This is a genomic window from Mesorhizobium sp. M0016 (genome assembly GCF_040324035.1).
In the GTDB taxonomy this organism is placed as follows: domain Bacteria; phylum Pseudomonadota; class Alphaproteobacteria; order Rhizobiales; family Rhizobiaceae; genus Mesorhizobium.
This window is the reverse complement of sequence record NZ_JAMYVM010000032.1, coordinates 1-56,530: the sequence shown is the minus strand read 5'-3', so window position 1 is coordinate 56,530 and position 56,530 is coordinate 1. Positions and strand designations below refer to the sequence as shown.

General features: G+C 62.2%; 55 protein-coding genes and 2 pseudogenes (1 of these 57 cut by a window edge). 14 read left to right on the top strand and 43 right to left on the bottom strand.

Translation table 11 applies throughout. From position 1 onward, the window contains the following. The 9 genes from NKJ88_RS29955 to NKJ88_RS29915 form a co-directional block, all read right to left on the bottom strand. Positions 1-33, bottom strand: partial view of a hypothetical protein gene (locus NKJ88_RS29955; RefSeq protein ID WP_352446586.1) — the start only. Its footprint begins 156 nt before the window's first position; only the first 33 of its 189 coding nucleotides appear in the window; it begins with the start codon at positions 31-33; its stop codon lies off the left edge, out of view. Between the two features lie 32 nt (positions 34-65). Next, positions 66-1,832, bottom strand: a complete 1,767-nt coding sequence (locus NKJ88_RS29950; protein ID WP_352446584.1) for a thiamine pyrophosphate-dependent enzyme — start codon at positions 1,830-1,832, stop codon at positions 66-68. Between the two features lie 9 nt (positions 1,833-1,841). Continuing rightward, entirely contained in the window at positions 1,842-2,003 is a 162-nt protein-coding gene (locus tag NKJ88_RS29945) for a hypothetical protein (RefSeq protein WP_023751093.1), read from the bottom strand. 114 nt (positions 2,004-2,117) lie between these two features. Further along, positions 2,118-2,306 (bottom strand): hypothetical protein, encoded by a 189-nt coding sequence (locus tag NKJ88_RS29940; RefSeq protein WP_023707234.1) that lies wholly within the window; start codon positions 2,304-2,306, stop codon positions 2,118-2,120. A 174-nt stretch (positions 2,307-2,480) separates the two neighbouring features. Further along, positions 2,481-2,726 (bottom strand): hypothetical protein, encoded by a 246-nt coding sequence (locus tag NKJ88_RS29935; protein WP_352446583.1) that lies wholly within the window; start codon positions 2,724-2,726, stop codon positions 2,481-2,483. 13 nt (positions 2,727-2,739) lie between these two features. After that, a complete protein-coding gene (locus NKJ88_RS29930) occupies positions 2,740-2,955 on the bottom strand; it encodes a hypothetical protein (protein WP_023667757.1) in 216 nt (71 codons plus the stop codon). Between the two features lie 187 nt (positions 2,956-3,142). Beyond that, positions 3,143-4,270, bottom strand: coding sequence for an NAD(P)/FAD-dependent oxidoreductase (locus NKJ88_RS29925; protein WP_023740523.1), 1,128 nt, complete (start codon positions 4,268-4,270; stop codon positions 3,143-3,145). A 60-nt stretch (positions 4,271-4,330) separates the two neighbouring features. Then, a complete protein-coding gene (locus NKJ88_RS29920; RefSeq protein WP_023695154.1) occupies positions 4,331-5,872 on the bottom strand; it encodes an amino acid ABC transporter permease/ATP-binding protein in 1,542 nt (513 codons plus the stop codon). A gap of 93 nt (positions 5,873-5,965) precedes the next feature. Continuing rightward, positions 5,966-6,754, bottom strand: coding sequence for an ABC transporter substrate-binding protein (locus tag NKJ88_RS29915; protein ID WP_502903346.1), 789 nt, complete (start codon positions 6,752-6,754; stop codon positions 5,966-5,968). A gap of 267 nt (positions 6,755-7,021) precedes the next feature. On the opposite strand from NKJ88_RS29915, the gene NKJ88_RS29910 reads away from it, so the two are divergent. Beyond that, a complete protein-coding gene (locus NKJ88_RS29910) occupies positions 7,022-8,116 on the top strand; it encodes a LacI family DNA-binding transcriptional regulator (protein ID WP_023751096.1) in 1,095 nt (364 codons plus the stop codon). Positions 8,117-8,293: 177 nt separating this feature from the next. Here the strand turns inward: NKJ88_RS29910 and NKJ88_RS29905 are convergent, their stop codons facing one another. The 8 genes from NKJ88_RS29905 to NKJ88_RS29870 form a co-directional block, all read right to left on the bottom strand. Further along, positions 8,294-9,712: an NAD(P)/FAD-dependent oxidoreductase gene (locus NKJ88_RS29905; RefSeq protein WP_352446582.1), complete on the bottom strand. Its 1,419-nt coding sequence runs from the start codon at positions 9,710-9,712 to the stop codon at positions 8,294-8,296. Then, positions 9,709-10,572 (bottom strand): PfkB family carbohydrate kinase, encoded by an 864-nt coding sequence (locus tag NKJ88_RS29900; protein ID WP_023749047.1) that lies wholly within the window; start codon positions 10,570-10,572, stop codon positions 9,709-9,711. Before NKJ88_RS29900 ends, NKJ88_RS29905 begins: the two co-directional genes overlap by 4 nt. Further along, on the bottom strand, positions 10,569-11,423 hold the full coding sequence (locus NKJ88_RS29895) for a sugar phosphate isomerase/epimerase family protein (RefSeq protein WP_352446581.1): 855 nt from the start codon (positions 11,421-11,423) through the stop codon (positions 10,569-10,571). Before NKJ88_RS29895 ends, NKJ88_RS29900 begins: the two co-directional genes overlap by 4 nt. Before the next feature lie 21 nt (positions 11,424-11,444). Next, positions 11,445-12,305, bottom strand: coding sequence for a carbohydrate ABC transporter permease (locus tag NKJ88_RS29890; RefSeq protein ID WP_023686871.1), 861 nt, complete (start codon positions 12,303-12,305; stop codon positions 11,445-11,447). Beyond that, complete coding sequence (locus tag NKJ88_RS29885) at positions 12,302-13,261, bottom strand: carbohydrate ABC transporter permease (protein WP_023682778.1); 960 nt, start codon at positions 13,259-13,261, stop codon at positions 12,302-12,304. Before NKJ88_RS29885 ends, NKJ88_RS29890 begins: the two co-directional genes overlap by 4 nt. An 11-nt stretch (positions 13,262-13,272) precedes the next feature. Further along, complete coding sequence (locus NKJ88_RS29880; protein ID WP_352446579.1) at positions 13,273-14,595, bottom strand: ABC transporter substrate-binding protein; 1,323 nt, start codon at positions 14,593-14,595, stop codon at positions 13,273-13,275. Positions 14,596-14,623: 28 nt separating this feature from the next. Further along, complete coding sequence (locus NKJ88_RS29875) at positions 14,624-15,637, bottom strand: SIS domain-containing protein (protein WP_352446577.1); 1,014 nt, start codon at positions 15,635-15,637, stop codon at positions 14,624-14,626. A 173-nt stretch (positions 15,638-15,810) separates the two neighbouring features. Beyond that, a complete protein-coding gene (locus NKJ88_RS29870; RefSeq protein WP_023823609.1) occupies positions 15,811-16,833 on the bottom strand; it encodes a LacI family DNA-binding transcriptional regulator in 1,023 nt (340 codons plus the stop codon). A 1,013-nt stretch (positions 16,834-17,846) separates the two neighbouring features. Between NKJ88_RS29870 and NKJ88_RS29865 the strand changes: the two genes are divergently transcribed. The 6 genes from NKJ88_RS29865 to NKJ88_RS29840 all read left to right on the top strand — a co-directional run bounded on the left by NKJ88_RS29865 (position 17,847) and on the right by NKJ88_RS29840 (position 24,749). Then, a complete protein-coding gene (locus tag NKJ88_RS29865) occupies positions 17,847-18,926 on the top strand; it encodes a LacI family DNA-binding transcriptional regulator (protein ID WP_023667744.1) in 1,080 nt (359 codons plus the stop codon). Positions 18,927-19,291: 365 nt separating this feature from the next. Then, positions 19,292-20,284: a substrate-binding domain-containing protein gene (locus NKJ88_RS29860; RefSeq protein ID WP_023704355.1), complete on the top strand. Its 993-nt coding sequence runs from the start codon at positions 19,292-19,294 to the stop codon at positions 20,282-20,284. A gap of 80 nt (positions 20,285-20,364) precedes the next feature. Continuing rightward, positions 20,365-21,879 (top strand): sugar ABC transporter ATP-binding protein, encoded by a 1,515-nt coding sequence (locus NKJ88_RS29855; RefSeq protein ID WP_023823610.1) that lies wholly within the window; start codon positions 20,365-20,367, stop codon positions 21,877-21,879. After that, positions 21,872-22,879, top strand: coding sequence for an ABC transporter permease (locus tag NKJ88_RS29850; RefSeq protein ID WP_023823611.1), 1,008 nt, complete (start codon positions 21,872-21,874; stop codon positions 22,877-22,879). The genes NKJ88_RS29855 and NKJ88_RS29850 overlap by 8 nt, the downstream gene beginning before the upstream one ends. Further along, a complete protein-coding gene (locus tag NKJ88_RS29845) occupies positions 22,876-23,901 on the top strand; it encodes an ABC transporter permease (protein WP_155923227.1) in 1,026 nt (341 codons plus the stop codon). The genes NKJ88_RS29850 and NKJ88_RS29845 overlap by 4 nt, the downstream gene beginning before the upstream one ends. Further along, positions 23,898-24,749 (top strand): sugar phosphate isomerase/epimerase family protein, encoded by an 852-nt coding sequence (locus tag NKJ88_RS29840; RefSeq protein ID WP_023823613.1) that lies wholly within the window; start codon positions 23,898-23,900, stop codon positions 24,747-24,749. Before NKJ88_RS29845 ends, NKJ88_RS29840 begins: the two co-directional genes overlap by 4 nt. 188 nt (positions 24,750-24,937) lie before the next feature. On the opposite strand, the gene NKJ88_RS33055 is transcribed toward NKJ88_RS29840, so the two are convergent. Beyond that, a complete protein-coding gene (locus NKJ88_RS33055) occupies positions 24,938-25,060 on the bottom strand; it encodes a hypothetical protein (RefSeq protein ID WP_460221811.1) in 123 nt (40 codons plus the stop codon). A gap of 236 nt (positions 25,061-25,296) precedes the next feature. Here NKJ88_RS33055 and NKJ88_RS29830 point away from each other — a divergent pair, with 236 nt between their 5' ends. After that, complete coding sequence (locus NKJ88_RS29830) at positions 25,297-26,247, top strand: helix-turn-helix domain-containing protein (protein WP_196813577.1); 951 nt, start codon at positions 25,297-25,299, stop codon at positions 26,245-26,247. A 139-nt stretch (positions 26,248-26,386) separates the two neighbouring features. Here NKJ88_RS29830 and NKJ88_RS29825 read toward each other — a convergent pair whose 3' ends face one another. From NKJ88_RS29825 to NKJ88_RS29780, 10 genes are all read right to left on the bottom strand, one after another. Then, on the bottom strand, positions 26,387-27,373 hold the full coding sequence (locus NKJ88_RS29825) for a branched-chain amino acid ABC transporter permease (RefSeq protein ID WP_023823615.1): 987 nt from the start codon (positions 27,371-27,373) through the stop codon (positions 26,387-26,389). A 5-nt stretch (positions 27,374-27,378) separates the two neighbouring features. Continuing rightward, the gene (locus NKJ88_RS29820) at positions 27,379-28,275 is read right to left on the bottom strand and encodes a branched-chain amino acid ABC transporter permease (protein WP_023686860.1); all 897 of its coding nucleotides are present in this window, start codon (positions 28,273-28,275) and stop codon (positions 27,379-27,381) included. Continuing rightward, positions 28,272-29,000: an ABC transporter ATP-binding protein gene (locus NKJ88_RS29815; RefSeq protein ID WP_081726827.1), complete on the bottom strand. Its 729-nt coding sequence runs from the start codon at positions 28,998-29,000 to the stop codon at positions 28,272-28,274. The genes NKJ88_RS29820 and NKJ88_RS29815 overlap by 4 nt, the downstream gene beginning before the upstream one ends. Then, the gene (locus NKJ88_RS29810) at positions 28,981-29,718 is read right to left on the bottom strand and encodes an ABC transporter ATP-binding protein (RefSeq protein WP_023723345.1); all 738 of its coding nucleotides are present in this window, start codon (positions 29,716-29,718) and stop codon (positions 28,981-28,983) included. The genes NKJ88_RS29815 and NKJ88_RS29810 overlap by 20 nt, the downstream gene beginning before the upstream one ends. Positions 29,719-29,860: 142 nt before the next feature. Then, positions 29,861-31,069, bottom strand: coding sequence for an amino acid ABC transporter substrate-binding protein (locus NKJ88_RS29805; RefSeq protein WP_023735714.1), 1,209 nt, complete (start codon positions 31,067-31,069; stop codon positions 29,861-29,863). 55 nt (positions 31,070-31,124) lie between these two features. Next, the gene (locus NKJ88_RS29800; RefSeq protein WP_023710100.1) at positions 31,125-31,514 is read right to left on the bottom strand and encodes a nuclear transport factor 2 family protein; all 390 of its coding nucleotides are present in this window, start codon (positions 31,512-31,514) and stop codon (positions 31,125-31,127) included. A gap of 17 nt (positions 31,515-31,531) precedes the next feature. After that, on the bottom strand, positions 31,532-32,326 hold the full coding sequence (locus NKJ88_RS29795; RefSeq protein WP_352446572.1) for a MoaF C-terminal domain-containing protein: 795 nt from the start codon (positions 32,324-32,326) through the stop codon (positions 31,532-31,534). A gap of 13 nt (positions 32,327-32,339) precedes the next feature. After that, on the bottom strand, positions 32,340-33,128 hold the full coding sequence (locus tag NKJ88_RS29790; RefSeq protein WP_023823617.1) for an SDR family NAD(P)-dependent oxidoreductase: 789 nt from the start codon (positions 33,126-33,128) through the stop codon (positions 32,340-32,342). A 264-nt stretch (positions 33,129-33,392) separates the two neighbouring features. Continuing rightward, a complete protein-coding gene (locus NKJ88_RS29785) occupies positions 33,393-33,980 on the bottom strand; it encodes a YceI family protein (protein WP_352446571.1) in 588 nt (195 codons plus the stop codon). 35 nt (positions 33,981-34,015) lie between these two features. Beyond that, positions 34,016-34,909, bottom strand: coding sequence for a hypothetical protein (locus tag NKJ88_RS29780; protein WP_027050215.1), 894 nt, complete (start codon positions 34,907-34,909; stop codon positions 34,016-34,018). Between the two features lie 208 nt (positions 34,910-35,117). On the opposite strand from NKJ88_RS29780, the gene NKJ88_RS29775 reads away from it, so the two are divergent. Beyond that, positions 35,118-36,620 (top strand): aldehyde dehydrogenase family protein, encoded by a 1,503-nt coding sequence (locus tag NKJ88_RS29775; RefSeq protein ID WP_155923229.1) that lies wholly within the window; start codon positions 35,118-35,120, stop codon positions 36,618-36,620. Between the two features lie 4 nt (positions 36,621-36,624). Next, positions 36,625-38,214: a GMC family oxidoreductase gene (locus NKJ88_RS29770; protein WP_023695130.1), complete on the top strand. Its 1,590-nt coding sequence runs from the start codon at positions 36,625-36,627 to the stop codon at positions 38,212-38,214. On the opposite strand, the gene NKJ88_RS29765 is transcribed toward NKJ88_RS29770, so the two are convergent. Further along, complete coding sequence (locus NKJ88_RS29765; protein WP_023807576.1) at positions 38,195-38,530, bottom strand: hypothetical protein; 336 nt, start codon at positions 38,528-38,530, stop codon at positions 38,195-38,197. The genes NKJ88_RS29770 and NKJ88_RS29765 overlap by 20 nt on opposite strands. Between NKJ88_RS29765 and NKJ88_RS29760 the strand changes: the two are divergent. Next, positions 38,490-38,743 (top strand): annotated as a pseudogene (locus NKJ88_RS29760) (MBL fold metallo-hydrolase); the annotation flags it as partial. The gene NKJ88_RS29765 and the pseudogene NKJ88_RS29760 overlap by 41 nt on opposite strands. 23 nt (positions 38,744-38,766) lie before the next feature. Here NKJ88_RS29760 and NKJ88_RS29755 read toward each other — a convergent pair. The 7 genes from NKJ88_RS29755 to NKJ88_RS29725 all read right to left on the bottom strand — a co-directional run bounded on the left by NKJ88_RS29755 (position 38,767) and on the right by NKJ88_RS29725 (position 46,423). After that, positions 38,767-39,510 (bottom strand): ATP-binding cassette domain-containing protein, encoded by a 744-nt coding sequence (locus tag NKJ88_RS29755; protein ID WP_023823621.1) that lies wholly within the window; start codon positions 39,508-39,510, stop codon positions 38,767-38,769. 9 nt (positions 39,511-39,519) lie between these two features. Continuing rightward, positions 39,520-40,719 carry an alanine racemase gene (locus NKJ88_RS29750; RefSeq protein WP_023823622.1) on the bottom strand — a complete coding sequence of 400 codons (1,200 nt, stop codon included), beginning with the start codon at positions 40,717-40,719 and terminating at the stop codon, positions 39,520-39,522. A gap of 12 nt (positions 40,720-40,731) precedes the next feature. Continuing rightward, a complete protein-coding gene (locus NKJ88_RS29745; RefSeq protein WP_023686847.1) occupies positions 40,732-41,700 on the bottom strand; it encodes an ABC transporter permease in 969 nt (322 codons plus the stop codon). 35 nt (positions 41,701-41,735) lie between these two features. Beyond that, positions 41,736-42,797, bottom strand: coding sequence for a substrate-binding domain-containing protein (locus tag NKJ88_RS29740; RefSeq protein ID WP_352446569.1), 1,062 nt, complete (start codon positions 42,795-42,797; stop codon positions 41,736-41,738). Between the two features lie 68 nt (positions 42,798-42,865). Continuing rightward, positions 42,866-43,927, bottom strand: coding sequence for a substrate-binding domain-containing protein (locus NKJ88_RS29735; protein WP_023667731.1), 1,062 nt, complete (start codon positions 43,925-43,927; stop codon positions 42,866-42,868). 31 nt (positions 43,928-43,958) lie between these two features. Next, positions 43,959-45,212 carry a M20 family metallopeptidase gene (locus NKJ88_RS29730; protein WP_352446568.1) on the bottom strand — a complete coding sequence of 418 codons (1,254 nt, stop codon included), beginning with the start codon at positions 45,210-45,212 and terminating at the stop codon, positions 43,959-43,961. Then, on the bottom strand, positions 45,209-46,423 hold the full coding sequence (locus tag NKJ88_RS29725; RefSeq protein ID WP_352446567.1) for an ROK family transcriptional regulator: 1,215 nt from the start codon (positions 46,421-46,423) through the stop codon (positions 45,209-45,211). Before NKJ88_RS29725 ends, NKJ88_RS29730 begins: the two co-directional genes overlap by 4 nt. 919 nt (positions 46,424-47,342) lie before the next feature. Between NKJ88_RS29725 and NKJ88_RS29720 the strand changes: the two genes are divergently transcribed. Both NKJ88_RS29720 and NKJ88_RS33050 read left to right on the top strand, forming a co-directional pair. Further along, positions 47,343-48,689: a family 1 glycosylhydrolase gene (locus tag NKJ88_RS29720; RefSeq protein WP_023667728.1), complete on the top strand. Its 1,347-nt coding sequence runs from the start codon at positions 47,343-47,345 to the stop codon at positions 48,687-48,689. Between the two features lie 334 nt (positions 48,690-49,023). Next, positions 49,024-49,269, top strand: a complete 246-nt coding sequence (locus NKJ88_RS33050; protein WP_373420121.1) for a MucR family transcriptional regulator — start codon at positions 49,024-49,026, stop codon at positions 49,267-49,269. Positions 49,270-49,441: 172 nt separating this feature from the next. On the opposite strand, the gene NKJ88_RS29710 is transcribed toward NKJ88_RS33050, so the two are convergent. The 7 genes and pseudogenes from NKJ88_RS29710 to NKJ88_RS29680 form a co-directional block, all read right to left on the bottom strand. Then, a complete protein-coding gene (locus tag NKJ88_RS29710; RefSeq protein WP_245260041.1) occupies positions 49,442-49,984 on the bottom strand; it encodes a protein TonB in 543 nt (180 codons plus the stop codon). Positions 49,985-50,224: 240 nt separating this feature from the next. Beyond that, positions 50,225-50,449 (bottom strand): annotated as a pseudogene (locus NKJ88_RS29705) (Arm DNA-binding domain-containing protein); the annotation flags it as partial. A gap of 282 nt (positions 50,450-50,731) precedes the next feature. Beyond that, positions 50,732-52,294: a glutamine-hydrolyzing GMP synthase gene (gene guaA, locus NKJ88_RS29700; protein WP_023707954.1), complete on the bottom strand. Its 1,563-nt coding sequence runs from the start codon at positions 52,292-52,294 to the stop codon at positions 50,732-50,734. Positions 52,295-52,349: 55 nt separating this feature from the next. Next, complete coding sequence (locus NKJ88_RS29695; protein ID WP_023745697.1) at positions 52,350-53,015, bottom strand: 5'-methylthioadenosine/S-adenosylhomocysteine nucleosidase; 666 nt, start codon at positions 53,013-53,015, stop codon at positions 52,350-52,352. Next, the gene (locus NKJ88_RS29690; protein WP_023686843.1) at positions 53,015-53,473 is read right to left on the bottom strand and encodes a PaaI family thioesterase; all 459 of its coding nucleotides are present in this window, start codon (positions 53,471-53,473) and stop codon (positions 53,015-53,017) included. Before NKJ88_RS29690 ends, NKJ88_RS29695 begins: the two co-directional genes overlap by 1 nt. Positions 53,474-53,557: 84 nt before the next feature. Further along, entirely contained in the window at positions 53,558-53,998 is a 441-nt protein-coding gene (locus NKJ88_RS29685) for a TspO/MBR family protein (RefSeq protein WP_245261809.1), read from the bottom strand. 84 nt (positions 53,999-54,082) lie between these two features. Continuing rightward, a complete protein-coding gene (locus tag NKJ88_RS29680) occupies positions 54,083-55,372 on the bottom strand; it encodes an RsmB/NOP family class I SAM-dependent RNA methyltransferase (RefSeq protein ID WP_023701301.1) in 1,290 nt (429 codons plus the stop codon). Between the two features lie 319 nt (positions 55,373-55,691). Here NKJ88_RS29680 and NKJ88_RS29675 point away from each other — a divergent pair, with 319 nt between their 5' ends. Further along, complete coding sequence (locus NKJ88_RS29675; RefSeq protein ID WP_023686840.1) at positions 55,692-56,369, top strand: MIP family channel protein; 678 nt, start codon at positions 55,692-55,694, stop codon at positions 56,367-56,369. The last annotated feature ends 161 nt before the right edge of the window (positions 56,370-56,530 follow it).

Genomic DNA, 56,530 nt, shown 5'->3' with positions numbered 1-56,530 from the left:
CTTGTTCAACTCGTGCTCCTTCTTCGTCGTCATGGATGCTGGTCCGCTGCTTCTTGTGTGGCTGGTCAATCTTTCTCGCCGGCGGTAATCATCGACCTCAGCGGCTCTTGCGCCACATTCGCCTCGATTTCCGCGCGTCCGGGGGTATCCGGTAGCGCCTTGCGGAAATTTTTCGCATAATCCGGCGGCATCTTCGGTGGCATCATCGGTTCGTACGAGTCGACCACGGCCTCGATGACCACCGGACCCTCAGCAGCCAGGGCAGCGTCGAGAACACCTTCCACCTCCTCGGCGCGAGAGACGCTGTAGCCGATGCCGCCCATGGCTTCGGCGGCCATGGCGAAGTCGATGGGCTGGAGTTCGCAGGCGAATTGCGGGTTACCGAGGAACATCATCTGCTCCCAGGCGATCTGATTGAGCATGCCGTTCTTGAGCACGAGCACCTTGAGTGGGACCCGGTACCGAACTGCCGTCGAGAACTCGCCGAGCTGCATCGCGAGACCGCCGTCGCCGACGACCGCGAAGACCGGCCGGCCGGGAAAGGCCAGGCCCGCGGCGATCGCATAGGGCAGTCCGCATGCCATCGAGGCCAGCGCGCCCGAGACGCCGAAGGCCTGCCCGTCACGCAGCTCGATATGGCGGGCCGCCATCTCGGTGTTCTGGCCGGAATCGGCAACCAGGATCGCATCATCGGGCAATCGTTTCCCAAATGCGCGTGTAACCACCTGGGGCTTGAGCGAAGTGGCGGCCTTTTGCTCCGACTGCGCCATCATCTCGCGCCAGCGTCGCATGCCCGCCTGCGCCTTCTCGAGGAAGCTGCGATCATCCTTGCGCTTCAGGCGCCTGTTCAGCAATCGCAGCGTCACGGCGGCATCGCCGGCAAGGCCGGCCTCAACGGGATAGCGCAGGCCGATGCGCTGCGGGTCGCGCTCGATCTGCACCCCGCGCGCCTGTCCCGGCTTCGGGTAGTATTCGATGTAGGGAAAGGTCGAGCCGACGACGAGCAGCGCGTCACATTCCTCCATGATTTCCTGCGACGGCAGCGTGCCGAGAATTCCGATGCCGCCAGTCGTCAGCGGGTGATCGTCGGGCAAGGCAGCCTTACCGAGCAAGGCCTTTGCGACGGGGGCACCAACCAGCTCCGCCGTCTCTTCCAACTCGTGCCTGGCACCAAGCGCGCCCCGACCGGCGAGGATCGCGACCTTCGTCGCGCCGTTCAGGATCTCGGCGGCTTTCGCAAGTTGTTCTTCGTCGGGAAGCCTACTTCCTTCGAACCAACGATCCGGCGTATGCGACGGTTTGTTGCGCTTCGAGCGCTTGGCCTGGTCGAGCGTGTGCTCCTGCACATCGCTGGCGATCGACAGATGCGCAACACCGCGACTTGCCAGCGCCGACCTGCAGGCGAGACCGGCCAGGCTTTCCATATGCGCCGCGTCGGAGACCTGCGCGTTGAAGACGGCGACATCGCTGAAGACGCGCGTCAAGTCGACATCCTGCTGGGTGAAGGTCTCGATGAGGTCGTGGAACTGCATGCCGGTAATGGCGAGCACCGGCGCTTGGTCGAGCTTGGCATCGTAGAGTCCCGTCAGGAGGTGTGTGCCGCCAGGGCCGGAAGTTGCGAGGCAGACACCGAGCTTGCCTGTCCATTTTGAGTAGGCGCACGCCATGAACGCTGCGGATTCCTCGTGTCGCACCTGAATGAAGCGGATACGGTCCTGCCGTCTGCGCAGCGCCTCCATGATGCCATTGATGCCGTCGCCCGGCAGGCCAAAGATGATATCGACGTTCCAGTCGATCAGCGTCTCGATGAGGATGTCCGCGGCGGTCGGCATGTCTCAGTCCTACCGCGATGCGGATCCCGCCGCCTGGCTGCTCTTGTTCGCGGTCTTGTCAGTCTTACGCTGGTCTTTGTCGCCGCCGCGATTGCCGCCATGCAAGTCGTCGGAAGATTGAGCGGTCTTGCCGTCTTCCAAATTAGTGGCCATGCGCAAAGCTCCCTTCATCCGGCCTGCCTAACCAGAAAGTCGGTGAGATGTTCCGTGCCCGAAGGCAAGGCCGCCTATTCAGGTGCCGAAGGCAAAGGTGTCAGTACCACCCGATGAGGCGCTGTTCGGCAGTCAGCGGCTGAACAGGCGAGGTGCGATCGAACAGACGAAGGCATCGAACTGCTGCGAGGCCGAGGATTGCATGTAGTGGCCGAGGCTGTCTGATCGCCAAAAGCTCTCGCGGCAGAGCTGGCCGATGTTCAGGTCGCGTCTTCGCAGGTCCCTATAGCCAGAGCGCAACGCCGCCCGGACCGTCCCCATAGGCGAACTCCTCGCACCCCTCGTCGACGATTTCTCGCGCGGAATTCCGCCTCAGTGGCGAAAGGACTCGTTCGTCGCGCACACCGCGGCGGGCGATGTGCGCCTCGACCATGCGGTGCCTGGCGTGCCGGTAGTCTGGGATGGCTCCTCGATAGCCTTAAAAAGACGGCAGGCTTAGTCGTCCTGCCTGCGCTTGTGGTGCTCGCTCTCCTGGTTTTCGCCGCGGATCATCTGGCGATCGTCCTTGTCGGTCAATTCCACGCCCTCGTCGCGTAGATTGGCGCCGTCTTGCCGCGCCTCGCGCTCCTGCTTGGTTCTCTTCAGCTCATCCTCGGCAATGAAATCGTCGCCGGCATTGCTGGTGTTCTCGCGCTTTTCGATGATGCGCAGCTGCTGCTCGTGGGTCTTCCGGCCGGCCATGGCAAGGCGCCTCCTACTTGTTCGTGCGTCCGGTCTGGTCAGGATTGATGCCGCCCTGAGGCGTGACGTCGTTCTCGACATCGCCTTCGAACGTATTGTCCCCATCGAGAGCATCGTTCTCGTCGAGCATATCGCCGCCCTTGACCGCGCCCTTCGAGGTGCCGATTCCCGGGTTGTCTCGCAGATCCTTGTCCGTGGGCTGTTTAGTCTTGGGGTGTTGGTTGGTCATGGAATTTCTCAGCGCTGGTTGAGCTTGGACGAACGACGGTCCTGGCGCTGTCCAACTTCAACGTGGAGAAAATGTTCCGGAACATATTCGCTTGTCAGGTGCGCGTAAGCGGCCAGGCGGCCGCCGTCTCGGCTAGCGAAACTCCAAGCATGCCACATTACATCCCATTCCGAGGCGAATTGGCAGGCTAAAGTGAAAATCGAGACGGTCGAAAGCTTGCAAGGAGTGGGTGCTCTGTTCCGGTGGCGATCTCGGTTGCAAGCAGTTCGCCGGCAATCAAGCCAAGTGTTGCGCCGCTGTGGCTGAAGGCGACGTAATACCCCTCGATCTCCCGCAACTGGCCGAAGACCGGCTCGCCGTCTCCGGGGATCGGCTTGGGCCCGACACCGTAGCTCTCCAATTCCAATTTCGGATGACCGTCGAGAACATTCGACGCTTCGTCGAGAAGCCCCTGGATGGTCGATGCTTTTACGCGATAAGTCCCGTCCGGATTGACTACCACCTCTTTTTCCGACCAGGCAGAATCGAGCGCGAGGGCGCCATCAGGCGTCGGCCGGATGGCGACGCGCGGCGTGTTGAGCACGGCGCGTAGAGGCAAGTCGACTGGCTTGGTCCTGACCAGCAGCGCGATTGGTGTCCCATCGGCAATACGCTGACCGGCCACGGCAACCATTCGCGGCACATCCGCACCGGTCGCCAGAAGCACCGCGTTGGCGGCGAAGCTGATCCCGCTGGTGGTGGTGACGCCGGTGGCGCGGCCGTTGGCGACGGTGACGGTAGCGCTTCCGGCCTCGGTGACCACCTGGCCGCCCCGCTCCACGAATTCCGCGATCAATATTTCGATCAGCGACGGCAGGTCGACCCAGCCCTCGCCCGCGTTGAAGATCGCGCCTTGAGGCGTGACAGCGCTTGCGCAGACACCCGGCGTGACCAACCTTATGGCGTCCGCGGACAGATGCTGCGCATCATAGCCGAGACGTTTTTCGTGAGCGAAGACATCGGCGATCTCGTTTGAGGCATCGTCCGCATCCCACGTCAGGCCACCGTCGAAACGCAGCCAGGCGGCATCCGGGCATCGCGCCGACAAACTGCGGTAGCGGTCGATACCGATCATGCGCAGGCGATGATACTCAGCCGAGCGCCTGCGCGCCGAATTGATCCAGGCGAGCGAGCGGCCGGAAGCTCCCTTGGCGAGCGGTCCATCATTGACCAGCACGGTCTCGATGCCGAGCCTTGCAAGATGAACGGCCGAGGAGACGCCAAAAATGCCGCCGCCGACAACAACGACCTTGGAAACCTGATGTGATGCAGCCATGAGATATCTTTCACTGGTGGAGGTTGGTTTGGGCGGCCGTCTTGAAGGGCTCATGCGTGATCAAAGCACTTCGGCAAGGAAGTGCTTCAGACGCGGGCTTTTCGGCGTGTCGAAAATCGCGGCAGGCGTGCCGGCCTCGATGATGCGGCCTTCATCCATGAAGACGACCTGATCGGCGACCTTGCGGGCGAAGCCCATTTCATGCGTCACCACGACCATTGTCATGCCGCGCCGACCGAGATCCGCCATGAGGTTGAGCACACCCTTCACCAGTTCTGGATCGAGTGCGCTCGTTACCTCATCGAACAAGATGACCTCCGGGTCCATCGCCAATGCACGAGCGATTGCCACACGCTGCTGCTGGCCACCGGAAAGGCTCCCTGGACGATGGTGTTTGCGGGTCGCAAGCCCGACGTCGGCAAGGCGCGCCTCGGCGATGCGCTCAGCTTCCTGTACAGGGAGCCCCTTTACCTTGGTCAGCGACAGCATGACGTTTTCGAGCGCGGTGTGGTCGGGAAACAGATTGAACTGCTGGAAAACCATGCCGACACGCCGGCGCAGTTTTTCAGGCTTCATCGCCAGGATGCTCGCACCATCGAGCAACACCTCACCGCCCTTGGGCTCGACCAGGCGGTTGAGGCAGCGCAGCAGGGTCGACTTGCCCGAACCTGATGGGCCGATCACGCATGTGACCGTGCCAGGCTTGACTGCCAGGCTGACGCCTTTGAGAACATCGAGGTCGCCATAGGCCATGTCGAGATCGGTAATGGCGAGACTGCCGCCCTTGAAGCGGGGCAGCGCTGAGCGGGCATCAGAGCCGGCCTCCGAAAGTGCACTGCCGGTGGCGCCCTCCAGTTCGCTCACTTCGGCCAGGCCGCTGATGACGAGGCCTGCCTTTTGCTTTCCGACCCGCAGCGAGTTGTCGATGTAGTTGACCACATGGGTCAACGGCACGGTGATGACGAGATAGAACACGCCGGCCAGAAGCAATGGCGAGAGATTTCCGGTGACCACTGCCTGGTCCTGACCGACACGGAAGATCTCGCGCTCCGAGGCGAGCAGACCGAGGAAGTAGACAAGGCTTGAATCCTTGACGTTGCCGATGAACTGGTTGACGAGGGCCGGCAAGACGCGGCGGATGCCTTGCGGGATCACGATCAGGCGCATGCCTTGGCCGTAGCTCATGCTGAGCGCCCTGCAGGCCTCCATCTGCCCGCGCTCGACGCTCTGGATGCCCGAGCGGAATATTTCGCCGATATAGGCGCCGGCGATCAGGCTCAGCGCAAGAATGCCGAGCGGAAAGGGCGAAGGGCCGAAGATTTCACGGCCGATGCGGGCAAAGCCCTGGCCTATCAGCAGGATGGTGACGATCGCCGGCAGCCCACGGAATATATCCGTGTAGACCCGCGCCGGAATGCGCAGCCAGCGCGATTGCGAGATGCCCATGACCGCCAGGATCATGCCGAGGATGACACCCAGTACCGTCGACGCGGCCGCGAGGATCAAGGTGTTCTTCAATCCGATGGTGATCATGCTGGGCAGCACGTCCGCCATGGCCTGCCAGTCGAGGAAACTGCGCCGCAGGTTTTCGAGCCAGTTCATTCGCCCCCCTTTTGGTTGCGCTATTCACATCGTCCGCATCAAGGACGGAGGCGTAATCCGGCCGCCAGCATGAAAGCCAGCGGCCGGTACGGTCTACTTCTTGGGAAGATACTGGTCGGGCATCGGCGAGCCGGGGAACCACTTTTCATAAAGCGTCTTCCAGGTGCCGTCCTGCATGGCCGCGTGAAGGGCGGTGTTCAGCGCATTGCGGAGCTTGTCGTTGCCCTTGCGCAGGACAAAGCCGGCCGGCGCGTCAAAGGAAGGAATATTGACCGCGATCTTCAGGTTCGGGTAGCGAAGGCCATAGTCCTTGGCGGCCTCGTAATCGAGGAAGTGGGCATCCACGGTTCCGTTGTTAAGCGCCGAAACGGCGGAGTTGTTGTCGGGGAATTTGACGAGATCGGTTCCGACAAAATTCTTCGCCGCGTAGATTTCCTGGAGCGTGCCTTGTACGACGCCGAGACGTTTGCCCTTGAGCCCGTCCGCCGCCGTGATCGCCTTGTCGGCGGTAAGCACGGAGAGATAGCCTGCGATATACCCGTCGGAAAAGTCGACGGTCTTTTTGCGTGCTTCCGTCGTGCCGATTGCCGCGACCGCGACATCGAAGCGCTCGTTTGCAACGGAAGGCATCAGCGCCGAGAATTCCTGGCCGGTGAAGGTCACCTGGTCGGGCTTGAATCCAAGGCGGCTCGCGACGTTGCGGAACAATTCGATGTCGAAGCCGGTGAACGACCCATCGGCCTGGGTGAAAGCGTAGGGTTTGGCGTCGCCCATGGTCCCGACGCTGATGACCTTCGCATCAATGAGGCCATAGGGATTGTCATCCGCGGCGGCCGCTCCTGAAACCAGCCCGGCGCCGACGCACATCGCCATAAGAGCCATTGCGCCGGTTCTGACCGGGCACATCAACGACTTGAGAATTTCTTTGCTGCTCATGTCTTTCTCCACTCTGAAGGTCTGTTCTTCTTGGTATTTCCGTCGAGCCGCCATCTGGCTCCCCGACATGCCCTTGCCGAAATCACGGTCCGTCACGCCTCTCGGCTCCACTCCTTCTAAAGAGACCGGTCTCATCTTGTGTGAGACCGGTCTCTTTGCTAATCGTTATCGCCACGTTGACCTCCCGTCAACAACTCTTGTAGTCGTCATCCGATGAAAAGAACCGCCCGCAAGACCCCGTCGATAACGGTCAGCGACGTCGCCCGTGCGGCCAATGTTTCGAAAGCGACAGCCGCGCGCGTGCTCGGCGGATACGGCGTCGTCAGCGACATGATCCGCGCGGAAGTCATGGCCGCGGCCAAGGCCTTGGACTATCGTGCGAACGAGCTCGCCCGCAGCATGACGACCGGCCGCTCCGGCATCATCGGCGTGGTTGTCGGCGACATCGAGAACCCGTTCTTCAGCCTCGCGGTACGCGGCATCAGCGACGCGGCAAAGGCAGCCGGGTTCAACGTCATCCTGGCCAATTCCGGCGAGAAGATCGAGGCGGAAAAGGCGGCCGTGAAACTGCTCATCGGCAAGCGCGTCGACGGGCTGATCGTCACGCCGTCGGAATCGCGCGACATCGCGCACCTGCGCGATATCCACCGCTCGGGCCGACCGCTTGCCCTGCTGGATAGGGCGCTGGCAGATCTGGATGTCGATACGGTCACGACCGACGATCGCGGCATCGCCATGCTGGCGACCCGCTTTCTAGCCGATGCCGGCCACCGCAACATCGCCTATGTGACCGCGGTCGACGCCGAAGGGCACGAGTACCGCGATCTCGGGCAGATCTACACCTCGTCGGTCCGTGAGCGCATCGACGGTTTCCTCACCGTGTGCCGAGAGGCCGGACTTGATCGGCCAGAACGCTTTGTTCGCCTTGGCGCGACAAGCCCCACCGAAACGCGCAGGGTTGCCGGCGAGATGCTGTCGGCGCCGGATCGGCCGACGGCGATCCTCGCCTCCGACAGCGTCATTGCGCTGGAGATCTTCAAGGTGACCCGCGAGCGCGGCCTGCGGGTTCCCGACGACATTTCGCTCATCACTTTCCATGATGCGGACTGGACGAGCGTCACCACGCCGCCCATCACCGTTATCGACCAGCCCGTCTACGCGCTTGGCAAGAGCGTCGCGGAATTGCTCATCCGGCGATTGAAGGGAGATTCCCGCCCGGCGGAAAGGCTCGTTTTGCCGACCGCCATCATTGCACGCGGATCCGTTGGCCCGCCCTCGGATGGAAAGCCGCAAGTGCGCCAAGCATAGGCCTGGCGGCGGTACGGCCCACATGAATACGTTAGAACAAGGTCGACGCACTCCGCTTTAAGAATGTACGTCGATCAACCCAGCAAACACCCTGATCGCAATGCCGCGTCCACCGTCATCGGGACGGCACGTGCCGGCTCATGGTTTGAAGAGCGTGACGATGAGCCAGATGCCCGGCTACTTCTTGCGCCTGCCTGGCTTCAGGGCCGCCAAAAGACTGCTGATCCTGCCGGCCTTGCGGTTGCGGATCTCGGCCTCGTTCTTGCGGCGCACCGCGGCGCGGACAAGTCTGGCGCCGAGATAACGCAAAGGCTCGGGCGGCAGCGACATGCGCCGCTCGATGCCGACCAGACCGCTTTCGCTCCAGCGATCCTTTCGCTCGAGCACCAGGCTCGCCAGAATGCGTCCGGCTATCGGCGTCTGCGCGATGCCGGTGCCGTTAAATCCCATGCCGTAGAAGATATTGGGATGATCGCGCAGGTGGTCGAAGACAGGAACGTGTTCAGGCACGCAGTCGATCGGCCCCGACCAGTCATATTCGATCGCCACACCGCGCAGCGACGGGTAGACCCGATGCAGCTCTCGCATATTGTCGCGGCCGTGCTCCGGGCTGCGGTTGAAGCTGGCGCCGAAATTTCCACTGAAGGCGACGTTGCCGCTGCCACGACCGAAGACCACCCTGCCCCCGATGGTGCGCTGGCAGTAGAGCACCTGGGCCTGAGAATCGCAGATCGAGGCACCGTCGCGCCAACCGATGCTGTCGAGCAGTTCGGGAACGGCGGCAGTGGCAATCACCTCGCTGCCGACCACATAAAGATGCCGCCGCAGTTCCGGCAGCGCGGAAAGCCAGGCGTTGGCGGCAAGCACGATTTTGTCAGCCCGTACCGCGCCATGCGCCGTGCGCACCGTGCATGTCATGCCGGGTTCGATGGCGAGGACCGGGCTGCGCTCATGGATGATGACGCTGCGTGCCAGTGCCAACTTGCGCAATCCGATGGCAAGTTTGGCGGGATGGACCGTGCCGGCAGTGGTCTCGACCACGCCGACATAGGAGGCCGATGAACCGGTGCGGCGTTGAATGTCCTCGGCTGTCAGCGGGCTGAAACGGTTTTCTCCAACAGCCGCCGTCAAGGCCACGGCGGTCTCCCAAGCGCCTTCCTGCGCAATGGAGCTTGCTGTCCACAACCATCCGTCCAGCCTCAGGTCCATGTCTATGGTGCCGTTTTGCTGCAGCGTCTTCAGCTCCGCGATCGATGCCACCGTGTCGGCGCACAGCAGGCGCGCTTCCTCGAGACCGACGACCGCACTGATCTGGTCGATTTCGGCGAACCATGAATGGACCTGACCGCCGTTGCGCCCCGAGGCCCCCGATCCGCACAGATCGGCTTCAAGGATGACCACCCGCGTTTGCGGCGCCAGCTCAAGGATCCGCAGCGCCGTCCACAGACCGGTATAGCCGCCACCGACGATCACCACGTCGGCGCGCTCGTCGCCTCGCAATGGCTCGGTTGCGGGGGCGGCGGCAATGTCCTGCAGCCAAAACGACCGGTCAGATGCAAGCGCGACCGCAGGCTGCCGCAAACGAATTGTACTCACGCTTGGGCTCCCTGCGCATCGACAATGAAGCTGGCATATTTGGCTGGCAGCCAATCGGGTATCGGACGCGGTCTCTGGGGAAACCCGCCAAGATGGGTGCAGGTCTGCGCCGCCGCGATCGACGCCCTGTGCAATGCCTCCAGGGCGCCGAGGCCGCCGAAATGGAAGCCGGCGAGGAAAGTGGCAATGAAACTGTCGCCGGCGCCACACGTATCCACGACATCGACAAGCGTCGCCGGCGCATGCACGACATTCGTGCCATCGTCGAAGTAGGAGCCGCGTCGACCACAGGTCAAAACTACCTGCCTTGCGCCGGCCGCCCTGAGCGCGCCCAGCGATGGCTCGATGGGAACATCGACATCGTCCGGTCCGGACGCAAACAAAAGCGGGACACCATCGAGCGGCAGCGCCATATGGGCGGTCGATAGATCGATGCTGAACGGCACATGGTCCGCCACCAATCGTTGGACAAGGTGCTTGTTGGCGTTGGTGCCGAGATGCACCCAGTCGGCCGCGGCGATGACCGCATAATGCGCGGGCAGCGGCATGAAGTTTTCGCCCACACCGAAGGATTCGTGCAGGAACTTCCGGTCGCCGGATTCATCGCGCAGCAAGGTGACGGCCGTATCGCCGGGACGCCGTTCGACGTCGTCGGGGGATAGGCCGGCACCTGCCAGCTCGGCAAGCACCACGTCGCCTTCGGGATCGTTCCCGACGGCGCCGAAATAGCGCGCGGACCAGCCGTTGCGCCGCCATTGCGCCGCGACATTCAAGGCATTGCCGCCCACCGTCATCAAGTTGTTGGTCAAATAGGCATCAAGGCAATTGTCCCCGACCGCGATAAGCTTTTTCGACCTCATGCCGGCACCGTTGCGCGATCGATATACGGCGCGATGGCGCCAAGGCAGCGTGTCCAGGCTTTTACCGGATCGAGCGCGTAGGAGCCGTTGCCGAACGGCTCGAAGGTGAACTTACCGGCATAGCCGAGGCGCGCGAGTTCGCTGACATAGTGGTCGAGCGGCAGCGTGCCCTCCCCCCACACCAGATGCCCGCCTGGCGTGCCGTCGACCAGATGAACATGCGCCAGCCGCGAGCCGAACAGGTCGACATAGCCGGCCACGGTGTCGCCGGCCGTGGCCATGGCGACAGTGTCGAGCACGATATCGATATTGCCGGCGCCCACCTCATCCAGCATTTGGCGCAGGCCTGCCGCATTATTGACGAGGTTGCTCTCGAACCGCTGCAACGGCTCGAGCAGGCAGCGCACCCCGTTTGCGGCGGCGCGCCGGGCGATCTCGCCGATCGAACCGACCGCGCGGTCCCATGCCGGTTGCCGGGGTTCGCTCTCGTAGCCCCGGCCGGGCGTCAGGAAGAGATAGCGGGCGCCAAGCGCCGCGCAGATGTCGGCTGCACGCCAAAACCGCTCGATGCTGTCCTGGCGCAGTGCGGCGTCGCCGGAGGCAATGTTGATTGGATACAACACCTGCTCAGGCGTAAAGCACCAGGCCGACAGCTCGTTGTCGGCGAGTACCCGGCGAACGGATTCGACACGTGCGTCCGTGGCGTGGAACAGGTCCAGATGCTGGGCAATCCCCCACAGCTCGATCTCGCGCAGGCCAAAGCCTCGGATCGTCCTGGCGACCGCATCGAAGGGGAAGTGCTGGAAGCTGAAATTGGCTCCGATCAGCTGATGAGCAGCGAGCTGCGGCATGAAGGCTCCTTTCGGGAATTGTTATTTGCCGATGCCTTCGGCCAAGCCACGGATGAAGTAGCGTTGCGCGCCAAAGAACACGATCACGATAGGCAGCGCCGAGATCGTCATGGCCGCGAACACCACGGCATAGTTGGTCCCGTGGGTTGCCATGATCGACGTCAGTCCGACCGGCAGCGTCTGCACATCCGAGCCGCTCGTGAAGATCATGGCGAAGAGATATTCGTTCCAGGCGAACAGGACGTGCAGGATGACGCAGGAAATGATGATCGGCCGGCACAGCGGCAAGGTGATGCGCCAGAAGATCTGACCCTCGCTGGCGCCATCCATCGTCGCCGCCTCGTCGATGTCTTCAGGCAGATCCAGCATGTAGGCGCGGATGAGGAAGGTGGTGAACGGCACACGGAACGCCGTGTAGAGAATGATCAGCGCCCAGTAGGTGTTGTAGAGACCGAGCGCCTGCAACATCTTCACCAGTGGAATGATCGCCACCGTGGGGCTCAGCATCAAGCCGCCCAGAACGATGGCGATAACCAGCGGCTTTGCCGGCATCTTGGTGCGGGTCAGGCCGAAAGCCGTCCAGGCGCTGATCAGCACGGTGCATATGGCCGAAGCGACGGTCACCAGCACCGAGACTGTCACGTAGCCACGCACGCCCTGGTTCCACGCTTGCACGTAATTGTTCCACGACCAATGGGTGGGCAGGGCGAAGGGATCGCCGAAGATCTGCGCATTGTCCTTGAAGCCGCTCAGCGCCATCCAGATCAGCGGATAGATGACGACGACACCAAGGCAGACCAGGAATGAATAGAGCAACGTCCTGGCGATGACCGACCACACATTGACGTGCCGGCTGCGACCGGCTGCGACCATCGCACTCATAGCTGCACCCGGCGGCGCTTGGTGTACCAGAGCTGTGCCGCACCTGTGAGCATGGTCAACATGAAGATGACGGCGGCGATCGCCGCGCCATAGCCGAAATTGTCCTCGATGAAGGCCTTCTGGTAGAGCCACGTGCCCAGCACCTGGCTGCTGTTGTTGGGCCCGCCTGCGGTCATCACCATGACCTCGTTGAACACCTGGAACGCGCCCGTGATGGTGACGATGATCATCAACCCCGTCATTTCCCGGGTCAGCGGAAAGGTGATGCTCCACAGGCGGCGAAGAGGACCCGCGCCGTCGATCGTTGCGGCATCGTAGAGGTCGCGCGGGATCTTCTGGATGGCGATGGCGAACAGCAGCGTCGAATAGCCAAAACCCTGCCATTGGCTCATGGCGATGATGGCATAGATGGCGGTGTGCTCATTGCCGAGCCAAGGCATGACGAGCTGGCTCAGTCCAACACGGCTGAGCGCGGCATCCAGCAAGCCGATCTGCGGCTGGTAGATGAAATAAAACAGCAGGCCGGTCACCGTGATCGAGATTGCCGACGGCACGAAATAGACGGCGCGCCACAGCCGGCGCCAGCTTTCGCTTTTCAGGTCCTCGATAATGGCCGCCAGCAGGAACGCGCCGAAGACCTGGAAGATGACGGAGATGAGAGCGTAGAGGCAGTTGTTCCACAGCGCCAGCAGCACGACCGGGTCATGCAGCAGCCGGTCGTAGTTGGCGAGGCCGACATTGGTGACCTCGCCGGTGTAGATGTCCTGGTCGGTGGTGCTGACGATGAAATTGTCGACGATCGGATAATAGACGAACCAGCCGATGAGGATGAGCGCGATCGCCGCCCATCGCAACGACAACAGGTTGGCGAAGCAGGCCCGCCGGCTCTTTGGCCGTTGCGGCCTGGCGACGCCGATGTCGGCGCCGCTGTCCACTGTGTCCGAGGCCCTTGCCATGCTCGCCTGCTTTATTTGGCCGCGGATGCGGCTTTGCGCACCTCGTCCATCACTTGCTCGGGCGTCATCGAGCCGCCCGCCAGCGCCTGCAGGCTGGACAGCCAGACGGCGGCGACGCGCGGTGGGTTGGCCGTATCCAGCCAGGGCATGAGGTATGAGGCGGCGTTGATATCCTTGAGGCCATCGACCACAGCCGCGCTCATGTTCGATTCCGAGGCGCCGCCGATGGTGGCGCTCGGCTGGCCATAGGGTGGCGCAGACAAGACCTGCGCATTTTCCTTCGAGGTCACGAACTTCACGAAATCGATCGCCAGCGGGATGTTCTTCGATGCCGCATTGATCATGTAGCCCTCCGGCGCGCCCTCGATCGACTTGGCGTCACCCTTGGCGCCGGCGGGCACCGGCAGCCGGAAGAATCCGAAATCGGCGGGCTTTAACGCCGACTCCGGCGTGGCGGCCTGATCGAACTCGATGATTTCCTGGTAGTACATGGCCGACTGGGCGTTGGTGAAGGCCTGGAGAGCCGAGGCATAGGATGTGCCGTTGACGCCGGCGCCATCGGTGCAGCGCTCGACAAGCTGGCTGAACTGCTTGAGTGCTGCGACATAGCCTGGATCGCTGTATTGGGCGGTGGCCGGATCGAAGTCGCGTTCCAGCGTTGCCTGCGGCACGTTGTAGGCGAGCAGCTGGCCTGCAAAGTGGATCGCCGGCCAAGCCTCCTTGTTGCCGAAGGAGATCGGTGTCACGCCGGATTTGCGGATGGCGTCGCAGCTGGTCAGCAAGTCCTCGAAAGTGGCGGGTGCCTTGAGGCTGAGCTTGGCGAAGATCTGCTTGTTGTAGCCCATGAACTTGGCATCCTGGTAAAGCGGAATGCCATAGAACTTGCCGTTGTACTGGAACGCCTTGACGGCGGCTGGAGACAGCGACTTGCCCCACTCGGTATCGGCAGCAATGACGGGCGTGAGATCAACGGCGCGATTGCCGCGCACGAAATTGCCACCCCAACTGCCTGTCCAGGAGAAATAGATATCGGGCAGCGAGTTGGAAGCGACCAGCGTCTTGGTCTTGCCCTTCACGCTGTCGTCGCTCTCCTGGATAAGTTCGACCTTCACATCCGGATGGAGCTTCTCATAGGCCTGTGCCAGGTTGACGAAATAGGGCGACAGCTGTTGCAGCCCGAACTTGGTCAGGACCGAAAGCGTGCCGGTGTATTCCACCTTGGCGTTTGGGTCGGCCGTGACAGCCGGCGAAGCGGCGGAACTGCCGCTTATCGACAACCCCAATGATGATACCGCGGCCACCGTGACCGCCACGACTTGCAGCGAACGTTTCATGGATAGCTCCTTCAGAGGTAAGAGGGGATCAATATTCCACGCGTTTGTAGTAGCGACGGGTGGTCAGCGGGTGGTTGCGCAGCACCTCGAGATGGGCGCTCAGCCGCTCGAGCAAGGTGGCGAGCAGAACCGGCGAGATCATGCCGCGGACCTTTGCGGAGATGCCCGGCAACTTGACCGAGGCCGCGTCCAGCGTGCGAACGCGGTCCGTGTAGCGCCTGGCGAAGTTCTCGACCCGGTCGGCCAGGGGCCGAAGGGCATCTTCGCCCTTGAACACGAAAACGCTGACGCCCGGCTCGACCAACTCGAGCGTACCGTGGAAGAAGTCGGCGGCGTGCACCGGGCGGGTGCGAATCCACTGCATCTCTTCGAGGATGCACATGCCGTAATAGTGTGCCTCCGGCCACAGCGAGCCGGCGCCGGTGAAGATGTGATAGGTATCGTCCTTGATTGTCTGGGCCAGTTCGGCCGCCCTGTCCTCAAAGGCAGCCTTGGCGTCGGCAAGCAGATCCGGCAGCAGTTTGAGTTCGGCGACAGTGCCATCAAAATCATCATATTCGCCGCGCTCTTCCAGCAGGGCCAGGACGATCAGCAGCGTCTGCAGGTAGAAGGATTCCGACGAGGTGTCGTCTTCGGCGAAGTTCGTGAAATTGTGGTCAGCCTCCCGTGCGATTGGCGTATCCGAATGGCCGGTGAGCGAAATCGTGCGCACACCACGTTTTTTCAGAAAGGCCATGAGCTCGACGCCTTCCTTGGTCGTGCCCGACAAGGACGGGATGACCACCACGGCCTTGCTGTCGAGACCGGCGGGCGGATCGATCACGACCTGCGCCGGATAGGCACCGCTCACCGGGAAGGTAGAACAGCGCTGCGCCAACTCGATCGCGGGCAAGGTTAGAAGCTGCACGCCGCCGGTGCCCATGAAAAACAGCCGCTCGACGCCATCTGCCAGCAGTGTGCGCATGAGTGAGCGAACCTCACCTGCGACGGCGACGGCCCCGCTTTGGATCTTCACGAAGCGGTCCCTATCGAAGTTCAGCATGACGTTTTCCTTGTATTTCGCATGTGACAGGCCTCTAGCCCGCCTTAGGCGTCGGTGGGCCGTCTAGCTCGTTTTTCCGATGTGAGATCGATCTCACAAGCAATAATGGGCACGCAATTTCGCCAATGGCAAGTCCTTTAGACGAGATTCTCCGAAATCGAGGGGTTTGCTCTTTAGCGCACAGCGCGCCGGGCAACCGATCCGCGTACGATCAAGCGGGTCTGAAATCGGGTACGGCGCGGTGCAACCTTTTTGCCGGCAAGCCGCTCCAGCAGATATCTGGCGGCGAGCGGTCCGATCTCGGAGATGGGTTGCGCCACGACCGTTATCTGCGGATCGGTGAACGTGGCGAGGTTGAAGTCATCGAAGCCAACCACCGACACATCATGCGGAATCGAGAGCCCCATTGAACGCAGGCCAAGAAGCGCGCCTTGCGTCATGAGGCTGTCCACCGTGAACAGTGCGGTCGGGCGATTGCGCCGGCTGAACAGGCGGATCGTGGCTTCGATGGCGTGCTCGACGGTCGAGCGCGATACGCCGATGAGCGCTTCATCGATTGCGATCCCATGCGAGTGGAGCGAGTTTTGGTAGCCAGCCAAGCGTTCCTGTGCCGTAAAGATGCGTGACTCGTCGCGCAAAAGACCGATCCGGTGGTGACCGTTGCCAACTAGATAGTCCACTGCCTCGCGTGCCCCGCCCTCGTTGTCGACGACGACGCTGTCGCATTGCAGGTCCTTTACCACGCGGTCGATGAGCACGATCGGTGCGCCTTCGCGGGCCAGTTGCACAATATGCTGGCTGTCGGTTGCAGACGTTGGGGCAAGGATGAAGCCGCGAATGCTGAGCGAGCGAAGGCTCTTAAGCAGTTCTTTCTCCTGTTCTACATTCTCCTCGCTGCTGGCAATCAGAAGATTGTGGCGGTGCTTGCGCAGTTCCACCTCTATGTCGTGCGCGATTCGGGCGAAGAACGGATTCTGGATATCGCCGGGCACGAAGCCTATGATCGGCAATTGTCCGCTGCGCAGCGCCTGCGCGACGAGGTTGGCCCGATAGCCCAGCCTTTCGGCTGCCTCAACCACGCGGAGCGCCGTCTCGTCGCCAACGTAACCATAGCTATTGAGCGCCCGGGCGGCCGTGGCGCGCGACACCTTAGCCGCTGCGGCAACGTCCTTTAGTGTGATTCCTTTCTGGGCCACAGGTAACCGTCCTTCTTGGATCTGAACATTGCGTCAGATCATTCTCGGCTCGTCTTGCCGGCATCGTTGTGCGGCATATCGGACGATTCTCAAACTGCGAACATAGCTTTCGCAACTCCTTGCCACCTAATCGAGATACGCGCGCTGTTTGGCTATCTGGAAATTTGATCCACGAATGCACCTACATGTTGTGCAGTCAGTTCATTGCCTTGCACTGCCAGCATACGGCAATGAGTTCACGCCATGGTCCAGGCGGCCTCCCTGGCATCGATCATAACACCGATGGAGACGACTAGCCTTGCCGCCAAACTCGTCCAGCGATTGGAGGCGAGCTTTCAAAAAGGCCGAGCCAGACGCTCAAGGCCCGCTGCACGGAGAGCCACAGGCTGGGAGACTCTGAGCAAATCGGGAATCTGAGTCGCTTGCTCTGAACCGTCGGCATCATGCTGCTAACCGGTTTTGATCCTTCGGGGCTCCGCATTGGCAATAGCGACGAAAATGCTGTCGAGCAGACCCTTGTCGCGGAAGGAACTTGCCAAGCAAGGGCACCTCGGCCAAGTACGCAAACAACGCCCGGAGACGAGGCGCATCCGGCAGCACCCTTTTGGGGCCAGATAGAGACTCAGAAACCCAAAGCTTTCATCTTCCCGCTATTGAAACGGAGGACTCGATCGTGACGCGTGCGCCCGACCATCGCCAACGGTGGGCTCCAAACTGATCGAAACTTCTCGTCGACCTTTGCAAGGTGATTGATCATCGGGGAGACCAAAGCCGAAACACTGGGGTTGGTGTCTCCAGGGACGCTGAACGAAAGCTTCAGGGAAAATCCCAAATCTGCCGATTTCCCTGGCGCTGTCATTGCAACGATCGAGACAATCAGGGAGACCGGACCGGAGGCACGAGAGGCCGCGTCCTTCCGTGGGGTCGCTCCTCCAAACCGTTTGACGCAATTTAGAGATGTTGCCTTGACCCCGCACTAGCGTCTACTGCATCTGCTAGTAGGAGCGTCACGAATGGCGAGAAAGTCTGTCCGACGCAAGTCAACGATTTATGACATCGCGGTGGCGGCAAAGTTGTCCCCGACAGCGGTTAGTCTCGTCCTCAATGGCTCGTGGCAACAGCACCGGATCAAGGCGGAAACCGCAGCGACCATCCTCGATTGGGCTGAGCGGCTTGGCTATGCTGTCAACCTCAAGGCACGAGGATTGCGGCTTTCCCGATCCGGGCTCGCTGGAATGATCTTGCCACATTACCGCAATCGCTTCTTCGCCGGATTGGCCGAAGCCTTTGAAGCGGAATCCCGCGTCCACCGCTTGTGCCCGATCGTCGTCAGCACCCATCGCAATCCTGATAACGAGTTGAGTGTGACGGAAACCCTGCTGGCCCAGCAGGTGGAATTTCTCTTCCTTGCGGGCGTTCGTGACCCCGATCCGCTGAATGATCTGTGCCGGGCAGCGGGCGTCCGGTGCATCAACATCGATCTGCCAGGCCGCCGGGCTCCCTCAGTTGTTTCTGACAACTACGGGGGCGCCAAGGCGCTCACAGAGATCATTGTTCAGAAATTGAAAGAACGAGGGGGCTCCACCGAAGATCTCTTCTTCTTTGGCGGGGTCAGCGATGATGACGCAACACGTAGCCGTTTGCTGGGTTTTCACGATGCGCTGGCAGCGCATGGGATTGTTACGGGCCCGGGCACGATTGACTGCTGCGGATACGCACCGACCAACGCTGCTCGGTCTCTCGCTGCACGATACGCTCAGCTTGGGCATCTGCCCTCAGGTATGTTCGTCAACGGCGTGACCGCACTTGAAGGAACATTGCGGTTCACTTCGACGCTAGCCTCAAGTGAGCTTGGACGGGTTGTTGTCGGAAGCTTCGACTGGGATCCATTCGCGGCGCATTTGCCCTTCGATGTGACCATGGTCCGACAGAATGTCGAGGTGATGATTGCTGAAGGATTTTCGCTTCTGGAGAATTATTCGATAGACCACTTTCCGCTGGTGACCGTACCGACCAGCTTTGGGCGAACCGGAGAGCATGACGGCGCCCAAGAAGATTGGGATTCGGCATCCAAATCGAGCATCGACCACTAGCAATTCTTTGTCACGAGACATCGTTGCAGAAGTTCAACTCCGTTCATCAGCACCTCGGATCTGGGTAGCACCGCCTCCACCCAAGGCTCGCGGGGGATCGCATGTCCTTTCTACGGGTGCAGCCTGAGTGCGAAAGGGCGGATCGTTTACATCAATCGAGAAATGTTTTTAGACGCTGGTGGCGTGACCGCCTTGCTAAATCTATTTAGCACCTTGACCGCCCGGCATTCAAAGTCTTTTATGGCGCGTTCTGGGAGGAATGCGGCGCCGAGTGCGTCAATGCCGTCGGGCACAAAGGGGTGGGCCAAACAAAGCCGACATGGGCAATAGGCAACTCAAAAACTCGTCAATCAGGGAGGAATTAAATGTTAGCAAAAACTATACTCGCGGCAGCGTTCGGCGCAGCCCTTTCCGTCGCCACAATGAATGCTGCGCTGGCAAAGGACGTCAAGGTTGGAGTCGTCGTGAAGATCGGCGGCATTCCCTGGTTCAATGCCATGGAAACGGGAATAAAGGAAAAGTCGAAAGAGCTTGGCGACGACGGCTTCATGGTCGGGCCGACCAGCGCCGACCCGGCACTTCAGGTCCGCGCGATCGAAGACCTGATAGCTCAGGGCGTCAGCGTAATTGGCGTCGTGCCGAATGATGCAAACGTTCTCGAGCCGGTTCTAAAAAAGGCGCGCGACACGGGCATCAAGGTCATAACCCATGAATCGCCAGACCAGGTGAACGCTGATTGGGACTTCGAAATGGTCTCGGCCGTTGGTTTCGGTGAGGCCCATGCCAAGCTATTTGCCGAGAAAATGGGCGGCAAAGGCAAGTACGTGGTGTACGTGGGTTCTCTTACCGTGCCCGCACACAATGCCTGGGCCGATGCTGCAATCGCCTACCTGAAGAAGAACTTTCCCGACATGCAGATGGTTGGCGACAGATATGGCGTGGCCGAAAGCGCCGATGACAGCCGGAAGACGGCTCTGGATGTGCTTGCCGCCAATCCTGACCTCGGCGGCTTCCTGACGTTCGGCAGTCAGGGACCGATCGGCGCCGGACGCGCGATCGAGGAGCAGAAGCTTGGTGACAAGGTGGTTCTTGTCGGTTCATTCTCGCCTAGTCAAGGCAGCGCAATGCTCAAGTCCGGCATTATTGACGGCGGCTATATGTGGAATCCTCTGGAAGCGGGCAAAGTATTCGTAACGATGGCTGATTTTCTGGCGGGCGGCGGTGAAATCACCGACGGCATGACGATCGAAGGTCTGGGTGTCGTTCACCCTGACTTCAAAACCGGCACCATCATCGTGGACGCTGTGCAGCCTATCACGGTCGAAACTGTCGATGGTCTTGCAGCCCTAGGGCTTTAGATGGCGGACCATGGCTGGCGTGCCGGGGTGGCAGATCAATCCCGGCACGCCCCATCCTTGTCATTTCAGAAGGGCCCGCCGTGAACCTCGTCGCGTCTACGACGCAGGACCTCCCATCGGTTCTGTCGTTTAGCAACATAAGCGTCACATTTGGTGGCGTTAGAGCCCTCCAGGATGTCGCCTTCGAGGTTCTCCCGGGTGAAGTGCAATGCATCGCCGGTGAGAACGGCAGCGGCAAGAGCACCCTGATCAAGGTAATCACCGGCGTTTGTCAGCCGCTAGCCGGCGCAAACATGTCGATCGCCGGAAAGTCTGTCGACATCATGTCGCCGGCTGCGGCGCGCAGCGCCGGGGTGGAAGTCATCTGGCAGGACCTCGCACTGTTTCCTGAAATGACAGTCGCGGAAAATATCGGGATCAGAACTGTCCTCGGCAAAATGCCTCGGCTCGTCGATCATTCGCGCATTCGCGAGGTGGCGCGAGGGCTGTTGGCGCGGCTTGGCGCCGACCTCGATGTCGACGCGCCTCTGCGTAGCTTTGCAATCGCCCAACGTCAGATCGTCGCCATCGCCCGGGCGCTCGCCGGCGATGCGAAGGTTATTTTCATGGACGAGCCCACATCGTCGCTTACTCAATCGGAAACAGACCGGTTGCTCGCGATCGTTCGAACACTCTCGAATGAAGGCATGGCCATCGTCTTCGTCAGCCATCGCCTTGCAGAAGTTCTGGAGATCTCAAGTCGCGTCACCGTTCTGCGCGACGGTAAGGTCGTTGGGGTGTTCCCGACCGCCGGAATGACCCAATCACGCCTAACCGAACTAATGACCGGCAAGACTTTCGACCAAACCGTGAGCACGAGAAACCTTAGTGGATCACCCGTCGTGTTGAAGATCGACCGATTGACCCGCGCAGGCGACTATGACGACGTTTCGCTGACAATACGGCGCGGTGAAACGCTTGGCCTGACCGGGCTACTCGGCGCCGGTCGCACAGAACTCGCGCTTTCGATTTTCGGCATGCTGCGCCCAGACCGCGGCAGCATCTCACTTAACGGGACGGTTCTTCATCTGAACTCCAACCGCGACGCAATCCGGGCAGGTATTGGCTACCTCTCCGAAGACCGCTTGTCCCTTGGTCTCATACAAGCTCAGTCCATCGCCGACAACGCCGTTATCCCGGTGCTCGACAAGATCCTTGATCGAGGGCTGATCTCCTCGGAGAAGAAGGATGCGCTCGTCAATCATTGGATCGAGGAATTGGCGATAAAAATCGGGCGGCATACGGATGCGATTTCCACACTCTCGGGCGGCAACCAGCAAAGGGTGGCCATCGCCAAATGGCTGGCGGTCGGCCTGAAACTGATCATTCTTGATTCGCCAACCGTGGGGGTGGACGTTGGCGCGCGGGCCGGCATCTTCGAGATTGTCGCCAAGCTCGCTGCCGAAGGCCTGGCGATTCTGCTGATATCCGATGAAGTGCCGGAGGTCTATTTCAACGCCGATCGCATCCTCCATATGGCCGCGGGCAAGATAGTCGCCGAATACGACCCGCACGCCATCTCGCTCGGCGACCTGGAAGCTGCCGTCTATGCGTAACCGCGGCAAGCTCTTCCGGGCTCATCCCACCGAGACATGGCTCGTTGTGGTTCTTCTCATCATGAGCGCAGGTCTCTCCGTTGCGAGCGACAAATTCTTCACCATTGCCAATCTCTTCAACCTGCTCAACACAAGCTCGACAAATCTGATCTTCGCGGTTGGGCTGCTGGTGGTGTTGATCGCTGGGGGCATCGACATCTCCTTCGCTGTGGCCGCGTCAGTGGTTCAATACGTCGTGGCGCTGGCTCTAGCCCAAATGGGAGGTGGTGATTGGTTCATCGGCCTCACCTTGGCGGCAATTGTCGGGATCGCCCTGGGTGCGGTGAACGCCGGCCTCATCTACTATTTCCAGATCATTTCAATCGTTGTCACCATCGCCACCTTCAATATTTTTTTCGGCCTGCTGATGTTCTTCACGCACGGTGTATCGATCTACAATCTGCCTGCATGGTGGACGCATCGCACTGTGCTTTTCGAGTTCCAACAGGCGAATGGCAATTGGGCCGAGCTAACACTGCCGGTTGCGATCATGGCGGTCTGCGTCGCCGCCACCTGGGGACTTATCCGGTATACCACCACGGGACGGCAGCTATACGCTTTTGGCGACAACCCGGAGGGCGCCCGTCGCCTCGGTATCAACATCGCGGCGATGCACTTCATTGCCTTCGGCTGGCTTGGTTTGATGGCCGGGATCGCGGGACTTGTGCAGGTGCACTATTCCCAGGAAGTCGTGCCCAACGCATTGGTGGGGCGCGAGCTGGACGTGCTGGCAGCGGTAGTCCTTGGCGGTGCCAGACTGGGTGGCGGGCGCGGCACCGTGCTCGGTTGCATCCTTGGCGTGTTTCTTGTGTCGGTGACGCAAAACGGGCTGAACCTCCTCGGCATCTCGCCCTATGCTTTCAAGATGATCGTCGGGGCGATCATTCTGATTGCCATCACGCTGTCCAACGCCCCGCTCGGGCTCATCCTCGCGGGCTTGCGGCAGAGGATGGGTACATGACGCAGCGCGTGCTCGAAACTGGAGCCCTACGGCATGAATCCTTGAGCCGTCTTGCCAGCAAGCTGGGCGCCGAGAATATCGGGCTTTTGCTGGCATTGATTTTGGTGATTGGATTTTTCGGGTCTCTCTCGCCGCGGTTCCTGTCCAGAGCTACTTTTGAATCGGTGGCCTTCCAGTTGCCTGAACTTGGACTGCTTACGCTCGCGATGTTGATGCCGATCATCTCGGGCGGTATCAATCTCGCCGTGACGTTCACGGCCAATCTCTGTGGCCTCACGCTCGCCTGGGTTCTTCAGGCCAACGGAGGACCGGACGCAAGCATCTATGCCTTTCTACTCGGTTCCGTTCTTGCGGTCGGCGTTGGCACGGCAAGCGGCTTGGTCATGGGCCCGGTGATAGCCTATACCGGCGCGCACCCCATCCTCGTTTCGCTCTCGGTGATGATTTTCCTGCGCGGCCTTGGCGAGTTTCTGACCCGCGGCGCCGATATTTCGGGCTTTCCCGAATTCATCCAGCCCCTGGGCCACGGCAGCATCGTCGGCATTCCTGTCCCGCTGCTGATACTGCTCGGCGCAGTCATCGTCTGGCATGTCTTGATGACCCGAACCAGGCTTGGTTTTTCAAACTATATGGTCGGCTCCAACATCGAGGCGACGCGCTATTCCGGCATCTCGACGCGACGCGTGATCATTCTGATCTACGCGCTGTCTGGCGCCATGTGTGCGTTGGCCGGCATTATCATGATGGCACGATTCAATTCCGTCCGTGTCGGCCATGGCGAGTCCTATGTGCTGATTACGGTGCTTGCCTGCTTCTTGGGCGGGGTGAATCCGTTTGGCGGCTTCGGCAAGGTCGTTTCGGTCTTCCTAGCCCTCATCGTTTTGCAGTTGCTTTCTTCGGGACTGAATCTCTTGGGCGCCAGCCAGCACCTGGCCACAGCCATTTGGGGCATCATGCTGATCGGCGTCATGATCTTGCGGTGGGCTGCCGGGCAGCTCAATTTCATGAGGATAATACGATGAAGGGTTTTGGCGTTCATACCAGCATGTGGACGAGTGGTTGGTCCGTAGAGGGCGCCGAGCACACTGTAGCGGCGGTGAAAAAATACGATCTCGATTTCATCGAAATTTCGCTGGCCGATCCATTTTCTTGCGATGCCGATCACACCCGCAAGCTGCTGGCGGCAAATGGCATGCAGGCGGTGTGCTCGCTAGGGTTGCCCGAATATGCGTGGGCATCGCGCCACCCACAGGAGGCGATTGACTTTCTCAAGGTGGCTATCGACAAGACGGCCGACATCGGAGCCCAGGCGCTGTGCGGCGTAATCTATGGCGGCATCGGCGAGCGTACTGGCGTGCCACCTACCCAGGACGAACTTGATAACGTTGCGAAAGTGATGACGTCCGCCGCCGCGCAAGCCAAGTCTCGCGGCGTCGAACTCGGTGTCGAAGCCGTGAACCGCTACGAGAACCACATCATCAACACCGCGGCTCAGGCGGTGGCTTTGATCGAACGAGTGGGCGCCGACAATATGTTCGTGCACCTTGATACCTACCACATGAATATCGAGGAAAAGGGCATGGGCAACGGCATTATCACCGCCCGCGATTACCTCAAATATATCCATCTCTCCGAGTCTGATCGCGGCACCCCGGGCGAGGGCAATTGCAATTGGGATGAGACGTTCGCGACGCTGGCCGCGATCGGCTTCAAGGGCGGGCTCGCGATGGAGAGCTTCATCAACATGGATCCGCGTCTGGCGTTTGGCCTCAGCGTGTGGCGTCCGGTGGCCGAGAGTGAAGCGGTTGTGATGGGCAACGGTCTGCCGTTCTTGCGCAACAAGGCACGGCAGTACGGGCTGATCGCATAAGTTACATCACCATGCGAGATCGAAACTCGGCACATCATGAGCCGACTGCATCGACATTGCGGCGACTGCCTTCGAAGCAGGAGCCGATCGAGAGGCAATATTGCGGCGTTTTAGATCCCGGCCTTCGGCTGCCCCCCGGGCGCAAGCAGCCAACCGGTCGGCGATCGCAACTGCCGCGAACATCTATTTCACCGGCTCGGGCATCGCAGCCCTACCTTCGGCGGCCGCGAGCCGGCTCCGACCCGCTCACCCAACTCGATGGCGACGCCCTCACCGACCGCGGTCACGGTGCCCGAGAGTTCATGCCCCATGATGCGCGGATAGGCCAGGTAGGGAGCTTGCCTTCAAAATATGGTAGTCGGTCCCACAGAGTCCGACATGGCTGATGCTGACCAGCGCCCATCCGGCTTCCGGCTGGCCGGGCGGCGCGGCGTGAATCACCTCCGCCGTTGCGGCAAAGATGCTTATCATGTTAAGGAAGACGCGGCGCTGCCGCAGCGTCACAATCCCGCGACAAGACGGGAACAATGAGAATGTGGAGGAGACTATGACCGCCCACCACGTGAGCGTCGCCGATGGCGAGGCTTTCCTATCCGCGTCGCGGATGCTGTTCGGCCCGATCACCCAGCGTTTCTCGCGCGGCGAGGCGCCGTCGCTGCCGAAGCTCGTGTCCGTGCATCTCGGCTCCTGTCGGCTCTCCGAGATCAAGGCCAAGTCGCATCTCGTCGTCAGCGACCGCACCTTCTGGCGTAGCTTCGATCCCGATGCGATCAAGATCCTGATGCAGCTCAGCGGCCGCAGCCGTTTCGAGCAGAAGGGGGTCGCGGTCGATCTCGGCCCACGCGCTGCGATCATCTATGATCCAATGCGCAGCTATTCGCTGCAAAACCTGTCGGATGTCGACCAACTCATCCTGCAGGTGCCGCGCTCGACTTTCGGCGACGGGACGTTGACGCGTCTCTCGGCGCCGGTGCCGTTGCCCGGCAACGACGATAGCCTTACCCATATCGTTTCCGGTCTGATGCAGATGGCGATCGGCACCGCGCACAAGCTCGACGACGCCAGTTGCCGCCGTGTCGGAGAAAGCCTTATACAACTCGTCAACGGACTGATCCAGGCAAGGCCGACGGCGCCGGAGTTCCGCCGCTCGCCGCTGGAAGCGCTGCGTGAACGCATCGTCGCCTATATCGACGCCAACCTGGCGCGTTCAAACCTGTCGGCCGAGGACATAGCCCGCCACATGGGCTGCTCCCGCCGCTATCTGCACCGCGCCTTCGAAGGCGAAGGCACCACACTGGAGCGATTCGTGTGGGATAGACGGCTGGAGCGCAGCAAGGAGGAGCTGCTGTCGCCCGCCCGCGCCTCAGCCTCCATCTCGGAAGTCGCGTTTGCCTGCGGGTTCAATTCTAGCGCACATTTTTCGCGGGCGTTCAGAAGCAAGTATGATGTTGCGCCGAGAGACTTGCGGGAGCGAGTGCGAATGGTGGTGGTGCATTAGGAAGGTGCTGCTAGCCGTACCTTTATCGGATACCGCAAACTGTTTTGCACCCATATACGGGCACATTTTATCTCACCTTCTCAAGGACTCTCACTCCCGACCTGCAGCGCTTACGTCTCAAAAGGGCTATACTCAGGCCTCAAGCTGTCTGCGCCCGGCCCGCAAAACTCCGCATCAGCCCCTTCGGCAAGAACAGCATCGCCAAGATGATGGTCAGACCCGAAATCACCGGGTGGTAATCCGGCACCACTATGCGCGCCAGGTCGAACACCGCGTACATGACGAAGGCACCGAGGATCGGGCCGAGCACGGTGCCGGTGCCGCCGACCACAGTCATCATCAGCGGCAAAAGCATCCAGTCAAGGTCAAAGACGGAGTCCGGGCCGACATGGAAGATGTAGTAGGTGTACAGGCTGCCGGCGACGCCGGCGATAAAGGCGCTGCCAGCAAAGGCGGCGACCTTGACCCTTAGCGTGTCAATGCCGTTGGCCGATGCCGCCATCTCGTCGTCGCGCACGGCGACTAGCGCCAGGCCGTAGCGCGAGCGCATCAGCAAGCGGATGGCAAGCGCCGTGCCCACCATCAGGCCGAGCCCGACCAGATAGTGCGGCAAGAGCGTATCGAAGGTGCCGGCGGGCGCCACGACGCCGAAGGCGCCGCCGGTGAAATCACCGCCATTGATGAACATCACCTTGACGATCTCGCCGAAGCCGAGCGTGCCGAGCGCGAAATAGTCGCCGCGCAGCTTTGACAGCAACGGCAGGCCGATGATGATGGCGGCGACGGCCGCGACCAGTCCGCCCAGCATCATCGTCGCCGGGTCGAAATAGTAGATCCGCGGATAGGCGTCATAGAACGAGCCCCAGAGATAATTGCCGCTCCACAGGATGGCGGTGGTGTAGGCGCCGAGCCCGAAGAAGGCATGGTTACCGAGGCTGATCTGGCCGCCGAAGCCGGCAACGAGGTTCCAGCCTTGCGCCATGGTGGCGTAGATGAAAACGAAGAACAGGAGCGAAAAGGCATAAGAATCGATCGCGCCGGGCACGAGCGGCACCAGCGCGAGGGCCGCGACCACAGCAATTGCGATCCCAATCCAGAATTGTTTCGGCAAGGCTTTCTTGATCATGACGCTCAAGCCTTCTTGTAGGGCCGGCTGAACAGGCCTTCCGGCTTGAACATGAGCACCGCCAGGAACACGCCGTAGGCTATGGCGTTGGTCCAGCCGCCCGAGATGAAATACTGCACATAGGCTTCGATCAGACCGAGGATGATGCCGCCGGCAAGTGCGCCCGCTACATTGCCGATCCCGCCCAGCGCCAGCGCCACCAGCGCCTTGAGGCTGAAGATGAAGCCGGCGAACGGGTTGAACGGGAATGTCGTCGCCACCGCGACCCCGGCCGCTCCGGCAAGCGCTATGCCGATCGCGAAGGCGATGGCGTTTACGCGGTGCGGGCTGATGCCCATCAGAGTCGCCGCCTCAATGTCCTCGGAGGCCGCGCGCACCGCCTTACCAACCAATGTCTTGCGCAGGAACAGCACCACCAGGCCGGTACCGGCGAGCGCAATCACGAAGCCCATCGAACGGGTGAAGGAGGTGCGCACGCCCAAAATCTCGATGCCGCTCGCCGTGTAGGAGGTGACGATCGCCGCGGTGTTGCCGCCCCAGATAACCGTCATCAGGTTCTGGATCAGGAACATCAGACCGACCGCGATCAAGAGCGAGATGTTGCGGTCCTCCGCTGCCGCCGCGCGGCGAAACAGGCCTTGGTAGACCAGCCAGCCGACAACGAGCCCGACGGGCACGACGATCAGCAGCGACACGAAAGGGTCGATGCCGACGCCGTAGAACAGCGCTCGTACGAAATAGGCGGACAGGATGATCATCGCGCCCTGCGCCAGAAAGATCAGCCGCATGGTGCCGAAGATGAGGCTGAGGCCCACCGCCGCAACGCCGTACATGGCGCCACCCAGCGCGCCGTTGAGCGACAGTTGCAGCAGGATTTCGGGAGGCGGAATGTTCTGCATCATTGCACCTCCAATACGCCCATATAGGCCTTCTGGATTTCGGGATCGGCGATGAGCTCGGCACCGGTGCCTTGCATGGCAAGCTCGCCGGTTTTCAGCACAAAGGCGTAGTCGGCGACCTTCAGTGCCTGATGGATATTCTGCTCGACCAAGAGGATGGTGACGCCCTGCTTGTGCAAGGTCTCGATCAGAGCGAACATCTGCTGCACCACGATCGGGCTCAGCCCCAACGACGGTTCATCGAGAATCAGCAGCGACGGGTCCGACATGGTGGCGCGCGCGATGGCCAGCATCTGCTGCTCGCCGCCGGAGAGCGAACCGGCCTTCTGCCCTGCCCGCTCCTTTAGCCGCGGAAACAGCGTGTAAGCTTTCTCCAGCGACTGCTTGAAGCGCTTCCGAACTTTGGGTTGGAAGGCGCCGAGTTCGAGGTTTTCCAGCACCGTCATCTGCCGGAACAGGCCGCGCCCTTCCGGCACATGCGCGATGCCCATCTTCGCGATCTCCTCCGGCGCCTTGCCGGCCAGCAGCGCGCCAGAGAGGAAGATCTCGCCGCGCTTCGGCTTCAGCAGACCGGAGATGGTCTTCAGCAGCGTCGTCTTTCCCGCGCCGTTGGCGCCGACAATGGCGACGATGCTGCCGGGCTCGACGTGGATCGACACGCCCCACAACGCGCCGACGTCGCCATAGGCGACTTCCACGTTGTTCACTTCAAGCAGCCGGTTCGCCAAGATAGGCCTCTATCACTTTGCGGTTGGCAACGATCTCGCGCGGCGTGCCGTCGGCGATCTTCTCGCCATGGTCCAGCACGATTACCCGGCTGCACACCTTCATGATGGCATCGACCTTGTGCTCTACCCACAGGATCGAGACCCCCTTGTCTGTGCGCACGCGGCGAATGACATCGACCATGCGCTGGATCTCGGTCGGGTTCAGCCCCGCCATCGGCTCGTCCAGCAACAGCAGCCCCGGGCGGGAGGCGACGGCTCGCGCGATCTCCAGCAGTCGCCGGTCCGACAGCGTCATGTGTGCAGTGCGGATATCGCGCTTGCCAGTCAGCCCGACCAGTTCAAGGGCCTCCTCGGCGGCTGCCGTCGCATGCTTGACCCGGCCGCCGGAGCCATAGACGGCGCCAACCATGACGTTCTCGAAGGCGGTCATGGTCAGGAACGTGCGCACCAGCTGGAAAGTGCGGGCAATGCCGAGCCGGCAGATGCGATGCGGGGCCGTGCCGGTGATGTCCTCGCCACGGAAGCGGATACGGCCCTGGGTTGGGGTGTAGAGCGCGGTAATTACGTTGAACAGTGTCGACTTGCCGGCGCCGTTGGGACCGATCAGGCCGATCAGCTCATTGGGTCCGACGGCGATGTCGATGTTGTTGAGCACGACAAGCCCGCCGAACCGCTTCTGGATCGCCTCGAGGCGAAGCAAGGTCTCGTCAGGCTGCATCGTGTGTTTCCGTTTCTCCAGGGGAAGCTGTCCATGCAATCTGTCGAGGTCAGCGCCGCCCTCGTCGCCCCGCCGCCCTTCTCCCCGCGTACGACGGGGGAGAAGGGGCGGGCGGCAACGTCGGAGCCCGTGCCCTCGCCGCTCAGCGCTTGTCCCAGGCCGGCGCCGGCTTGTAGGTCCAGTTGCCATTGGGGAAGATCAGCTGGTGCTTGCCTTGCCACCATTGCGTGGCGACGCTGGGGATCAGGGCAAAGCCTGTCTGGTCGAATTTGAGATCGCCGACGACGGTGTCCTTGAATTCCTGGTTGAAGATCACGTCATGCAGCGCGGCGGCATCGGTGGTTCCCGCCTTTTCGATCGCCTGCGCCAGCACCTGCGCATTAGCGTAGAAGGCGCCGACTGTGACGGAGTCCTTCTTGAATTCGGCCTCGTAGCGATCTCCGAGTTCCTTGGCGCCTCGATAGGGATAGCTCGACGACCAGAAACCGTCAGTCATGATGTAGTCTGAATCCGCTCCGAGCGCTTCGTGGAACTCGCCCGTCCAGGTGCCCTTCCAGCCATGCAGATAAGGTACGGAGAAGCCGAGCTCCTTCATCTGGCGCAGCAGCGTCACAGTGTCGGCCGGCGAGCCGAACACCAGCATGGCGTCGACGTTGGCGGCCTTGAGCTTGGTGATCAGTGCCGAGTAGTCGGTGGCCCCGATCGCCCAGGGATCGTCCACGGCGAAAGTGTAACCATATTTCTTCGCAGCCGCCTCGAAGGCGCCGCCAAAGCCCTTGCCGTCGGGCGAATCCTCGGTGACAAGAGCCGGGTTCTTCGGCTTCTCATTGGCCGGCAGCTTGTTCCAGATCTCGAATGGCACTTCGGCGCCCGGCCCCGGGTGGAAGAAGAAGAGGGCCGAATATTTGAGCTTCAACGGCTGCCACTCGAACGGGAACGCCGTCGTGATCATGTAGAACTTCTTGTATTTCTCGGCGACGATGGCACCGGCGATGTTCATCGGCCCGGAATGGGTCGATAGCAGCGCGTCGACCTTCTGCACCTTGATCAGGTTTTCCAGCGCCGAGGCGACCTTGCCTTCCGAGCTTTCGTCGTCGGCGACGACGAGGCGCACCGGCAGCTTCTTGCCGGCCGACTTGAGCATGATGCCGCCAGCCTTGTTGATATCGGCCACCGCTTGCTCATAGGCCCATTTCTGCTCCTTGCCGTCGCCGGCCAGCGGCCCGGTCAAGGAGATCGGCGCGCCGATGACGATCTCATCGCCGGCGGCATTCGCGACCCCTGTGACGCCGGCCGCAACTGCGGTCGCCAGCACCAGGCCCGCCAGAATTGCCTTCAGATTTTTTCCCATTGCATCCTCCCAGGTTGTTTCATCGGCCAGACGCATCGGCGCCCGCCCGCATGCCTCAGACCGTCGCTGCCGCGACCAGTCTGGTGTCGGTGAATTGCTCGAAACTCACGGCTTTACCGTCGTCCATCTCCCAGACATGGACGACGCGCGCGGACATTGGCTTGCCGGTCTTCCTGTAGGTGCCCGAATAGGTGCCGATGCCGACGATTGTGGCGCCGCCATCGACCAGTCTTTCGAGCTTCAGCGTGTAGCCGTCCCACTCCTCGCCGATGCGCTTGAAGACCCCCGCTATGATGGCGTCGGGGCCGACATAGGTGCCGGCATAGGGGAAGCCCGCCATTTCGGTCCAGGCGGTGCGGCTGGTGATCGGCGCCATCATCGCGGCCAAATCTTTGGCATCGGAGCCGGCGTAATGAGCCTTGATCGCTTCGTAGTTCTTGTTCATCGCGTTCTCCCGCACGGTCAGACCGGCGCCTTGCCTTCGTCATAGACGGTTCTGGATTTCTTCTCGATGTGAGCGCCTGCCGGCTTGTTCTCGACCTTGCCCAGGCCGGTCACGCCGAGGAATTTCCCGGTCGAGCGCATGACGTCCCAATTGTAGAAGAACAGCGAGGCGACCGGGATGATGAACTCGCGAAAGCCGAACACATATTGGTTGTCTGCAAACTTCCAGGTGGTCGCGAGGTCGACGTCGCCATGGCCACGCTGGATGCCGACGAGGTTCTGCCAGCCATAACGCTCGGAGCTCAGATAGATGTGCTCGTAGACGTGGTTGGGGCTGTAGGTGTAGTGCGCGGTGAGCCCGATCAGGTCCCGGCTCGGCGCCGGCTTGATACCGGTCGGCGCCTTGCCGGGATCCCCGAGTACGCCGGCCGACCAGGTCTGCGCGACGAGCGGCTCGCCGGGCGCTTCGCCTTCTTCACGCACCCGTTCGCGCACCGACAGCACCCGGCGCGTGCTGGTGTTCACGACGTAGGCCTCATCCTCGGTCGGCAGGGCGGCGAAAGTCATGTTGATGAAGAACACATTTGCGGCGACTTCGAGCGCCTCGTACCAGTCCGCCCCCGCCTCGCTACCCTCGCTCCACGCCACCGTGTCGGCCGACGTGAAGGCAAGGTCGATTGTTCGCCCGGTGTCCAGCGTGATCTTGAAGGTCTGGCCGCGCAACGCTGACGTCGTCGCCAGCCGGTTGGTGGCGATGCCGGCGGCGAAATCATCGAAATGCTTCCAGTCCGCCGGCCTGTTCTGGTCCTTCATCGCACTCTCCCAATCAATCGACAAAAGCTAATGTCGGCAGGTCGACGACGGTAGCGCCGCCGTCGACGGTCAGGATCGAACCGTTCATCATGGCCGCCTCGCTCGAAGCGACGAAGCAGATAACGTTGGAAACCTCTTCCGGTGTCGCCGGACGGCCGAGCGGCACATCCTTGGTCACCAGACGGTAGGCCTCGTCGGTCGAGCCAAGTCCGTGTTTCTCGACGATCAGCGCCATCTGCTCGTCGGCCATGTCGGTTGAGACCCAGCCCGGGCAGATGATATTGGTGCGCACGCCCTTGCGGCCATAGTCGCGCGCCAACGATTTGCCGAAGCCGATGCAGGCATGCTTCATGGTGACGTAGCCGGCAGCGTCCGGGCCGGCAAACAGCCCGGCGATCGAGGCAACGACGACGATGTTGCCCTTCCGCGCGAGCAGGTCCGGCAGGCATTCGCGGGCGCAAACGAAAGCGGTGTCGAGATTGGTGCGCGTCGCCAGGCTCCAGGTTTCGTCGCTCATCGAAATCGTCGGGCCGACACCATGGCCGCCGGCATTGGCGACGAGGATATCGACCGGTCCAATTTTTTCATGCACTTCGGCAAGCGCCGCACGCACCGCCTTCGGATCGGCGGCATCGCCCTGCACCACCAGACCGCCAATATCCCTGGTGACGGCCTCCAGCGGCTCGCGCCGCCGGCCCATCAGCACCACCTTGGCGCCGTCCGCCGCCATGCGCCTTGCGACCGCGGCACCAATGCCGGTGCCGCCGCCAGTGATGAAAGCCGTCTTTCCGGAAAATCGCATGGTTCCATCCCGATTGGTGCTGTGCCGGCTGCGCCGATCTTCGCTGGGCATAGTGCGGCATCAGCCGTTTCGCGTCTTGTCCAAGCGGGAACTTTGTTTTGACTGAGCGCGCACTTCGCGCCTCGTCCATTGATGCCGCGCGACCTCTCGGCCGCGCGGCAGCCGCCACCCCCGCAAGAGCAATTCCAGGAAAGTGTGAAGCGGTTTTCCCGGGGAAAGTGCGTAGCGCTTCCCCTGGGGAATTGCGCCAAACAAAGAAGGGGCCTATTTCTTCACCGCTTCGAGATCGATGACGATGTCGACATCCGGGCCGAGGCCGAAGCCGGCGGCAGCCTTGGCCATCGGGAAATCCGCGGTGCTGATCTTTCCGGTGGCCGTGAACGCTGCCTTGGTCAGCGTCGCATCCCAGGGCGCCGGCGCCTCGTTGATCAGCGTCACGTCGAGTGTGATCTCCTTGGAGACGCCGCTGATGGTGAGATTGCCGGTCACCTTGCCGGTCTTGTCGCCGACCTTCTCGATCTTGGTGCTCTCGAACAAGATCGCCGGGAATTCGGCGGCGTTGAAGAAGTCCGGGCCTTTCAGGTCGCTGTCGCGCTGGTCAAAGGCGGTGTGCACCGAGCCGACATCGAGCTCGGCCTTCACGCTGCTCTTCGACGGATCGGCCTTGTCCATGACGATGGCGCCCTTGACGGCATCGAACTGACCATGCGCGATGCCATAGATGCCGTGCTTGATGGTGAAGGTGACCCAGGCGTGCTGGCCATCGATCTCGTAGTTTTCGGCGTGCGCGGCCGATGCGAATGCGCATATCGAGGCAAAGGCCAGCGCGGCCGTCAGTTTTCCTATTGTCACGTATCTCTCCCCATTGTTGGTTGTCATTTCTTGGCTCAGGAAAAGCCAAGCGCGGCTCCGTGCGGCGCCCGAACGATGGCCGTGAGGATGGCCAGCATCGCCGGGATGGCGATCAGCAGACCGGCAACCAGCGGCCGCAATGGCCTGATGCCGGGAACAAGGCGCCGCAGCGGAGCGGGCACCAGGGCAGCCACGATCAGCGGCAAGGGCGAAAGCACCAGCGCGACCGGATTGGCCTTAGGCGCCAGCAGCGCCATCTGGATCAGCACCGTGGCCGCGGCGTAGACGACGATCAGCTCGGCGCCCTTGCTCCAGGCGGCCGCCGTGCCGCCGCGCAGCACCGCGATGTACTGGACGAGGCACCAGCCGCCGGCGAGCGCGGCCAGCGATCCCAGCAACTGCCCGGTGACGATCGACGCGCCAAGCACCGAGATGATGGCGCCGGCCAGGCACATGGCGAGCATGGCCGCGGGTGCCAGGAACGGATCCTCCACCGGCGGCGACGGCAAAGCCTTCAGGGACAGCAGCATCGCGACGCCGACGATTGCGAGAAGGCCGGTGACGAGGGCTGCGATCATCTGCGGATCGAGCGAACCGCCAGCAAGGCGGCGCCAGCCGAGCCACAACAGCGCCGCCGCAAGGGCCGCGGCGACCAGCACGCCCGGGGTGCTCAACAGGCGCTCGGGCAACAGCCCGATGAGAATACCGGCAACAGCGAGATAGATCAGCTTCTGGCTGGCGGCGACGGGCGGCACGACCGGCGGGCCAAGCGTGTCCCAGTAGAAGAACAGCAGCAACGCGGCCCAGATCAACGAGAGCGCCGGCGAGGATCCCGGCAGCGCAAATCGTGCCAGCAACGCCATCGCCATGCCGAGCACAAGCGGCAGCGCCGCCGTGGTGACCATCGGATTGCCCAGCAATGCGCTCAATGCCGACACCTCTTCGACGTCAGGGAGGCTCGCGCAAAACGCGCGGCTCGATGCGATCCTGATCTAGGCCACTCAATCGCGAGGTGTCTTGTCCGAGCGGGAACTTTGTTTTGACTGAGCGCGCACTCGCGCCGCCTTTGGCTTGAAGCCAGTCCATGCGCTCCATAACCCTCGCTGCACCGTGTTCATCAACATCGAGGAGGATGGCATGAACGAGAGAATGGTGCCGCCGATCAGCCCAGCCGCCGCCGCGTTCCTGGCGCGTTCGCACCGGCCCTTCATCAATGGCTGCTTTGTTGACGGCCTTGCCGGTAACGACCTCCCCGTCGACGATTCCGCCTCCGGCGAGATCGTCGCCCGTGTCCCCGAAAGCGGCCCCGAACTGGTCGATCGGGCGGTGCACGCGGCGCGTGCGGCGCTCGAAGGCCCCTGGGCGTCGATGCGGCCGGTCGATCGCCAGAACCTGATGCTGAAACTCGCCGACGCGGTCGAGGCCGACGCCGACCTTCTGGCCGAGATCGAAAGCATCGAGAACGGCAAGTCGCTCGGCGTCGCCCGTATGCTCAGCGCCGGCGGCACCGTCGACTGGCTGCGCTACTATGCCGGCTGGGCGACCAAGATCGAGGGCTCGACCTTCCAGGTGTCCATCCCCGTGCCGCCGGGCGCCAGACACCAGGCGATGACGGTGATGGAGCCGGTCGGCGTCGTCGGCGCCATAGTGCCGTGGAATTTTCCGCTGCTGATCGGCATGTGGAAGATCGCGCCGGCGCTCGCTTGCGGCTGCACCGTGGTGCTGAAGCCGCCGCAGGAAACGCCACTAGGCCTGCTCAGGCTCGCCGAACTGATCGAAGCCGTTGGCTTCCCGCCGGGCGTCGTCAACATCGTCACCGGCAGCGGCAGCGTCACCGGCGAGGCGCTGATCCGCCATCCCGGCATCGACAAGCTGACCTTCACCGGCTCGACGGAAGTCGGCAAACGCGTCGGCCATGCGGCGGTCGACCGTGTCGCCCGCTTCACGCTGGAGCTCGGGTCGAAATCGCCGATGATCCTGCTTGCCGACATGGAGGAAGGCATCGAGCCGCTGGTCGCCGGCCTTGGCATGTTCTTCAACCAGGGCCAGGTCTGCACCTCGGCCTCGCGGCTCTTGATCGAGAAATCGATCTACGACCGCACGCTGGCAAGGCTGGCCGAAATCGCCGACGGCATGACGCTGGGCGCCGGCCGCGATGCCGAAGCGCAAATCAATCCGCTGGTCTCGGCCAAGCACCGGAAAAGCGTCGAGGGCTTTGTCGAGCGTGGACTGGCGGCCGGAGGCGAGCGGGTCAGCGGCGCGCGACCGGTGCCGGCCAGGGGCCATTATGTGGCGCCGACCATCCTGCACAATGTCCGACCCGACATGGAGATCATGCGCGAGGAGGTGTTCGGGCCGGTGGTGGCGGCAATGCCAGTCGCCGACCTCGACGAGGCGATCCGCATCGCCAACGACACGCGCTATGGTCTCTCAGCCTCGATCTGGACCCGCGACCTGGGCAAGGCGATGACCGCCATCCACAGCCTAAAGGCCGGCACCGTGTGGGTCAATTCGCACAACACGCTCGACCCCGCCGCACCGTTCGGCGGCTTCAAGCAGTCCGGCATCGGCCGCGAACATGGCCGTGCCGCGATCGAAGGCTATCTCGAGACCAAGACCGTCATCATGCGCTACGCCTGACACGATGAGCGCCGAATACGACTACATCATCGCCGGCGCCGGATCGGCCGGCTGCACGCTGGCCAACCGGCTGGTCGGATCAGGCAAGCGCGTGCTCCTCGTCGAGGCCGGGCCGGCCGACAACACCAGGCTCATCGACATGCCCGCCACCTTCGCCAAGGTGATCGGCACGGCGCGCAGCTGGATCTACGAATCCGAGCCGGAACCGAGCGTCGGCGGACGCCGGCTGCCGGTGCCGCAGGGCCGCACACTGGGCGGCGGCTCTTCGATCAATGCCATGCTCTATGTTAGGGGCCAACCGCAGGATTATGATGGCTGGCGCGACCTCGGCTGCCCCGGCTGGGGCTGGGACGAGGTGCTGCCGGTGTTCCGGCGGCTTGAGCGCAACGAGCGCCTCGCCGGCGAACGCCACGGCACCGAGGGACCGCTCCCGGTCTCCGATCCGCGCTACCGCCATCCGTTGTCCATGGCCTATGTCAAGGCGGCGCAACAGGCCGGCTTCCGCTACAATGACGACTTCAACGGCGCCGGGCAGGAGGGCGTCGGCTTCTACCAGACGACTACATCGAATGGCGAACGCCAGTCGGCGGCAAAAGTGTTCCTCAAGCCGCTGGCCGGCAATACCAATCTCACCGTCGTCACCGATGCGCTGGTCACCGGCGTGACGCTGGAAAACGGCGCGGCGAGCGGCGTTGCCTACACCACTTCGGATGGCCGGAACCACGCGGCGACGGCAAAGGCCGAGGTGATCCTCACCTCGGGCGCGCTGGCAACGCCGAAATTGATGATGCTGTCGGGACTGGGACCCGCCGAACATCTGGCCGGGCTCGGCATTCCGGTCATCCGCGACATGCCTTCGGTCGGCCGCGACCTGCAGGACCATGTCGCCGCCCCCGTCTATGCGCTGACGCGCCAGCCGATCTCGCTGCTCGGCGAGGACCGTGGCCTGCGGGCGCTGCGCCATGGCATACAGTACATGCTGTTCCGCAGCGGCCTGCTCACCTCCAACGTCGTCGAAAGCGGCGGCTTTTTCGACACCGATGGCGACGGCCGGCCCGACATCCAGTTCCACGTCCTCCCGGTGATGATCGAAAGCGCCGAGCACGGCTCGATCGATCGCCACGGCATGGAGCTCAACCCTTGTGTGCTCAGGCCAAACTCGCGCGGCATGGTCAGGCTGCGGTCGCGCGACGCGGCCGCCCCGATCCGCTTCACCACCGGCTTTCTGACCGATCCCGGCGATCTTGCCCTGCTGCTCGCCGGCATGAAGATCGCCCGCACCATCCTGCGTCAGCCGGCCCTGCAGGCGGTGATAGCCGAGGAGCTGTCGCCGGGCGGGGCCGCCGACCTTTCCGATCAGTCCATAACAGACCACATCCTCGAACACGCCAAGACGGTTTATCACCCCTGCGGCACCTGCCGGATGGGCACCGATGACCAGGCGGTGGTCGACCCGCAATTGCGCGTGCGCGGCGTGCCGCGCCTACGCATCTGCGACGCCTCGATCATGCCGCGTCTCATCAGCGGCAACACCAACGCGCCGGTGATCATGATCGCCGATCGGTGCGCCGATTTCATCCTCGGCAGCGCTTAGCGAGAAACGGGCAGCCCAGAGAAATCCAGGCTGTTTTGAGACGGTGTATCTGTCCAGCGCATGCAGCGACTTTGTCGCGACCGAAACCGGACAGCTTGACGCCGCCGGGCGGCACGGTGATGTCGGCGCCGCCATACATTGCATAGGTCCTATCAAATCGAGACTGGGATAGCGATGCCAACGCGCTGCTGTTGGCCGCCAGAAAGCTGGTGCGGAACGCCTGGAGAAATTCAGGCGATGCAGGCAGCTTCACCAGACGCAGCAGTTCCAGCAGCATCCATGACGGCGCCGAAGTCGCGCCCGGCTTCCAGATCATCGCTGCGCCGGCCACACGCCCGGCCACTCGGTCTACCTCGCAAACTACGGCAAGGAACAGCGCATGATTTCGGGCGACACGATGTATGTGCCAGCGCTGCTGGCGCCGCATCCGGAGTGGCAAGGCAGCTACGACCAGGACGGGCCGATGGCGATCACCACGCGGCACAAGCTGATCGATCGCGTGATCGCCGACAACATCCGGATCTCGGGCGGGGGCTCTCAGAGAAGTTCCTGCTATTGCTGCTGCAGGCCGGTGATCATGGCAATGATCTCGTTCTTATCGGTCTTCGCGGTCTCGCGAATTCCAATCTGCTTGCCACGCCTGAGAACACAGATGCGGTCGGAGAGCTTGAAGACCTGGTCGAGGCTGTGGCTGATGATCAGGATGCCGACATTGCGCTGCTTCAGCGACTGGACGATAGCCTCCACCCGGGCGGTTTCGGCAACGCCCAGCGCCGCCGTCGGCTCATCCAGCAGGATCAGCTTGCTTGCCCAATGCGTGGCGCGCGCGATCGCAACGCCCTGGCGCTGGCCGCCGGAGAGATCGCGGATAGTGGCGTGGGCGGAGGGGATGCGCACGTCCAGTTCCTTCACCAGTTTCTCGGTCTCGTCGATCATGCGGCGGCGGTCGAGCAAACCGAGGCGGTTCAGCGGCTCGCGGCCGAGGAACATGTTCATGTAGACCGTCTGCTGGTCGGCCAGCGCAAGGTCCTGGTAGACGACCTCGATTCCGTGCGCGCGCCCCATGGTGGCATTCGACATCGTCACCGGCTTTCCTTCGATGACGATGGTGCCGGACGAGGGCGGGTGGACGCCCGAGACGATCTTGACCAGCGTCGACTTTCCGGCGCCGTTGTCGCCGACGAGTGCAACGATCTCGCCCGGGAAAACCTCGAGCGAAAAACTCTCGATCGCGGTGATGCCGCCGAAATTCTTGCGAATGTCGTGCAGCTGAAGGATGGGCGTGCTCACCGTCATGTGTTTCTCCTAGACTGGCCAGGCATAGGGTTCACCGAAGCCGTTCTCGATGGTTTCCACTTTCGGATTGCCCGTCGAAATGCCCGACACGCCGACAATATGGGCGCGGGTGACGAAGGCCTGGCCACGGAAGCCGAACACGGCGCTGTCGCCAGGCTTCGGCGCGTTCGCGCCGGCGACATCGATCATGGCGTAATAGTCGATCGCCGAGGGCGGCGGCACCTCGACGCTGCGCAGTGCCGAGCCTGCCGTCGTCGGTTCAGCCGAGACGATCGCCTTGACGTCGTAGTCGGGGAAGATCGGATCGATGTAGAAGCCGCCGCCAAGGCAATAGGCCTTGCCGCCGGAGAGATGCGAGACCTCGGTGAGATAGAGCACCGCCGGAAGCTCCGGCAAATCTTCCATGACATGCAGCGCGGTGGTGCCATGCAGTCCATTGCCGGGCTCGCACTGCGTCGCGCCGGCCTCGGCGAGTGCCGCCAGCATAACGCTCGACGTGGTGCCCGGCGCGTTGATCTCAATGTCCTTGCGGCCTGCCTTAGCCAGCGCTTCCGCAGCTTTCGCGAGCGTCGCCAGATTGGGGGTCGGCAGCACTTTTCGCGAAGCATGGTCGAACAGCAGAGCAGGGAAAGTGGTGATGCCGGCGAAACGGCCGCCTTCGACGGCATCCAGCCGGTCGGCGACATCGATAATGTCGGCGGCATTGAAACCGCCTTCATGGCCGCGATAGAAGATATCGCCTTCGGCGGCGATGCGGGCCAGCAGATGCTGCACATAGCCGGCCGCCTTGGCGCCTGTTGCCGCTTCCCCAGCCTTGGTATCATTGAACACGGTCCAGTAGTCCGGCTTGAAGGTTTTCGCCGCAGCCGCCGCTTCGAATTTTGCGACCTGCTGGAGATGGCCGAGATGGCCAAGCTTCATGCCTGCCTTGTGGGTGGCGCGGGCGCAAGCCATGTCGACGGCGACCGCGCGGTCAATGCCGCCGCGCATCACAGCCCGGCAGAACGACGAGGAGCGGCCGACCTGCTTGGTCATGGCGAAGATCTTCAGGCCGTTGCGGTTGGCCTCGCTCTTGAGAACCCGCGCATTGGCCTCAACCGTGTCGAGATCGAGCACATAAGCATTGGCCGGCAGCTTACCTTGCTGGTGCAACCGGATAGCTGATTCGATGAAGGCGGGGTTGCGGCGGCGCAGAATCTCGAGAAACATGGATGGCTTCCTTCAGCGGTTCTTTTCGCGCAGCGACACGGCGACTGCGGTCAGGATGATGAGGCCGCGCACGATCATCTGGTCGGAGACCGACAGGCCCATCAGGATCAGGCCGTTGTTGAGCATGCCCATCATCAACGAGCCGACCAGCGCGCCGACCACGGAGCCCTTGCCGCCATTGAGCAGCGTGCCGCCGACGATGACGGCGGCGATGACCGTCATCAGGTCGGTTTCGCCGAGAGTATATTTCGCCGCCTGCAGGCGACCGGCATAGAGCAAGCCGGCAAGACCGGCGAGCCCGCCGCTGATGGTCAGAACGGCGAGCCTGATCCTGGGCACGCTGATGCCCGATACGCTTGCGGCGCGGGCATTGTCGCCGGTCGCCAGCACATGTGCGCCGAAACGGGTTTCGCGGAACACCAGGTGGCCGATGGCCACGGCAATCACCGACCACCAGACGAGTGAGGGGACGCCGAGCAGCGAGCCGGAACCGAAGAAGCCGGTGAACGCTTCGTTGGTCACCGAGATCGAGCGAAGGTCTGTCATCGAACGCGAAACGCCGGCGAACAGGCCGAGCGTCGCCAGCGTCACCAGGAAGGAGGGCAGCCTGACATACGCCACCAGCACGCCGTTGATGACGCCGATCAGCAGGCCGGCGCCGAGGCCGGCGACTATCCCTGCCGGCATGCCGTACGCGTTGATGGTGACGGCGGCTGCAAGGGCCGCCACCGCCACGATCGAGCCGATCGACAAATCTATTTCGCCGGCCGACATGACGAAGACCAGGCCGATGGCCATGATCGTCACCGGCGTCGTCTGCAACACGATGTTCGATAAGTTTCGGACGGTGAGGAAGCCGCTGTCCCTCAGCACAATGGCGAAGAACAGGAAGATCGCCAGGAAACCGAGGTAGACGACATATTGCTGCAGATTGAAGCGGCTGGCGAAGCTGCTACCGGCGCTGGTGTTGGCACTGGACATTTTATTCCTCCGGTGGTGAGCGCTTCGCCTCGAGCCTATTTCACCGCGTCCGCGATAGCCGCCGGTACGTCCCTGTTGAGGGACTTCTTCCAACCGTCCTTCACCGTGTCCTTGGTGACGGCGATGGAATCTACGGCATAGAATGGTTCGGCCTTCTTGCCGACCAGCGAACCTGCCGAGGCGCGCGCCAGCGTCACGCCGATGCTGTAGGCCTCGTCGGCGACGAGGGCCGCGATGTTGCCGCCCTTGACCATGTCGAGCGCGGCAGGCTCGTTGAGGTCGAGCGTGACAATCTTGGTGTGTGTGTTGCCGGCGCCGCGCAAGGCCGAAAGCACGCTCAGCGCCGGTTCGGCCCAGGTGACATAGATGCCGTCCAGGTCCGGATGCTGGGTGATCATCGCCTGGGCGATGTCTTCGCTGCGCGCCGGGTCGGCCATGCCGGCCTCGGCCTCGATCTTCATATCGGGATAGTCCTGCTCGATGGTCTTCTTGAAGGCCTGGTCGCGCTGGTTGGTGACGTAGAAGTCGGCATCGTGGAAGATGTAGCCGACCTTGCCTTTCTTGCCGAGCGCCTCGGCCATGGCGATGCCGGCCTTGTTGCCCATCTGAAAGAGATCGTCGGAGACGATGGTGACATAGTCCCTGCCCTGCTTGTAGCCGGCCGGGGAATTGTCGACGAAGCCGAGCTTGACGCCGGCCTGGCGTGCCGGATCGTAGACCGAAGCTGCGGTCGCCGGATCGACGGGAAGCGACAGGATGATCGACGGCTTTTTGGCCATCACCGTCTCGATATCGGCCTTCTGTCGCGCGGCGTCGAAACCGGCATCGGTCTGCGCCACCACCTCGATGCCGAGGCGCTTGAATTCGTCATGGGCGCCGGCGTTGACGGCGTTGGTGTATTCGCTCATCTCGTGCCAGACGAGGGCGGCGGTGAACTTGCCGTCCTTGATCTGCTGCTCTTCGGCTGGCGTCAGCGTAAGACTGCTCACCGGCACCGGCTTTTCACCATTCGGTCCTGTGGTGACGCCTTCAGCGGCGAAGGCGTGCATGGCTAGCAGGCTCGCCACTGTCGTTATGATTACAGATGCTTTGCGCATATCCCGGTTCCCTTTTTGTTGTGTCGAAGAAAAGCTCCGGTGCGGCGGGCCGCGCCCGAGCGAGAGCCTTACTTGGCCGCGTCGAGCACCGGCTGCGGCGCGTCGCGGTTGAGCGAGTCCTTCCAGCCCTGCGCGACATTCTCCTTGGTGACGGTCAGGGCCGGGGCGACGACGAAGGCCGGTGTCGGCTGGCCAAGCAGCGACTTCATGCCGGAAGCAGCCATGGCGCGGCCGAGTTCATAGGCCTTGTCGGCGACGAGGGCTGCGACATTGCCGCCCTTGACCATGTCGAGCGCGACCGGCTCGGCGAGGTCGAGCGTGACGATCTTGGTCCTGGCGTTGCCGGCGCCGCGTAGCGCCGACAGCACGCCGTCGGCCGGCTCGGCCCAGGTCACGTAGATGCCGTCGAGATCGGGATGCTGCAAAAGCATCGCGTTGGCCAGTTCCTCGGCGCGGGCCGGGTCGGATATGCCCTGTTCGGCGACGATCTTGATGTCGGGATACACCTTCTCGATGGTGGTCTTGAAGGCTTGGTCGCGCTGGTTGGTGACGTAGTAGGCAGCGTCGTGGAAAATGTAGCCGACCTTGCCCTTGCCGCCAATCGCCTTGGCCATCGCGTCCGCAGCCTGCTTGCCCATCTGGAATAGATCGTCAGTCACGATCGAAGCGTAATCGGTGCCCTGCTTGTAGCCCTTGGGCAAGTTGGACAGGAACACCAACTTGGTGCCGTCCTTGACCGCCTGGCGGAAGGCTTCTGCCGAGGTGACCGGGTCGAGCGGCAGCGCCAAGATGACGTTGGGCTTGGCGGCCAACGCCGTCTCGATGTCGCTGCGCTGGCGGGCGGAGTCGAACTGGGCATCCGTTTTGACCGCAATGGTGATGCCGGCGCGGGCGAATTCGTCGGTGGCGCCGGCGGTTACCGCATTGGTGAAATCGGACGAGGTGTGCCAGAGCAACGCAGCCTTGTAGCCCTTGTCCTTGAGCGCGGCGATGTCGGCATCGCTTAGGATCACGTCGGCGCTCGGCGTGGCGCTCTCGCCCTGCGGGCCGACCGTCTGTGCGAAAGCTGGGTTGGCGGCAAGCATCAATCCGCCGGCAAAGGCGGCGGCGATCAGTGTCTTCATCGGCATGTCAGTTCTCCCATTTTGCTTCGTTGGTGGTTCAGTCGGCCACGCCGCAATAGCGGGCCATGAAGGCGGCGAAGCCGACTATGCCGGCGAAATATTCCTCGACATCCACGTGCTCCTCGAATGTGTGGCAATTCCTGATGTCGCCGGGCGCGCAATAGACGGCAGGAATACCGAGCTGATTGATGATGAAGGGGGACTCCGACCAGAACGGTGCGCCCTCGATGACGCCGCGTCCGCTCATTGCGCCAGCCATCGCGTCGGACAGCATGGCGACTTCTGCCCGCGTTTCGCCGATCTCGGCAGCGGTGCCGCCCAGCCTGTGGTCGCGGCCGGCGGGGTAGGCGAACTCTACCGAAATATCCGGATCGGTGATCGCGCCGCGCACGGCAGCCTCGATCTCGGCGGCGGCGGTGTCGAGGTCTTCGCCAGGCAACAGCTTACGGATCAGCGAGAGCGTGCAGCGCTCGGGAACGGCAATGTAGCCGCCGCCGGCAAGCCCGGTGATAAGCAGGAAGCCGCGCCCGACCAGTTTGTGCTCGGCGCGCGCGGCGACCTCATCCGAATGCTTCCAAAGCGCCGTCATCGCGGCATGGCTTGCACGGAGCGCATCCTTGCCGAGTTCTGGCACACCGAAATAGGCGGATTTGCCGGTAATCGAGATATCGGTGATGAAGAAGCCGATCTGCGCCGCATAAACGGCCAGGCGGGTCGGCTCGACATAGACGCTGAAATCGGGTGCTGTGACCTCGCCGGTCTCGATGCGTCCGACGAAGTGCTTGATCCCGGCGGAAATGCCGGTGCCGGGCTGGCCGCTCTCCTCGTCGCCGATGAAAGCGAAGGCGACGTCGCCCTTGAGGCGAACGCCTGCCTTGTCGAGTAGCGCGAGTGCCGCCAGCGAAGCAGTGATGCCGGCCTTGAGGTCGCCTGAGCCGCGGCCCCAGACAGCACCATCAATGATCGGGGCGGCGAACGGATCCTCACGCTCGGTGCCTGCCCAATGCTCGCGCCAGCCGTCTGCATGGACGGTGTCGGTATGGCCCATGAACAGCAGGCGCTTTCCCTGGTCGGCCCCCTTGCGCTCGCCCCAGATGTTGGGCCGCCCGGGAAGAAATTCCGTCCTGGTCAGGCCGCTGAGGTCAAGGTCGCGCATCCTGGCTTCTAGGAAGTCGACGAAGTTGGCTTCGTTGCCGGTGATGCTCTCTCGGCCGATGGCGCGGCGAAACAGCGTTAGTGCGTCGTCGCGGTCGAGCGCTGCCTGCAGGCGGGCGGTAATATCGTGAGTCATATCGCGGCCTCCTTCAGGGCGGCGGCCTGGGCAGGCGGCAGCGAAATCCGGCCATCAGGCGCGTCGACGCCGAACAGCGTGTTGTGCAACTGGCCAAGGCCGATTGCCGCCGCGCCAATGAGGGCTGCGCGTGCGCCGAGTTCGCTCGCCTCGACCCTGACCGGATAGGGGAAGCATAGCGGCAGAAGCGCCTGCACCCTGGACAGGATTTCGGGCCGCAACCCAATCGAGCCGCCGAGGATAAACTTTTCTGGATTGGCGATTGCCGCGATTGCCGCAACGCCTTGCGCCAGATGGCGGGCAGTTTCGTCGAGCACGGTGAGCGCGTCCTTGTCGCCAAGCGCGGCATTCTCGAATATTGCCGGCACCGAGACCTGCCTGTCGGTGAGAGCGTGGTAGCGATCGGTCATGGCGTGGGTGGCCACCGCGCGTTCGAATGCGCCGGTGCGCAGTGATTCCTCGGTGAAGGGATCGGCCCCGATCGGCATGAAACCGATCTCGCCGGCGGCGTGCCCAGCACCCCGCACCAGATGGCCGCCCAGCATCAGCCCGCTGCCGATGCCGGTGCCGAGCGCGATGTAGGCGAGATTGTCGATGCCCTGGCCTTGGCCGAGCCAGTTCTCGCCAAGCACCGCGAGATTGACGTCGTTCTCGATCATCACCGCGACGCCGAGCGCTTCTTCGAAGGCATCCAGCACATTCATTGTGTCGAAGCCGGCAATGTTCGGCGCCATTAAAATGCGGCCGGTGGCCGGGTCAGGAGCGCCAGGCGCGCCGATGACGGCCAGGCGTATCTTCTTGCGCGCGACGTGCTGTCTGGCCGCGGCATCGAAGGCCAGCGCTGCAATCTGATCGACGACGAACTGGCCGCCGCGCGGGTCGGTCGGTGTGGCGGCTTCGGCAAAGATCTGGCAGGCAAGGTCCGTCAGCGCGACCCGCACCTTGGTGCCGCCAAGGTCGACGGCGATGATATAGGCTGCGTCGTGGACCAGTTCGTAGGTGACGGCGGTGCGCCCGACATGGCCGCTGGTGCGGCCGGTTTCCTGGACCCAGCCCTCCTGCTCGAGCCCGCGCATGATTTCGGAGATGGTCTGCTTCGACAGGCCCGTCAGCTTGGCGATCGAGGCGCGGGAGATCGGCCCGCCCTGGACGATCGCTTCCATCACGGAGCGCTGTGAGAACTGACGGGATATGCGCGGCAGGTCAGTCACATTGAACTCCCGTTAATTCGTTCTATGAGCGAACTTATTATTCGGAACTGGACCTGTCAATGTATGTTCGCGAGCGGCCGTTTTTGCGCACGCGAACATTGATCCGGAGGCAGGATTCAGGCGCGGTGCTGCCGTTCGGCAGAAGATAAATGCGGTCAGGGAGTGGCTGGATCAGCTTCTTGAATCAATTGGGCGAACAGCTTCGCAGCGCATTGACAAATAACGATCATGCTAGTCTCTGAGGGGCACTGTTTTCTACAGGAGATCAATACAGCGGATGGTTCGCCGGTCCATATCTCTCGTATTCTCTCGTATGGGTCTGTCGAACCATGGGACGATGAACGAGACCAACTATTGGCTTCGAGAATATCGGTGATGTACCGCGGGTCTGCGTCCCAGTGAATGGCTCAAATGGGGCCGGCAGCGGAACGTCCGTTTGCAGTTTGCAAACGTGGATAACTACCATACCGCCTTAACTCGCAAAGACCCGTTTGACGCCAACTGGGCTGGCCCGAAGCCGACCTCTCCGTCCAGCATAGTCCGATCATATTCGGCGCAAGCTGCTCGCTTGAACCGTGGGATAGAATTCCGCCAATCTCGACCCGCCTATGCCTGGGTGGCCCCTGCTCACAATCACGAGCGTAGCGCCATCTTTCCGAATGGCCGGGTGAGGCTGGAGAAATCGCCGCTGAACCTTCTCGACCAGCCATTCTCCGGCTTTGGCAAAAAGCCGGTTCGAAGGCTTTTCCGCCATGTGCCGTTGCCTTTCGCAACGAACGGTCAACCGACTGTGAATAGCACTTGCAGGCACGTGGTTGTCAGGCGCCCACCGAACTTGACAAGCAGTCTTGCAGGAACTGCGTCGAGCACTGAACGTTTGACCAAGCGCGGGCATCTCCGCCTTGGCTAAGGACCATCAATGTTCACGTTCATGTTTGCCACCGGCATCGAGAACAGCACCCCCACCATTCGACAAGGCCGGGAGCGCGTCGACGAAATGGAAAAATGCCGCTTCTACGAACGATGGCGCACCGACTTCGAACTGGTCCAGGATCTCGGGGTGCATTTCCTCCGCTACGGACCTCCCATCCACAAAACATGGCTGGGTGACGGACGTTATGATTGGGCATTCGCCGATGAGACCTTCGCGGACCTGAAGGCGAAAGACATTCTTCCGATCGTCGACCTTTGCCATTTTGGCGTGCCGGACTGGATTGGCAACTTCCAGAACCCGGACTTTCCGACACTATTCGAGCACTACGCCAGGGATTTCGCGATGCGCTATCCGTGGATCCAGCTCTTCACCCCAATAAATGAGATGTTCATCTGCGCCACCTTTTCGGCCCGCTGGGGATGGTGGAACGAACAACTGAGCAGCGACACTGCTTTCGTCACCGCCCTCAAGCACATCGTGAAGGCGAACGTGCTTGCCATGCGGGCGATTCTCGAGGTGCGGCCGGACGCCATCTTCATTCAGAGCGAATCCTCGGAATACTTCCACGCCGATTCTCCCGAGGCGGTCGGCAGAGCGGAACGGTTCAACAGCGAGCGTTTCCTGTCGCTTGACCTCAACTACGGTCATGACGTCGACGCGCACACCTATCGCTATCTTCTCGAAAACGGGATGACGGCCGAAGAATACAGTTTCTTCCTGGAAAGCCATCTGCGCAGGCATTGCGTGATGGGCACCGACTATTACCAGACCAACGAACATCGGGTTTGGGCAGACGGAACGACGTCCGGGTCCGGCGAGGTGTTTGGCTATGACGAGATCACGCGGCAGTACTTCAACCGCTACCGGCTTCCCGTAATGCATACGGAGACCAACATCAGCGAAGGCCCCAATGGAGACGAGGCCGTCTATTGGCTGTGGAAAGAGTGGGCCAACGTGCTGCGGATCCGCAACGATGGCATCCCCATCGTAGGCTTCACCTGGTACTCGCTGACGGATCAGGTGGACTGGGACAGTGCGCTTCGGGAGAACAACGGACGGATCAATCCGCTCGGCCTCTATGACCTCGACCGAAATCCGAGGGCGGTGGGGCGCGCTTTCAAGGCGCTGATCGCGAACTGGAACAAGCTGTTGGCCACACAAAGTGTCTGCCTTGCTTTGCCGGTCTTTCTTCCCTCACAGCAAGACGATGCCATTGTTCGCGCGCAACAGGATTATGCGCGCAGCCTGCTGAGCGTGGATCGGGTCGCTGAAGGCTGGACTGAACCACTTGCTGCTCCCCAGAAAGAGGTCGAACCCGATGCGCCTGGATAACAAGACTGCATTGTAACCGGTGCTGCAAGCGGCATTGGACTGGCCATCGCCATGCGGTTGGGCACCGAAGGTGCACGGGTGAGCCGACGTGGGTGGAGGCAAGGTCGAGAAGGCGCGCATCGGTTCGACAAGGGGCGCGCCGGGGAGGCCGCTATCACGGTGCTGTCGACTTGCGCTCACGCGTTCGGCAGGTTGGTAATAATCGTCAACAACGCGCCGGCCTGATAATCTTTAACCATTGAGGCATTCACTAGAGCGGGCTGGCTGAAGGTGCTGAGCGTCGACCTGCTGGGAGCAATTTATTTCGCCGGAAAGGCATTCGCTCATATGACATCTGGGGGGCGTCATCGTAAAACATATTGAGTGTGCGCGGTCGAGACGAGCTCCGCATGTCGAGCTATACGCCGCGGCAAAGGCCACCCTCCTGTCTCTAACCGAGACCCGACGCAGTTCGCACCTTGGCCGACTGGGCATGAATCCGGACGATTACCGAACCAAATGGAACCTGCCTCGCAATTACCCGATGGTGGCACCCAACTATTCGGGAAGCGTTCCGCATATCGCCTCTAACACCCAGTAGCGGACAGCTCTCGCCTGAGGCGTCAGTCGTCGTTGAAGCGCTCCGGCATCGCATTCGAGGCCAAGGCTGGTGCACAAGGATCATGACATCGAATTCCACTCTTTACAGGAACAAGTGCCTTTCCTCGGGATTAGGATTCGACGCCGCAACGGCGTCGAACCCCAAAGGAGACTCACATGAAACGTAAGATTTTGACAGCTACAGCGATCTCTCTCTGTCTCGCCACCGCGGCCTTGGCGCAGTCGTCGGGAACATCCAGCGGCACGAACGGAACGTCCGGCTCATCGGCCGGGTCCAGTATGAGCTCTACGTCCGGCTCCGGCCAAAGCGGTATCCCGAGCGGCTGGGACAGCAAGCTCTCCGGCTCATTCTTCAGCGACGCCAATTCGGGAAGACTTCTGTCGCAGGATGAGATCCGCAAGAACTGGTCGTCCCTGAGCTCTGAACAGCAGGCACAGGTTCGCTCCGACTGCTCGAGGATGACGGCCAGTAACGGCACTGGCTCTGGCACAATGACCGGCACGTCAGGTAGCTCGGCTTCGACCGGCAGTGATACAACGGCGAGTATCGGCACCGGCTCTGGCACAGCCACCGGCACTTCAGGCAGCTCTGGTTCGACCGGCAGTAACACCACGGCCAGCAACAGCACTGGTTCGGGTACAACCACCGGCACGTCGGGATCCTCGAATACAGCTGGCGATACGACCGCCAGCACCAGCACGGGTTCGGGCGCGAACTCGGCTGCTCAAATGGCTTCGATGCGGCAACTCTGCACTCAGGTTCAAGGGATGTGAGTGAATGCGGCGCTCCGGGCCGGCTTGGCCGGAATAAGAAGAGGCCTTGGAGGCCCGGGCATCGCTTTGGTTTGGTAGCCATTTCGGCGCTGAAGTCGGCCGGAGACCGGGGTGACAACTCGGCGCTTGTCGCGCTGCTTTTCTATCGCCGGCGACCGTCACTCGCCAATAGCGCGCTTCGCGTCGAGACACTTCTCCCGGCTGAGGCAAGCGAGATTCCGTCCCGTCCATACCTGCCAAGATAGACCGTCTCGCGGCCTCCGTTGAGCCTGTAATCCAGCCGAAAGGAGATCGCGCCACTGGGCATGACGCGAACATACATGCCGTCGCAATCTTGTAGATGTTCTCTTTTGGTTCAGGGCTTTAAGGGCGACGTCCGTCAGCATTCCCCGCTACCTCCTGAAAAGTACCGTCAGTACAATTTCGAGGCTCTTCGGCAGAAATTTTGTTTTATCTTCAATTCCTTAAGGCATAAAAAAATACCGTCAGAGCCTCATTGGATCTGACGGTACTTCGAAAAATCTGAGCTACCAATATGCGGAAGGTCCCTCAGCCGGTCCGTCAATCCAATCTCTGCGCACCGATTGTCGCCGAATGGGTTTATATGTGTTGTCAAATAGTTATGGCGTACAATGGCGTGTTTTCGGCGGCGTTTGAGTGGGCCTGAATCACTCCCACTCGATGGTGCCTGGCGGCTTTGACGTCACGTCGTAGACGACGCGGTTGATGCCGCGGACTTCGTTGATGATGCGGGTGGCCGCCGCGCCGAGGAAAGCCATGTCGTAGTGGTAGAAGTCGGCGGTCATGCCGTCGACGGACGTCACGGCGCGCAGGGCGCAGACGAATTCGTAGGTGCGGCCGTCGCCCATCACACCGACGGTCTGCACCGGAAGCAGCACGGCGAAAGCCTGCCAGATGGCGTCGTAGAGGCCGGCCTTGCGGATCTCGTCGAGATAGATGGCGTCGGCCTCGCGCAGGATTTCGAGCTTTTCGCGGGTGATACCGCCGGGGCAGCGGATGGCAAGGCCTGGTCCAGGGAACGGATGGCGGCCAATAAAACTTTCGGGCAGGCCGAGTTCCTTGCCCAGTGCCCTCACCTCGTCCTTGAACAGTTCGCGCAGCGGCTCGACCAGCTGCATGTTCATGCGCGCCGGCAGGCCGCCGACATTGTGGTGCGACTTGATGGTCACCGACGGGCCGCCGGTGAAGGAGACGCTCTCGATGACGTCGGGATAGAGCGTGCCTTGCGCCAGGAAATCGGCGCCGCCGAGTTTCTTGGCCTCTTCCTCGAACACTTCGATGAACAGCCGGCCGATGGTCTTGCGCTTCTTCTCGGGGTCGGACTCGCCTTCCAGCGCCGAGATGAATTTTTCCGACGCGTCGACCAGGATCAGCGGCAGATTGTAGTGCTGGCGGAACATCGCCACCACGCCGGCGGCCTCGTCCTTGCGCATCAGGCCATGGTCGACAAGAATGCAGGTCAGCTGGTCGCCGACCGCTTCGTGGATCAAAAGTGCGGCGACCGATGAATCCACGCCGCCCGACAGCGCGCAGATCACCTTGCCCTTGCCGACCTGTTTGCGAATTGTCTCGACCGCATGCTCGCGATAGGCGCGCATCGTCCAGTCGCCTTCGATGCCGGCGATGTTGTGCACGAAGTTTCTCAGCAGCCTGGCGCCATCCGGCGTATGCACAACTTCCGGGTGGAACATGATGCCGTACATCTTGCGCGCGACGTTGCCGAAGATGGCGAAAGGCGAGCCTTCCGACTTGCCGAAGACTTCGAACCCCTTGGGCAGCGAGATGACGCGGTCGCCATGGCTCATCCACACCTGGTGGCGCTGGCCTGGCGCCCACAGGCCCTCGAACAGCGGGCTGTCCTTTTCGATCTCGACGAAGGCGCGGCCGAATTCGCGATGGTTCGAGCTTTCGGCGACGCCGCCCATCTGCACGCAAATGGCCATCTGGCCGTAGCAGATACCGAGCACAGGTACGCCGGCATCGAAGACGATCTGCGGCGCGCGCGGGCTGCCGATGTCCGATGTCGAGGCGGGACCGCCCGACAGGATCACGGCTTTCGGATTGATGCGCTTGAAGGCAGCTTCGGCCGATTGGAACGGCACGATCTCGGAAAACACGCCAGCCTCGCGGATGCGGCGGGCGATGAGTTGCGTAAACTGGCTGCCGAAATCGACAATCAGGACTGTATCGGGATGATTGGCTGTCGTCATGGCGAGCCTTTAGAGAAAGAAACGAGTCGGCGCAATGGGGTGCGCAACCCGACTTTCAGAGCGGCGCCGACTCTTGCCCAGGCTGCTCCTTGTGTAGCGTGCCGGAGCCGATGGCCTGTTCGAGCCGAGCGACCGCATCCGCCAGCTTCTCGTCGATGACATGCAGATATTCGGTCCAGTCGCCAACGTGGCGCAGATCGGCTGCACCGTCTGAAATGCCGCGCAGGCCGATAAGCGGGACATCGAACAACTGGCAGGCGCGCAGGCAGGCGAAGGTTTCCATGTCGACCATATCGGCGGCGATGGCGTCGTAGGCGGCGCCGGTGATGATGGCGCCGCCGGTCGACAGGCTGGCTTCTTTAATGCCCGGTATCCTGAATGATAGCGGGACGGTCACCGGCAGGTCGAGGAACGGCGTCGCGCCTTTTTCGAAGCCTAGCGGCGAAGCGTCGATGTCGCGATAGCTGACCGAGACCGCCTGGTAGATTTCCGTCTGCTCCAGTGTGCGGCTGCCGGCGGAGCCGAGCGAGACGACGAGATCGGGCAACGCCTTCTCGGATTTCAGCCATGACAGTTCGGCGCCGAGCCGCACACCTGCCTCTACCGGGCCGACGCCCGTCATCAGCGGCGTGAACAGTTTTTGCAGATGCGGACCGTACTCGGCCTGCGCCGCCATGACGAAGAGGACGTCCTTGCCACCAATTCGCGTAATTTTGGCCATCAGCCTGCTATCCCGTCACGGCCAACCACCGTCATCATCGTGCCGGTCATGGTCGCGATCAGCTTGGCCTCGCCATCGGCGGCAAAGGCGTAGGCCTGGCCGTCGGCGACGATGATGGTGCGGCCGGGCTTGGTCACCGAGCCGCGGAACAGGAAGCGTTCGCCCCGGCCGGGCGCCAGGAGATTGACCTTGAACTCGATGGTCAGCACGCCGGAATTTTCCGGCATCAGCGAGAACGCGGCGTAGCCGCAAGCCGAGTCCAGTGCGGTCGAAATCACGCCGGCATGCAGGAAACCATGCTGCTGCGTGAGTGCGGCCGAATAGGGCATTTCGATCTCGATGATGCCCGGCGTCACAAGGGTCAGCTCGGCGCCAATGGTCGCCATCGCCTGCTGGCGGGCGAACGACGCCCTGACGCGGTCCTCATAATCGGGTGCGGGTACGATCTTTGCTGCCATGGCCATCGCCCTGATTTATCTGCAAAGCTTATCGCAGACGCCTGAACGCCACGCAAATGCTTTTGCTGCACTGCAGCAAAGCACTCAGTTCAACAGGAGCAGCGACGCATTGAGCAAGGTGGCGAAGGCCACCCATAGGGAATAGGGCGCAAACAGCCAGCCGGAAACCCGATCGCGGTTCCACACCGTGGCTATGAACAGCGCAATGCTGGCGAGAAGAGCCAGGATCACGACCAGTGCCGGCCCCACCAGTTTGGCGCCGAAGAAAGTCGGCGACCAGGCGAAGTTCAGAACAAGCTGGAGGGCCCAGATCTTCATCGCGGCGCCTGCTCGTTCCCGCTCCCATGTCCGCCAGCCGGCTACGGCGATCAGGACATAAAGGAGCGTCCAGGCCGGCGCGAAGACCCAGTTGGGCGGGTTGAAGGGCGGCTTGGCGAGCGAGGCATACCATTCACCCGGCAACGTCGCATAGCCGATCAACAGGCCGCCGCCGAGCACCAGAATGAGGAAAAGCAGAGGCGACACATATCTTTGCAAGAATTCTACCCCGTCTGGCGGCCGACGCCGCGCATCTGCAACTGGCGCTATGTCAGCCTGTCAATCGCAGCGTCAATTCGCCCGACGCAGCGCACAGAAATGGAACCCGTCGGTGCCGCTGAGCGCCGGCGACAGCGAGATATCGCTTGTCTTGCCGATCCGGGCGGCCGCTGCGTGACCGGGGAAGCTGGCATCCCAGAGCGCGCGATGATCGACCGGGACAAAGCCCTTGTGCCGCTCGCGGAAGGCAGCGATCTGCTCGCCATTCTCCTCGTCGAACACCGAACAGGTGATGTAGACCAGCAGGCCGCCCGGTTTGACATAGGCCTTGGCCGCGTCGAGGATCGCCGACTGCTCGCCCTTGCGGGCATCGAGCTGTCTTTGCGTCAGCCGCCATTTGGCGTCGGGACGGCGCCGCCAGGTGCCGCTGCCGGTGCAGGGCGCATCGACCAGCACAATGTCCATATGGCCCACGAGGGGGCTGAGTTCAGCCGGCTTGGTGACGACCTGCACGTTGCGGTTTTCCGAACGGCGGAGGCGGTCGAAGATCGGCGCCAGTCGCGCCTTTTCGGCATCATGGGCGAAGACCTGGCCTTTGTTGGCCATCGCCGCAGACAGCGCCAGCGTCTTGCCGCCGGCGCCGGCGCAGAAGTCGAGCACCTGCATGCCGGCCTGCGCGCCGGCAAGGGCGGCAACGATCTGCGAACCCTCGTCCTGGACCTCGAACCAGCCTTTCTGGAAGGCCGGCTCGGCCTGTACGTTCGGGTGCCTGCCGTCGCCGTCGATGGGCGGGATGCGAATGCCTTGCGGCGCGATAGCAGCCGGTTTGGCGCCAGTGTCGGCGAGTTCGGCCAGCACTTTGGCGCGGTCGGATTGCAGCGTATTGACCCTGATGTCGAGCGGCGGGCGGGTCGCCAAAGCCGCCCCTTCCGCAACCCAGTCTGCGCCAAAGGATCGTTCGAAGAGCGGCGCGCACCAGTCGGGTATGTCCGCCCGCACCGCCTCCGGCGCGTCTTCAGGCCGGCGCTCGGCCAGCGCCTGCAACTCGGCGGCGCTGAGCAGCGGCGGCGCGAACTTGTCACCCTGGAGCGCATCGTTGAGCGATTGCGGCGTCTGGCCCCATTCGATGAGCAGCGCGCCGAAGCCGATGGTGCGGGGCGTGTCTTCACCTAAAAGCCAGCCGGCGGAACGTTTGTGGCGCAGCGCGTCGTAGACGATGTTGCCGATCGCCGCGCGGTCGCCGCCGCCCGCAAAGCGATGCGACAGGCCCCAATCTTTCAGCGCATCGGCCACCGGCCGGTGGCGCCGGCCAATGTCGTCCAGCACTTCAATGGCTGCCGCCAGCCGTCCGCCCAGTCGCATTCGTCATTCCATCTATCGAGCACAGTATCTTTCGGCCTGCTCTTAGAGCGTTTCGCGTCGAGATTGAACCCCGCTTGAATTTCGCGGCGACGAGGCCTTCCGCTCGCGGCCGACGATTTTCCCCGCCGGCAAATGTCCGCCCGCCGGCGATAACAAATCTCAAATATATGCAAGGTCTCTAATGTTGGTAACTGGCCGCCGTAAGCACGATCTGTGGCGCAATTGCTCTGCTTTCCAAGCTTTTGCGTTGGGAATACTCTTTGCGCCATGATTCGCGGCGCGGAAAAGCGGACCGACGGATCGATACGAGGAGAGGGCAATGAAAACGTATCTTGCGGAAGTTCTAGGGACATTTCTATTGGTGTTTATCGGCACGGCGTCGGTGGCGACGGGTGGCTTTCTCGCCGACTTGCCGCTGGGCCAGGAAGCCATCGGCCTGGCGTTCGGCATCGGCCTGATTGCGGCGGCTTACGCGGTGGGTCCCATCTCAGGCGCACATCTCAACCCGGCCGTCACGCTCGGCGTCTTCCTTGCCGGCCGGCTGCCGGCCAAGGGTGTGATTCCTTACTGGATCGCGCAGATCATCGGCGCCATTCTGGCCTCGCTGGCGCTGTGGATCATCGTCTCCGGCCAGACCGGCGGGCACACCACCGGTTTCGGCGCCAATGGCTGGGACGTGGCGAAATGGGGGACGAGTTCGGCCTTCCTGTGGGAGCTGATCGGCACCTTCACCTTCGTCACCGTCATCCTCGGCGTCACCGCCGAGAAGCACTCGACGGCGTTCGCCGGCCTGGTCATCGGCCTGACGCTGGCCGGACTGCACTTCGCAATGATCCCGGTGACCGGCACCTCGCTCAATCCGGCGCGTTCGATCGGCCCGGCGCTGTTTACCGGTGCCGCAGCCCTCAGCCAGCTCTGGCTGTTCATCGTTGCGCCGCTGATCGGCGGCGCAATCGCTGGCGTCGTCGCCAAGGCACGCATCTTCGAAAAGGACTGATTTCGAAGCCTGCGAAAACGAAGGGGGGGGGGGGGGGGGCCCCGCCCCCCGCCGGGGCGGGGGCGGCGGGCCGGGCGGGGGAGGGGTGGCGACGACCAAGAGTAAATTAAGAATAGTAGACGAATAAAAAAAAAGAATAGGGTGGGGTGGGGGAGGGACGG

Bases quoted from the DNA above. Each gene is read 5' to 3' on its own strand.
- NKJ88_RS29810 (WP_023723345.1), bottom strand. From the start codon at position 29,718: ATGCAGCCTGACGAGACCTTGCTTCGCCTCGAGGCGATCCAGAAGCGG.
- NKJ88_RS29940 (WP_023707234.1), bottom strand. From the start codon at position 2,306: ATGGGGACGGTCCGGGCGGCGTTGCGCTCTGGCTATAGGGACCTGCGA.
- NKJ88_RS29680 (WP_023701301.1), bottom strand. From the start codon at position 55,372: ATGCGACTGGGCGGACGGCTGGCGGCAGCCATTGAAGTGCTGGACGAC.
- NKJ88_RS29850 (WP_023823611.1), top strand. From the start codon at position 21,872: ATGCGTAACCGCGGCAAGCTCTTCCGGGCTCATCCCACCGAGACATGG.
- NKJ88_RS29900 (WP_023749047.1), bottom strand. From the start codon at position 10,572: ATGAGGTCGAAAAAGCTTATCGCGGTCGGGGACAATTGCCTTGATGCC.
- NKJ88_RS29865 (WP_023667744.1), top strand. From the start codon at position 17,847: ATGGCGAGAAAGTCTGTCCGACGCAAGTCAACGATTTATGACATCGCG.
- NKJ88_RS29745 (WP_023686847.1), bottom strand. From the start codon at position 41,700: ATGTCCAGTGCCAACACCAGCGCCGGTAGCAGCTTCGCCAGCCGCTTC.
- NKJ88_RS29735 (WP_023667731.1), bottom strand. From the start codon at position 43,927: ATGCCGATGAAGACACTGATCGCCGCCGCCTTTGCCGGCGGATTGATG.
- NKJ88_RS29740 (WP_352446569.1), bottom strand. From the start codon at position 42,797: ATGCGCAAAGCATCTGTAATCATAACGACAGTGGCGAGCCTGCTAGCC.
- NKJ88_RS29845 (WP_155923227.1), top strand. From the start codon at position 22,876: ATGACGCAGCGCGTGCTCGAAACTGGAGCCCTACGGCATGAATCCTTG.
- NKJ88_RS29690 (WP_023686843.1), bottom strand. From the start codon at position 53,473: ATGGCAGCAAAGATCGTACCCGCACCCGATTATGAGGACCGCGTCAGG.
- guaA (WP_023707954.1), bottom strand. From the start codon at position 52,294: ATGACGACAGCCAATCATCCCGATACAGTCCTGATTGTCGATTTCGGC.
- NKJ88_RS29790 (WP_023823617.1), bottom strand. From the start codon at position 33,128: ATGCGATTTTCCGGAAAGACGGCTTTCATCACTGGCGGCGGCACCGGC.
- NKJ88_RS29920 (WP_023695154.1), bottom strand. From the start codon at position 5,872: ATGAACTGGCTCGAAAACCTGCGGCGCAGTTTCCTCGACTGGCAGGCC.
- NKJ88_RS29775 (WP_155923229.1), top strand. From the start codon at position 35,118: ATGAACGAGAGAATGGTGCCGCCGATCAGCCCAGCCGCCGCCGCGTTC.
- NKJ88_RS29895 (WP_352446581.1), bottom strand. From the start codon at position 11,423: ATGCCGCAGCTCGCTGCTCATCAGCTGATCGGAGCCAATTTCAGCTTC.
- NKJ88_RS29935 (WP_352446583.1), bottom strand. From the start codon at position 2,726: ATGGCCGGCCGGAAGACCCACGAGCAGCAGCTGCGCATCATCGAAAAG.
- NKJ88_RS29875 (WP_352446577.1), bottom strand. From the start codon at position 15,637: ATGCTGAACTTCGATAGGGACCGCTTCGTGAAGATCCAAAGCGGGGCC.
- NKJ88_RS29820 (WP_023686860.1), bottom strand. From the start codon at position 28,275: ATGATGCAGAACATTCCGCCTCCCGAAATCCTGCTGCAACTGTCGCTC.
- NKJ88_RS29950 (WP_352446584.1), bottom strand. From the start codon at position 1,832: ATGCCGACCGCCGCGGACATCCTCATCGAGACGCTGATCGACTGGAAC.
- NKJ88_RS29695 (WP_023745697.1), bottom strand. From the start codon at position 53,015: ATGGCCAAAATTACGCGAATTGGTGGCAAGGACGTCCTCTTCGTCATG.
- NKJ88_RS29800 (WP_023710100.1), bottom strand. From the start codon at position 31,514: ATGAACAAGAACTACGAAGCGATCAAGGCTCATTACGCCGGCTCCGAT.
- NKJ88_RS29730 (WP_352446568.1), bottom strand. From the start codon at position 45,212: ATGACTCACGATATTACCGCCCGCCTGCAGGCAGCGCTCGACCGCGAC.
- NKJ88_RS29945 (WP_023751093.1), bottom strand. From the start codon at position 2,003: ATGAAGGGAGCTTTGCGCATGGCCACTAATTTGGAAGACGGCAAGACC.
- NKJ88_RS29830 (WP_196813577.1), top strand. From the start codon at position 25,297: ATGACCGCCCACCACGTGAGCGTCGCCGATGGCGAGGCTTTCCTATCC.
- NKJ88_RS29795 (WP_352446572.1), bottom strand. From the start codon at position 32,326: ATGAAGGACCAGAACAGGCCGGCGGACTGGAAGCATTTCGATGATTTC.
- NKJ88_RS29910 (WP_023751096.1), top strand. From the start codon at position 7,022: ATGAAAAGAACCGCCCGCAAGACCCCGTCGATAACGGTCAGCGACGTC.
- NKJ88_RS29675 (WP_023686840.1), top strand. From the start codon at position 55,692: ATGAAAACGTATCTTGCGGAAGTTCTAGGGACATTTCTATTGGTGTTT.
- NKJ88_RS29885 (WP_023682778.1), bottom strand. From the start codon at position 13,261: ATGGCAAGGGCCTCGGACACAGTGGACAGCGGCGCCGACATCGGCGTC.
- NKJ88_RS29755 (WP_023823621.1), bottom strand. From the start codon at position 39,510: ATGACGGTGAGCACGCCCATCCTTCAGCTGCACGACATTCGCAAGAAT.
- NKJ88_RS29840 (WP_023823613.1), top strand. From the start codon at position 23,898: ATGAAGGGTTTTGGCGTTCATACCAGCATGTGGACGAGTGGTTGGTCC.
- NKJ88_RS29925 (WP_023740523.1), bottom strand. From the start codon at position 4,270: ATGGCTGCATCACATCAGGTTTCCAAGGTCGTTGTTGTCGGCGGCGGC.
- NKJ88_RS29825 (WP_023823615.1), bottom strand. From the start codon at position 27,373: ATGATCAAGAAAGCCTTGCCGAAACAATTCTGGATTGGGATCGCAATT.
- NKJ88_RS29860 (WP_023704355.1), top strand. From the start codon at position 19,292: ATGTTAGCAAAAACTATACTCGCGGCAGCGTTCGGCGCAGCCCTTTCC.
- NKJ88_RS29765 (WP_023807576.1), bottom strand. From the start codon at position 38,530: ATGATCTGGAAGCCGGGCGCGACTTCGGCGCCGTCATGGATGCTGCTG.
- NKJ88_RS29805 (WP_023735714.1), bottom strand. From the start codon at position 31,069: ATGGGAAAAAATCTGAAGGCAATTCTGGCGGGCCTGGTGCTGGCGACC.
- NKJ88_RS29720 (WP_023667728.1), top strand. From the start codon at position 47,343: ATGTTCACGTTCATGTTTGCCACCGGCATCGAGAACAGCACCCCCACC.
- NKJ88_RS33055 (WP_460221811.1), bottom strand. From the start codon at position 25,060: ATGGGGCATGAACTCTCGGGCACCGTGACCGCGGTCGGTGAGGGCGTC.
- NKJ88_RS29770 (WP_023695130.1), top strand. From the start codon at position 36,625: ATGAGCGCCGAATACGACTACATCATCGCCGGCGCCGGATCGGCCGGC.
- NKJ88_RS29750 (WP_023823622.1), bottom strand. From the start codon at position 40,719: ATGTTTCTCGAGATTCTGCGCCGCCGCAACCCCGCCTTCATCGAATCA.
- NKJ88_RS29930 (WP_023667757.1), bottom strand. From the start codon at position 2,955: ATGACCAACCAACACCCCAAGACTAAACAGCCCACGGACAAGGATCTG.
- NKJ88_RS29880 (WP_352446579.1), bottom strand. From the start codon at position 14,595: ATGAAACGTTCGCTGCAAGTCGTGGCGGTCACGGTGGCCGCGGTATCA.
- NKJ88_RS29915 (WP_502903346.1), bottom strand. From the start codon at position 6,754: ATGGCTCTTATGGCGATGTGCGTCGGCGCCGGGCTGGTTTCAGGAGCG.
- NKJ88_RS29890 (WP_023686871.1), bottom strand. From the start codon at position 12,305: ATGAGTGCGATGGTCGCAGCCGGTCGCAGCCGGCACGTCAATGTGTGG.